This window comes from Musicola paradisiaca NCPPB 2511 (genome assembly GCF_000400505.1).
In the GTDB taxonomy this organism is placed as follows: Bacteria; Pseudomonadota; Gammaproteobacteria; order Enterobacterales; family Enterobacteriaceae; genus Musicola; species Musicola paradisiaca.
In genome coordinates this window covers 526,703-584,373 of record NZ_CM001857.1, presented here as the reverse complement: position 1 = coordinate 584,373, position 57,671 = coordinate 526,703, and the positions used below count along the sequence as shown (strand labels likewise).

Annotated in this window: 50 protein-coding genes, 2 tRNA genes and 3 pseudogenes (2 of these 55 running past the window's edge); 15 read left to right on the top strand and 40 right to left on the bottom strand. The window is 58.9% G+C overall.

Features of this window, described 5'->3' with window-relative positions; genetic code table 11:
* The 4 genes in view from mutL to nnr are tightly spaced (at most 40 nt apart) and all read right to left on the bottom strand, a layout consistent with a single transcriptional unit that may run on beyond the window.
* Positions 1 to 452: the 5' end (the start) of a DNA mismatch repair endonuclease MutL gene (mutL, locus tag DPA2511_RS02765; RefSeq protein WP_012764163.1), read on the bottom strand. Its footprint begins 1,438 nt before the window's first position; 452 of the gene's 1,890 nt are visible here — the first part of the coding sequence; the start codon lies at positions 450 to 452; its stop codon lies beyond the left edge, outside the window.
* A 40-nt stretch (positions 453 to 492) separates the two neighbouring features.
* Complete coding sequence (amiB, locus tag DPA2511_RS02760; RefSeq protein ID WP_023638125.1) at positions 493 to 2,199, bottom strand: N-acetylmuramoyl-L-alanine amidase AmiB; 1,707 nt, start codon at positions 2,197 to 2,199, stop codon at positions 493 to 495.
* The gene (gene tsaE / locus DPA2511_RS02755; RefSeq protein ID WP_012764161.1) at positions 2,196 to 2,669 is read right to left on the bottom strand and encodes a tRNA (adenosine(37)-N6)-threonylcarbamoyltransferase complex ATPase subunit type 1 TsaE; all 474 of its coding nucleotides are present in this window, start codon (positions 2,667 to 2,669) and stop codon (positions 2,196 to 2,198) included. Before tsaE ends, amiB begins: the two co-directional genes overlap by 4 nt.
* Complete coding sequence (gene nnr / locus DPA2511_RS02750; RefSeq protein WP_023638124.1) at positions 2,666 to 4,195, bottom strand: bifunctional ADP-dependent NAD(P)H-hydrate dehydratase/NAD(P)H-hydrate epimerase; 1,530 nt, start codon at positions 4,193 to 4,195, stop codon at positions 2,666 to 2,668. Before nnr ends, tsaE begins: the two co-directional genes overlap by 4 nt.
* Here nnr and queG point away from each other — a divergent pair.
* Both queG and DPA2511_RS23305 read left to right on the top strand, forming a co-directional pair.
* Positions 4,194 to 5,333, top strand: coding sequence for a tRNA epoxyqueuosine(34) reductase QueG (gene queG, locus DPA2511_RS02745; RefSeq protein WP_012764159.1), 1,140 nt, complete (start codon positions 4,194 to 4,196; stop codon positions 5,331 to 5,333). The genes nnr and queG overlap by 2 nt on opposite strands.
* Positions 5,334 to 5,335: 2 nt before the next feature.
* Positions 5,336 to 5,539, top strand: a complete 204-nt coding sequence (locus DPA2511_RS23305; RefSeq protein ID WP_153247066.1) for a hypothetical protein — start codon at positions 5,336 to 5,338, stop codon at positions 5,537 to 5,539.
* 82 nt (positions 5,540 to 5,621) lie between these two features.
* On the opposite strand, the gene DPA2511_RS02740 is transcribed toward DPA2511_RS23305, so the two are convergent.
* The 4 genes and pseudogenes from DPA2511_RS02740 to DPA2511_RS20945 form a co-directional block, all read right to left on the bottom strand.
* Positions 5,622 to 5,697 (bottom strand) — tRNA-Gly (locus tag DPA2511_RS02740).
* Between the two features lie 210 nt (positions 5,698 to 5,907).
* On the bottom strand, positions 5,908 to 6,834 hold the full coding sequence (locus tag DPA2511_RS02735; RefSeq protein ID WP_012764158.1) for a D-2-hydroxyacid dehydrogenase: 927 nt from the start codon (positions 6,832 to 6,834) through the stop codon (positions 5,908 to 5,910).
* A gap of 129 nt (positions 6,835 to 6,963) precedes the next feature.
* Positions 6,964 to 7,039: transfer RNA gene (locus DPA2511_RS02730), tRNA-Gly, on the bottom strand.
* A gap of 194 nt (positions 7,040 to 7,233) precedes the next feature.
* Positions 7,234 to 8,261 (bottom strand): annotated as a pseudogene (locus DPA2511_RS20945) (MsnO8 family LLM class oxidoreductase).
* A gap of 274 nt (positions 8,262 to 8,535) precedes the next feature.
* Between DPA2511_RS20945 and DPA2511_RS02720 the strand changes: the two are divergent.
* The 7 genes and pseudogenes from DPA2511_RS02720 to DPA2511_RS02690 all read left to right on the top strand — a co-directional run bounded on the left by DPA2511_RS02720 (position 8,536) and on the right by DPA2511_RS02690 (position 14,442).
* A complete protein-coding gene (locus tag DPA2511_RS02720; RefSeq protein ID WP_023638123.1) occupies positions 8,536 to 8,829 on the top strand; it encodes a hypothetical protein in 294 nt (97 codons plus the stop codon).
* Positions 8,830 to 8,843: 14 nt separating this feature from the next.
* Positions 8,844 to 10,164, top strand: a pseudogene (locus tag DPA2511_RS02715) (LLM class flavin-dependent oxidoreductase); the annotation flags it as partial.
* 31 nt (positions 10,165 to 10,195) lie between these two features.
* A complete protein-coding gene (locus DPA2511_RS02710; RefSeq protein WP_012764155.1) occupies positions 10,196 to 11,113 on the top strand; it encodes an ABC transporter substrate-binding protein in 918 nt (305 codons plus the stop codon).
* A gap of 54 nt (positions 11,114 to 11,167) precedes the next feature.
* Complete coding sequence (locus tag DPA2511_RS02705; RefSeq protein ID WP_012764154.1) at positions 11,168 to 12,115, top strand: ABC transporter substrate-binding protein; 948 nt, start codon at positions 11,168 to 11,170, stop codon at positions 12,113 to 12,115.
* A gap of 13 nt (positions 12,116 to 12,128) precedes the next feature.
* Positions 12,129 to 12,689 carry a GNAT family N-acetyltransferase gene (locus DPA2511_RS02700; protein ID WP_012764153.1) on the top strand — a complete coding sequence of 187 codons (561 nt, stop codon included), beginning with the start codon at positions 12,129 to 12,131 and terminating at the stop codon, positions 12,687 to 12,689.
* The gene (locus DPA2511_RS02695; RefSeq protein WP_012764152.1) at positions 12,686 to 13,606 is read left to right on the top strand and encodes an amino acid ABC transporter permease; all 921 of its coding nucleotides are present in this window, start codon (positions 12,686 to 12,688) and stop codon (positions 13,604 to 13,606) included. Before DPA2511_RS02700 ends, DPA2511_RS02695 begins: the two co-directional genes overlap by 4 nt.
* Before the next feature lie 17 nt (positions 13,607 to 13,623).
* Complete coding sequence (locus DPA2511_RS02690; protein ID WP_012764151.1) at positions 13,624 to 14,442, top strand: amino acid ABC transporter ATP-binding protein; 819 nt, start codon at positions 13,624 to 13,626, stop codon at positions 14,440 to 14,442.
* 130 nt (positions 14,443 to 14,572) lie between these two features.
* Here DPA2511_RS02690 and DPA2511_RS02685 read toward each other — a convergent pair whose 3' ends face one another.
* The 5 genes from DPA2511_RS02685 to DPA2511_RS02665 all read right to left on the bottom strand — a co-directional run bounded on the left by DPA2511_RS02685 (position 14,573) and on the right by DPA2511_RS02665 (position 20,213).
* Entirely contained in the window at positions 14,573 to 14,998 is a 426-nt protein-coding gene (locus DPA2511_RS02685) for an organic hydroperoxide resistance protein (RefSeq protein ID WP_012764150.1), read from the bottom strand.
* A 141-nt stretch (positions 14,999 to 15,139) separates the two neighbouring features.
* The gene (locus DPA2511_RS02680; protein WP_012764149.1) at positions 15,140 to 15,613 is read right to left on the bottom strand and encodes a MarR family winged helix-turn-helix transcriptional regulator; all 474 of its coding nucleotides are present in this window, start codon (positions 15,611 to 15,613) and stop codon (positions 15,140 to 15,142) included.
* A 153-nt stretch (positions 15,614 to 15,766) separates the two neighbouring features.
* Positions 15,767 to 17,290, bottom strand: a complete 1,524-nt coding sequence (abgT, locus tag DPA2511_RS02675) for a p-aminobenzoyl-glutamate transporter (RefSeq protein ID WP_012764148.1) — start codon at positions 17,288 to 17,290, stop codon at positions 15,767 to 15,769.
* A gap of 143 nt (positions 17,291 to 17,433) precedes the next feature.
* A complete protein-coding gene (locus DPA2511_RS02670; protein WP_012764147.1) occupies positions 17,434 to 18,885 on the bottom strand; it encodes a M20 family metallopeptidase in 1,452 nt (483 codons plus the stop codon).
* Positions 18,886 to 18,887: 2 nt separating this feature from the next.
* Positions 18,888 to 20,213, bottom strand: coding sequence for a M20 family metallo-hydrolase (locus DPA2511_RS02665; protein WP_012764146.1), 1,326 nt, complete (start codon positions 20,211 to 20,213; stop codon positions 18,888 to 18,890).
* A 173-nt stretch (positions 20,214 to 20,386) separates the two neighbouring features.
* Between DPA2511_RS02665 and DPA2511_RS02660 the strand changes: the two genes are divergently transcribed.
* Entirely contained in the window at positions 20,387 to 21,283 is an 897-nt protein-coding gene (locus DPA2511_RS02660; RefSeq protein ID WP_012764145.1) for a LysR family transcriptional regulator, read from the top strand.
* Between the two features lie 53 nt (positions 21,284 to 21,336).
* On the opposite strand, the gene DPA2511_RS02655 is transcribed toward DPA2511_RS02660, so the two are convergent.
* From DPA2511_RS02655 to nifL, 4 genes are all read right to left on the bottom strand, one after another.
* Entirely contained in the window at positions 21,337 to 21,849 is a 513-nt protein-coding gene (locus tag DPA2511_RS02655; protein WP_012764144.1) for a nitrogen fixation protein NifQ, read from the bottom strand.
* Entirely contained in the window at positions 21,849 to 23,255 is a 1,407-nt protein-coding gene (nifB, locus tag DPA2511_RS02650) for a nitrogenase cofactor biosynthesis protein NifB (protein ID WP_012764143.1), read from the bottom strand. Before nifB ends, DPA2511_RS02655 begins: the two co-directional genes overlap by 1 nt.
* A gap of 258 nt (positions 23,256 to 23,513) precedes the next feature.
* Positions 23,514 to 25,088 carry a nif-specific transcriptional activator NifA gene (gene nifA / locus DPA2511_RS02645; RefSeq protein ID WP_012764142.1) on the bottom strand — a complete coding sequence of 525 codons (1,575 nt, stop codon included), beginning with the start codon at positions 25,086 to 25,088 and terminating at the stop codon, positions 23,514 to 23,516.
* Positions 25,085 to 26,572: a nitrogen fixation negative regulator NifL gene (gene nifL / locus DPA2511_RS02640; protein ID WP_012764141.1), complete on the bottom strand. Its 1,488-nt coding sequence runs from the start codon at positions 26,570 to 26,572 to the stop codon at positions 25,085 to 25,087. Before nifL ends, nifA begins: the two co-directional genes overlap by 4 nt.
* Positions 26,573 to 26,951: 379 nt before the next feature.
* Between nifL and DPA2511_RS02635 the strand changes: the two genes are divergently transcribed.
* Entirely contained in the window at positions 26,952 to 27,482 is a 531-nt protein-coding gene (locus tag DPA2511_RS02635; RefSeq protein ID WP_012764140.1) for a flavodoxin, read from the top strand.
* Between the two features lie 115 nt (positions 27,483 to 27,597).
* The gene (locus tag DPA2511_RS02630) at positions 27,598 to 28,014 is read left to right on the top strand and encodes a GNAT family N-acetyltransferase (RefSeq protein ID WP_012764139.1); all 417 of its coding nucleotides are present in this window, start codon (positions 27,598 to 27,600) and stop codon (positions 28,012 to 28,014) included.
* A gap of 103 nt (positions 28,015 to 28,117) precedes the next feature.
* Here DPA2511_RS02630 and nifM read toward each other — a convergent pair whose 3' ends face one another.
* The 12 genes from nifM to nifE form a co-directional block, all read right to left on the bottom strand.
* Positions 28,118 to 28,957, bottom strand: coding sequence for a nitrogen fixation protein NifM (gene nifM, locus DPA2511_RS02625; RefSeq protein WP_012764138.1), 840 nt, complete (start codon positions 28,955 to 28,957; stop codon positions 28,118 to 28,120).
* Positions 28,954 to 29,394, bottom strand: coding sequence for a nitrogen fixation protein NifZ (locus DPA2511_RS02620; RefSeq protein ID WP_012764137.1), 441 nt, complete (start codon positions 29,392 to 29,394; stop codon positions 28,954 to 28,956). Before DPA2511_RS02620 ends, nifM begins: the two co-directional genes overlap by 4 nt.
* Positions 29,391 to 29,648 carry a nitrogenase-stabilizing/protective protein NifW gene (locus DPA2511_RS02615; protein WP_012764136.1) on the bottom strand — a complete coding sequence of 86 codons (258 nt, stop codon included), beginning with the start codon at positions 29,646 to 29,648 and terminating at the stop codon, positions 29,391 to 29,393. The genes DPA2511_RS02620 and DPA2511_RS02615 overlap by 4 nt, the downstream gene beginning before the upstream one ends.
* Positions 29,649 to 29,651: 3 nt before the next feature.
* Positions 29,652 to 30,797: a homocitrate synthase gene (nifV, locus tag DPA2511_RS02610; protein ID WP_012764135.1), complete on the bottom strand. Its 1,146-nt coding sequence runs from the start codon at positions 30,795 to 30,797 to the stop codon at positions 29,652 to 29,654.
* A gap of 12 nt (positions 30,798 to 30,809) precedes the next feature.
* A complete protein-coding gene (nifS, locus tag DPA2511_RS02605; protein WP_012764134.1) occupies positions 30,810 to 32,018 on the bottom strand; it encodes a cysteine desulfurase NifS in 1,209 nt (402 codons plus the stop codon).
* Between the two features lie 39 nt (positions 32,019 to 32,057).
* Positions 32,058 to 32,891, bottom strand: coding sequence for a Fe-S cluster assembly protein NifU (gene nifU, locus DPA2511_RS02600; RefSeq protein WP_012764133.1), 834 nt, complete (start codon positions 32,889 to 32,891; stop codon positions 32,058 to 32,060).
* A 1,141-nt stretch (positions 32,892 to 34,032) separates the two neighbouring features.
* Complete coding sequence (locus tag DPA2511_RS02595; protein ID WP_012764132.1) at positions 34,033 to 34,596, bottom strand: hypothetical protein; 564 nt, start codon at positions 34,594 to 34,596, stop codon at positions 34,033 to 34,035.
* A 42-nt stretch (positions 34,597 to 34,638) separates the two neighbouring features.
* Entirely contained in the window at positions 34,639 to 35,181 is a 543-nt protein-coding gene (locus DPA2511_RS20940) for a ComF family protein (protein WP_012764131.1), read from the bottom strand.
* Between the two features lie 321 nt (positions 35,182 to 35,502).
* The gene (locus DPA2511_RS02585; protein ID WP_012764130.1) at positions 35,503 to 36,180 is read right to left on the bottom strand and encodes a hypothetical protein; all 678 of its coding nucleotides are present in this window, start codon (positions 36,178 to 36,180) and stop codon (positions 35,503 to 35,505) included.
* 376 nt (positions 36,181 to 36,556) lie between these two features.
* Positions 36,557 to 37,024, bottom strand: a complete 468-nt coding sequence (locus DPA2511_RS02580) for a NifB/NifX family molybdenum-iron cluster-binding protein (RefSeq protein WP_012764129.1) — start codon at positions 37,022 to 37,024, stop codon at positions 36,557 to 36,559.
* Positions 37,011 to 38,396 carry a nitrogenase iron-molybdenum cofactor biosynthesis protein NifN gene (gene nifN, locus DPA2511_RS02575; protein WP_012764128.1) on the bottom strand — a complete coding sequence of 462 codons (1,386 nt, stop codon included), beginning with the start codon at positions 38,394 to 38,396 and terminating at the stop codon, positions 37,011 to 37,013. The genes DPA2511_RS02580 and nifN overlap by 14 nt, the downstream gene beginning before the upstream one ends.
* A gap of 16 nt (positions 38,397 to 38,412) precedes the next feature.
* The gene (nifE, locus tag DPA2511_RS02570; protein WP_012764127.1) at positions 38,413 to 39,786 is read right to left on the bottom strand and encodes a nitrogenase iron-molybdenum cofactor biosynthesis protein NifE; all 1,374 of its coding nucleotides are present in this window, start codon (positions 39,784 to 39,786) and stop codon (positions 38,413 to 38,415) included.
* A gap of 376 nt (positions 39,787 to 40,162) precedes the next feature.
* Here nifE and DPA2511_RS02565 point away from each other — a divergent pair, with 376 nt between their 5' ends.
* Positions 40,163 to 41,755 carry a methyl-accepting chemotaxis protein gene (locus DPA2511_RS02565; RefSeq protein ID WP_012764126.1) on the top strand — a complete coding sequence of 531 codons (1,593 nt, stop codon included), beginning with the start codon at positions 40,163 to 40,165 and terminating at the stop codon, positions 41,753 to 41,755.
* A gap of 38 nt (positions 41,756 to 41,793) precedes the next feature.
* Here the strand turns inward: DPA2511_RS02565 and DPA2511_RS02560 are convergent, their stop codons facing one another.
* From DPA2511_RS02560 to DPA2511_RS02535, 6 genes are all read right to left on the bottom strand, one after another.
* A complete protein-coding gene (locus DPA2511_RS02560; RefSeq protein ID WP_012764125.1) occupies positions 41,794 to 42,456 on the bottom strand; it encodes a NifB/NifX family molybdenum-iron cluster-binding protein in 663 nt (220 codons plus the stop codon).
* Between the two features lie 13 nt (positions 42,457 to 42,469).
* A complete protein-coding gene (gene nifT, locus DPA2511_RS02555) occupies positions 42,470 to 42,688 on the bottom strand; it encodes a putative nitrogen fixation protein NifT (RefSeq protein ID WP_012764124.1) in 219 nt (72 codons plus the stop codon).
* A 217-nt stretch (positions 42,689 to 42,905) separates the two neighbouring features.
* A complete protein-coding gene (nifK, locus tag DPA2511_RS02550) occupies positions 42,906 to 44,474 on the bottom strand; it encodes a nitrogenase molybdenum-iron protein subunit beta (protein WP_012764123.1) in 1,569 nt (522 codons plus the stop codon).
* 70 nt (positions 44,475 to 44,544) lie between these two features.
* Positions 44,545 to 45,993 carry a nitrogenase molybdenum-iron protein alpha chain gene (nifD, locus tag DPA2511_RS02545; RefSeq protein WP_012764122.1) on the bottom strand — a complete coding sequence of 483 codons (1,449 nt, stop codon included), beginning with the start codon at positions 45,991 to 45,993 and terminating at the stop codon, positions 44,545 to 44,547.
* Between the two features lie 64 nt (positions 45,994 to 46,057).
* Positions 46,058 to 46,939 (bottom strand): nitrogenase iron protein, encoded by an 882-nt coding sequence (nifH, locus tag DPA2511_RS02540; protein ID WP_012764121.1) that lies wholly within the window; start codon positions 46,937 to 46,939, stop codon positions 46,058 to 46,060.
* Between the two features lie 94 nt (positions 46,940 to 47,033).
* Positions 47,034 to 47,246: a hypothetical protein gene (locus DPA2511_RS02535; RefSeq protein ID WP_023638120.1), complete on the bottom strand. Its 213-nt coding sequence runs from the start codon at positions 47,244 to 47,246 to the stop codon at positions 47,034 to 47,036.
* A 250-nt stretch (positions 47,247 to 47,496) separates the two neighbouring features.
* Here DPA2511_RS02535 and nifJ point away from each other — a divergent pair, with 250 nt between their 5' ends.
* Positions 47,497 to 51,009 (top strand): pyruvate:ferredoxin (flavodoxin) oxidoreductase, encoded by a 3,513-nt coding sequence (gene nifJ, locus DPA2511_RS02530; RefSeq protein ID WP_012764120.1) that lies wholly within the window; start codon positions 47,497 to 47,499, stop codon positions 51,007 to 51,009.
* Between the two features lie 606 nt (positions 51,010 to 51,615).
* Positions 51,616 to 52,098, top strand: a complete 483-nt coding sequence (locus DPA2511_RS02520; protein ID WP_012764119.1) for a DUF2501 domain-containing protein — start codon at positions 51,616 to 51,618, stop codon at positions 52,096 to 52,098.
* A gap of 297 nt (positions 52,099 to 52,395) precedes the next feature.
* Here the strand turns inward: DPA2511_RS02520 and astE are convergent, their stop codons facing one another.
* The 5 genes and pseudogenes from astE to DPA2511_RS02495 all read right to left on the bottom strand — a co-directional run.
* Positions 52,396 to 53,418, bottom strand: a complete 1,023-nt coding sequence (astE, locus tag DPA2511_RS02515; protein ID WP_012764118.1) for a succinylglutamate desuccinylase — start codon at positions 53,416 to 53,418, stop codon at positions 52,396 to 52,398.
* Between the two features lie 17 nt (positions 53,419 to 53,435).
* The gene (gene astB / locus DPA2511_RS02510; protein WP_012764117.1) at positions 53,436 to 54,785 is read right to left on the bottom strand and encodes an N-succinylarginine dihydrolase; all 1,350 of its coding nucleotides are present in this window, start codon (positions 54,783 to 54,785) and stop codon (positions 53,436 to 53,438) included.
* Positions 54,786 to 54,810: 25 nt separating this feature from the next.
* A pseudogene (gene astD, locus DPA2511_RS20935) lies at positions 54,811 to 56,282 on the bottom strand (succinylglutamate-semialdehyde dehydrogenase).
* Positions 56,282 to 57,316 (bottom strand): arginine N-succinyltransferase, encoded by a 1,035-nt coding sequence (gene astA, locus DPA2511_RS02500; RefSeq protein ID WP_012764115.1) that lies wholly within the window; start codon positions 57,314 to 57,316, stop codon positions 56,282 to 56,284. The pseudogene astD and the gene astA overlap by 1 nt, the downstream one beginning before the upstream one ends.
* 21 nt (positions 57,317 to 57,337) lie before the next feature.
* Positions 57,338 to 57,671: the end of a bifunctional succinylornithine transaminase/acetylornithine transaminase gene (locus tag DPA2511_RS02495; protein ID WP_012764114.1), read on the bottom strand. 887 nt of this gene lie beyond the right edge of the window; 334 of the gene's 1,221 nt are visible here — the last part of the coding sequence; its start codon lies off the right edge, out of view; the stop codon is at positions 57,338 to 57,340.

Sequence of the window (57,671 nt, the reverse complement as noted above, 5' to 3'; positions counted from 1 at the left end):
AACAGATCCAGCACCTCTAACGTCGTACCGACCGGATGCGCTGCGGGCTTTACCGTCACCGCCATTTCTCGGCCTTCCGCATACGCCTGCCAGGCTTCCGCCTGATCCGCCGTGCGCGACGTCAGCGTCAAACGCGATACCGAGCTGATACTGGCCAACGCCTCACCCCGAAACCCTAAGCTGACAATAGCTTCCAAATCATCCAGCGTCGCAATTTTGCTGGTGGCATGGCGTGCCAGCGCCAACGTCAAATCTGCTTTACCAATGCCCGAACCGTTGTCGCGGATACGAATTAACCTGGCGCCACCCCGTTCGATTTCAATATCAATCTTGGTCGCGCCGGCATCCAGACTATTTTCAACCAACTCTTTCACAACAGAGGAGGGGCGCTCGACAACTTCGCCAGCGGCGATCTGGTTGGCCAACTGGGGAGGCAAAACCTGAATCGGCATGGGTGCTCCTTAACCTTGTCGACATCAAGCACTGTCGGCATCACGTGGAGGGTATGACCAACGTCTGCCCGAGTTGTACAGTGCCGGAAGTCATATTATTCACCTGTTGGATCTCTTTCATGCTCACGCCATAACGAACCGCAATGGCGCTGAGCGTATCGCCGCGCATCACTTTATGTTTAATCACCACGGTGCTTTTTTTGGGTGCGGGAGGCGTTTTCGTGACGCCTGGCGTCGAGGCCTTACCAGGAATTTTCAGCCGTTGTCCAACCCACACCACATCGTTTTTCAGGCTGTTGAGGTCACGAAGGGTGGACATGCTGACGCCATACTGCGCAGCGATGCCGGACAAGGTTTCGCCGCGCGCCACCGTATGACGCTGAGTCACCGCGTCATTCCTCACGGCAGGCGTTGCCGACTTTACCGGCGCAGACGCGGGGGCGTTAACCACCGACGACGCTTGCGGCCGGTTTTCCTGCTTTTGCGGCCGGTTTTCCTGCTTTGGGACATTTTGCAACGGATGAGACTGGAAATAACTGCGCAGTCCCTGATAAATGGCATTGGCAATCTTTTCCTGATACTCACTGCTCCCCAGCAGCCGCTCCTCGCTCGGATTGGAAATAAAGCCGGTTTCCACCAACAGTGAAGGAATATCTGGAGAACGCAGCACGCCAAGACTGGCATGTTCCGGCCGCCGTTTATGCAAACTGCCGACGCGCTGCAACTCACGCAGCACTTTCACCGCTACGTCATAACCCACACGCTGAGAATGGCCGAACTGCAAATCCAGCACCGCCTGGCTCAGGTAGGGATCGGCAGCGCTGTTCGCCAGCAGATCCCCTGCGCCACCCAGCAATTCGGATTGCTTCTCATGTTGTTCAAGCCAGTTCGCCATCTCGCTGTTGGCGCGCCGGTTGGACAATACCCACACCGATGCGCCCGTCGCGCCGCGGTTGGGAGCCGCATCCGCATGGATGGACACCAGCAGATTGGCCCCTTGCTTGCGGGCAACTTCAGAGCGCCCCATCACCGAGATAAAATAATCCCCATCGCGGGTCAGCACCGGTTTAAAGTCCGGATCGCTACTCATCAGCGCCTTGAGTTTGCGGGCAATCGCAATAGTCACCGTTTTTTCATACAGGCCGTTGGGCCCGGTAGCACCAGGATCCTGCCCGCCGTGACCCGCATCAATCGCCACAGTAACCCGCTCTCCGCGCCCACCGCGAGCGGAGGCTTTCACCGGCTCTACGGCAACACGCGACGAAGAAACATCTGCCGTCTTGCCGGTAAGCGGATTGCGCCCGGTGGTGACAGCGCTACGGGAGGAGGTGGATACCGGTGGTTTGGCTACCGGTTTACGTTCGCCCATCACATTCAGCACCACGTTATAACCGCCGCCGCTTTTCTCCTTTTGCGCTCGGGTCTGCGCTTTCTGCGTCAGATCAAGCACCAACCGCAGGTTGCCAGGCTCCCTGGCCTTACTGGAGCGAATTCTGGAGATAATATTCTGGCCGTTAAACTCCAGCGGCAGCCCCTGAACCATGCCGGATTGGCTGATATCGATCACCACCCGGTTCGGGTTACTCAGGGAAGAAAATTCATACACCGGCGGCCCGCTGAAACTCAACGTCACCACAGCTTCCGTCGAGGCATTATTTACGCGAATATCGGTGAGAGTCGCCGCCCAAAGCGGCCATGCCAGCAGTAATAACCCGCCCAGCAACGCCTTCATAACCCCCGACCTCATGACATTGCCTGCCCAGCCAACTGCTCAACAATCCGTGCGCCATAGGCCGACACGGCATGGATCTCTGCCTGCCGAGCGCGCCCATCGTAGTTAAGGTGCAACTCGACATCCGCCGTCGGCAGCACGCCGGCCCCTTGCTGAGGCCATTCAATCAGGCAAATCGCATCCTGCGACAGATAGTCGCGGATCCCCATGAACTCCAGCTCTTCCGGGTCGGCAAGACGATAAAGATCAAAGTGATAAACCGGACGCGGCGACAACGCATAAGGCTCCACCAGCGTATAGGTCGGGCTTTTTACATTACCCTGATGGCCCAGCGCCTGCAGGAATCCCCGACTCAACGTCGTTTTTCCCGCGCCCAGGTCGCCAAACAAATAGATAATCGATGCACGATCGCAGGCTCGTGCCAGCAATGCGCCCAGTGCAGTAGTGGCTGCCTCATCCGGCAGAGGTAACAAAAGCGTGCTCATTCTGTCTTTTCTAAAGGTATCCGTTCAGGATTCACATACTTCGGCAATATTGCCATTAAATCGGTCGCCAACATCCCGCGCGTACCTTGCTGATGCGCCAGCCAGTCCGCCGATGCGCCGTGCACCACACATCCGGCGCAAGCCGCGTCATACAACGGTAGCCCCTGGGCCAGCAACGCACCGATGATACCGGAAAGCACGTCGCCCATACCGCCGGTCGCCATACCGGGATTCCCCACATCGGCGATGGACATCGCCCCTTGCTCGCTGGCGATAACCGTACCGGCGCCTTTCAGTACCACCACGCCACCATAACGTTTCACCAGTTTTGCGGCGGCCAGCAAACGATCGCTCTCAATATCGGCAATCCGGCAGTTTAACAGACGGGCCGCCTCTCCGGGATGGGGAGTCAAGACGCGATTCTGACGTTTATAAGGACTGATTGCCAGCAGGTTGAGCGCATCCGCATCCCATAACATGGATTTGTTACAATTTTCAGCGATCCTAAGCGCGGTTCGGCCCCATTCGCGCTGCCCTAATCCCGGCCCGATGACCACCACGTTCGCCCATTCGAGCCCCTGTCTGACGGATTCCGGCGTCAGCTCCTGTACCATTAATTCAGGACGCGAAACCAGAATCGCCGCCAGATAATTTTTGTGAGTAAGCACTCGCACCAGCCCTGCACCACTGCGCAATGCAGCATCGCCAGCCATAAAAATAGCGCCGCCGGTTCCCTCATCCCCGCCGACAATCAGCAAACGACCATGCTCGCCTTTATGTGCCCCGGGACGACGGGGTTTCAACCATGTCGTCAGGCACTCGGCCGTCAAACGTTGCAGCGGCGCTGATTGTCTTGCCACCCAGGCGGTCAGCCCAAGGTCATCATGATGAAGTCGCCCCGTGCAATCGCGCGCCCTACCTGTCAACAACCCCGGTTTTAAGGTAATGAACGTCATCGTGTGCTCCGCCCGAATGACGGCGCCTTCGGCATGACCGGTTTCCGCATTCAGCCCGGAGGGAATATCCAGCGCGACGACCGGCGCCGGATATGCGTTGGCGGCATCGATCAACCCGTCGTAAGGCGCACGAGGCGCGGCGGCCAGGCCGATACCCAGCAAACCGTCGACAATCACATCGACCTCCTGCGGCCACGCGGCGTCCGGCGTCAATACTTCGCCGCCCGCCGCCCGCCATTGCTGCTGCGCCTGCGCTGCCTCTTCCGGTAACGGCTTGCTGCTTGTACAAGCGATCACCGTTACCGTTATCCCCGCCAGACGCGCCAACAGCGCCACAACATAAGCGTCGCCGCCGTTATTACCATGTCCCGCCAGCACCAGCCAGCGTCCCGCTTGTGGGTAACACGCCCGAATCAAATTAAACGCCGCATGGCCGGCGCGTTCCATCAGGGTATACAGCGACACGCCTGCGTTTCTGGCCGCGTTTGCCTCTTCGCGTCGCAGCCAGTCAGCCCGAAATATGGAATGTGGTAATATGGAAGAGAACTGCATTTTGTTACGGTCCGTCATGACATACCCCTACGATCTCAATGAACTGGCACAACTTATCAAGCAATGGGGACAAGAACTCGGTTTTCAGCAGGTAGGTATCTGCGATACCGATTTGTCCCATGAAGAGCCTCGCTTACAGGCATGGCTGGATAAGCAGTATCACGGCGAAATGGCATGGATGGCTCGCCACGGTATGATGCGAGCCCGTCCGCACGAACTGCTGCCAGGCACATTGCGTGTAATAAGTGTACGCATGAATTATCTGCCCGCGAAGGCGGCTTTTGCCAGTACGTTGAAAAACCCCTTGCTGGGTTATGTCAGCCGTTATGCGCTGGGGCGGGATTACCATAAATTGCTGCGTCAACGGCTGAAAAAATTGGGTGATAGAATTCAGACGCATTGCGGCGAACTGCAGTTTCGACCGTTCGTCGACTCTGCCCCCATCATGGAGCGGCCGCTGGCGGCCAAAGCCGGGCTGGGATGGGTGGGTAAGCACTCACTGGTGATGAATCGCAACGCCGGCTCCTGGTTTTTCCTTGGTGAACTGCTGATCGACCTGCCGTTACCGACGGACGCTCCCGTCGAAGAAGGCTGCGGTAAATGCGTTGCCTGCATGACCACCTGCCCGACCGGCGCCATCGTCGCGCCCTACACCATTGACGCCCGACGCTGTGTTTCCTACCTGACTATTGAACTGGAAGGCGCTATCCCTATAGAACTGCGCCCATTAATGGGAAACCGCATTTACGGCTGCGACGACTGCCAGTTGATTTGCCCCTGGAACCGATTTTCGTCACTGACCGACGAACCCGATTTCAGTCCCAGGGCCGCGCTGCATACCCCTGAACTGCTGGAGCTGTTCCAGTGGAACGAAGTGCGTTTTCTACAAGTAACGGAAGGCTCGGCCATTCGTCGTATCGGACATCTGCGTTGGTTGCGTAATATTGCCGTCGCACTGGGCAACGCCCCTTACGAAGATCACATCGTACTGGCGCTACAGGCAAGGTTGGGAGAACACCCGCTACTGGATGAACACATAGATTGGGCGCTATCGCAACAGTGGGAAAAGCGCAGCCAACAGACGATCGATGTTCAGCCGGCGCAAAAAAAGCGACTGATTCGCGCCATCGAAAAAGGGCTCCCGCGGGATGCTTAAGCATGACGGAGACAGATATCCACGGATTTTCACCGCTGTGCATAAATTTAAAAATACGTTGTCAATCAATCATCACAAAAAGTTCAAGTGATCCAGATAGCGTTTTTTATTATAAAATTTTATTTATATTTCAAAAAGATGAACAAACACGTTTCATCACGGTCGATATTAACGGCCGAGTGCCTGCGTTGACAGCCTGTGGATAACTCTGTTTAAAACGATACGAATCTTGCGACAACATCGCATGATGTGAATCAAGAGAGAGAGAGAAAGAAACGAAAAAATGATTGGAGCGGGAAACGAGACTCGAACTCGCGACCCCGACCTTGGCAAGGTCGTGCTCTACCAACTGAGCTATTCCCGCATACAACAGCATTCAAGTATTGTCGCTTTCTAACCAAAATCAAGTTAAAAGCCGCAATCTTGAAAATTTTAATAAAACACGGATAATCTATTGATTTTACTGTGTTTTAATAAGAATTCTCGCGAAGAGGGCAGCATTATGAACCAATCGACATGCCAAGGCAAGAAGGATTTTTCACTTCCTGCCTGAATGACGATAGTTTAGCCCGCCTCAATAGCTTCTGGAAAAATCCACCTCTCCCACCAGCGGCTGATTAGCTTGAAAACGAGGCAGATTTTCCAGGAACAAACGCGCCAGCCTGGCAGGAACCAACGGCCCGGCAATATGCGTCGTAATAAACAGGTTAGGTGTGTGCCAGAAAGGATGTGCCGGCGGCAGCGGCTCCTGACGAAATACATCCAGTACCGCTCCGGCAATTTGCCCCGCCCTCAGCGCAGCGCAAAGATCCTCATCCACCACCGCGCTACCCCGGCCGACATTGATAAACAGAGCCGCAGGCTTCATCGCGGAAAAGACGTCCGCATGATAGACGTCGGTTGTCGCTGGCGTATCCGGCAGGATATTAATCACGTAATCCGCATCCCGAACCGCCTCTTTCAGGCGATCCAGCGCATCGACACGCTCAAACGCCGACAATGACCGCGGTGTCGAGGCAATGCCGGTCAATACGACGCCAAACGGTTGCAAGAATGCCGCAACCTCACGCCCGATATCTCCGGTTCCAACGATCAATACCCGACGTCCATATAAAGAACCCGGCAAACTTTTTTCCCACACACCGGCCTGCTGGTGCTGCCAGCGGGCCGGCAGGCGATGTTCATGCTGCAGCAAATAAGCCAGCACGTACTCCGCAATAGCCTGGCCGAATACGCCGACAGCGCGACTCAAACGGTAATCCCGTGGGAAGGCTTCCGCCAGTAGCGGCTTATAGCCCGCCCAGGTGGACTGCAACCACCGCGGCTTGACACCTTGCGCCAGCAAAACCGCCGCTTTATCCGGCTCGCCGATCCAGATATCGCATCCGGCCGCCTCCTGAGGATCGCCGGATCCGATCACTAATGGCAAATCGGGCATCAGCGCATGTAATGGGTCACGGATTTCATCCGCACGGGCGTCAAGCAGAAGAACAGGCGTCATAAGCATCACCGAAGACAGCGGGAGTCAATGGCGAAAATCATATATGAAATGCTAAGCAAACCAAACAGATGGCTTGAATTTCTGTATTTTTGTCGGATAGGAGATAAAAGAGACTGACTAGAAAAAATTTGGAGCGGGAAACGAGACTCGAACTCGCGACCCCGACCTTGGCAAGGTCGTGCTCTACCAACTGAGCTATTCCCGCGTACTGAGGTGATTCAAGCACCTTCAAGCATTTAACTCTTTGATTAAAAAGGCTTTAACACTTGAAGGCGTCTGGAATGGCGGCAATTATGGACCGCTTTTCACAGTATGGCAAGCCATTTTTTTCCACTTTTGAACCGAATGCTCACAACAACGCCAGTTATTCGCATTTTTCTCTCGGTTTATCACCGCCCGTCAGGACAGCGCGCCGGACAACGTCACGCTCCTGATACCGCAGCCCAGCTCACTAATGGAGGTAAGACGGGCTTTGGGATCGACCACCGGCGTATGAATAATAAATTCATCAATACCATAACGCTGGTGATACGCCTGCAATTGCCGATGCACCTCGTCGGACGTGCCGTAAATCACCTGCCGCGCCTGCTTCTCGATACGATGCCGCCCACCGCCGGATTGCCGCACAAAGGCATCGGCCATCTCCTGCGTCAGCACATTCACCGGATTACGGTCATCAATATAAACCCGATAATTATGCTGCTCTTGCGCCAATGACCGTGCTTCCTCATGGGTTCGGGCAACAATTACCGACAAAGAGAGCAACGTCTGGGCCTGAGCCGGACGCTCTCGATGCCAGGCCCGCAGCGCATCCGCCAGCAAAGTTTCGCTGGATTGAATAAACCCGGCGAACGCGAAATGCCATCCCAACGACGCCGCCAGCCGAGCACTTTCCGGACTGGCGCCCAACAGGAAACGCTGCGGCTCGACGGTCGGCAACGGCGTCGCCTGCAAGACGGCGTCGTCCGCGACAGCGGGGAGCGCGGCATCAGCAACCAAAAATCGTTTAACTGTCGTAACTTATCTTCAAACGACAGTTGCCGGGACGCATCAACCTCCTGCTGCAGCGCTCGCGTCGACAACGGCAGGCCGCCCGGCGCTTTACCGACGCCCAAATCGACGCGATCCGGCGCCAGCGCCGACAGCAGATGGAAATTTTCCGCCACCTTGTACGGACTGTAGTGCTGCAGCATCACGCCACCGGAACCAATGCGGATCGTCCGCGTATGCGCCAGCAGCCAGGCCGCCAGTATCTCCGGCGCAGATCCCGCCAACGTCGCGCTGTTATGATGTTCGGAAACCCAGAAACGGTGATAACCCGCCGCTTCCGCCAACCGGGCCAGCGATGTAGTCTGCGCCAGCGCCGCGGCTGCCGTCGCGCCGGCGGCAATCGGGCTTTGATCCAATAAACTCAGACGATAATTCATGATATTTCCCTTTCACGGTAATCGGAATTAACCATGACGGCATATTTCCACAACGGGCGGAAAAATCATAAATAACAAAACAGGAATTAATTATGAAAAATAAGTGCAGCCTAAATAACGACAACCCATAATCATCACTACACCGCCATGATTAATTTGATAATGAACATTCGACATAAAATTCATTTCCAATGAAATCACCATTTCAAGCAGGTTTTTCCGTTTGTTATTAAATACCTCTATTTAGCGAATATACAAAGAACAACAGGCGCTGATGCTTTTTTCGTTTTGCCATATTCAATTTTGTTGTTTTACATCATTCATCAGCTTCATTAATAGTAATTTCACTGCATTTAACCTTCCGTTCACCGTCATGATGACGCACGCAGCGGCTCTCAAGCTCAAGGCGCAGTCACTCACGGCCGCTGCCGAACACGAAGCAGGAAGGGATACGCGCAAGGTAGGCGACGCGATTAAACCGCGTTCAAAAATCGGCCCTGATGGAATAAATGCTGAGACTTCGCCAAACCATCAGAATGACTCACCGAAAGAAAGCGATCCTGAGTAAAGGGAGAATATTCAATGAGTGAAAAAAACACCTCAACACGGCGACAACTGCGGCTGGGCGTTATATTACAGGGCGCTGCCGGAAATATGTCCGCCTGGCGCCATCAGAGTGTAGTTTCCGACGCCAGCATTAATTTCGAGTTCGTGAAAAATATTGTAAACAAAGCCGAGTCCGGTAAATTTGATTTCGCCTTCGTTGCCGACGGGTTATATATCAATGATAAATCCATCCCTCATTTTCTGAATCGCTTCGAACCCCTGACATTACTTTCCGCGCTGGCGAGCATCACCCGTCATATCGGCCTGGTGGGAACCTTGTCCACCTCTTATAGCGAACCCTTCACCACTGCGCGCCAGTTTGCCAGCCTTGATCACTTGAGCAACGGCCGCGCGGGCTGGAATGTCGTGACGTCGCCGCTGGAAGGCTCGGCAAAAAACTTCTCGCGCCAGCAGCACCCGGCACACTCGCTGCGTTATCGCATCGCCGATGAATTTTTGCGGGTGGTGAAAGGGCTGTGGGACTCCTGGGAAGACGACGCCTTCGTGCGCGACAAAGCCAGCGGCCGTTTCTTCGAACCCGAAAAACTGCACACGCTAAACCATCAGGGGGAATTCTTCTCGGTACAGGGCCCGCTCAACATCGGACGCACGCCGCAGGGCCGGCCGATCGTCTTTCAGGCGGGCGCCTCCGAGGACGGTAAAAAGCTGGCGGCCAGCCACGCGGACGCTATTTTTACCCACCAGCATACACTGCCGGAAGCGCAGGAATTCTACCGCGATGTCAAACGGCAGTTGGAAGCCAATGGCCGCCGCGCCGATCAGTTGCATATCTTTCAGGGCGTGAGCGTCATCGTCGGTGACAACGCCGCAGACGTGGAGCGCCAATATCAGGAAACCGCCCGGCTAGTCACCATCAGCGATGCCCTCAACTATCTTGGCCGCTACTTCGAGCACTATGATTTCTCTCAGCATCCGCTGGACGAGCCGTTCCCGGATATCGGCGATTTGGGCAAGAACAGCTTTCGCAGCACCACCGATGAAATCAAACGTAATGCGCAGGAAAGAGGGCTGACGCTGCGACAGGCGGCGCTGGAAGCCGCCACACCGCGTCCGCTGTTCAGCGGTACGCCGGAACAGGTGGCAGACGGCCTGCAAACGTGGTTCGAGCAACAGGCGGCGGACGGTTTCATTATCCAGGGCGGTACGCCGGACACCTTCGCCCGTTTTGTCGATCGGGTAGTTCCTCTGTTACAGCAGCGCGGTCTGTTCCGCCACGAGTATCCCGGCGTCACACTGCGTGAAAGCTTCGCGCTGGACTACCCCGCCAACCAGTTCGCCAGCCCGCGTGAACTGCAGGAGGCGGTGCAGTGAAACGACCGTTCATCCCAACGCTGCTGTTGCTCCCGGCGTTACTAAGCGCCGGGGTGCAGGCAGAAAACACTGTCGGCCGTATCGACCTGAACGCCAATCAGCTACCGATCCACGCGCCGCGCAACCCGCAGGCCGTCAGCCAGATCCCGGCAGGGTTCCGATTCGCCACACCCGGTACGCTGACCGTCGCCGTCTCAACCCTGAGTTCACCGCCGCTGTCCGTACTGGCGGACGACAACAAAACCCGTATCGGCAGCGACCCGGACATCGCCCGGCTGATCGCCGACAGCCTGGGGCTGACGCTGAAACTGGTGCCGACCGCGTGGGAGGATTGGCCGCTGGGCATCGCCACCGGGCGCTACGACATCGCCATCATCAATATCGCCGTCACCAAAGCGCGCAAGGAACGGTTCGATTTCGCCACCTACCGCATCGACACGCTGGGCTTTTACGTCAAAAACAGCAGTCACATCAAAGCAATACGCGGCCCGGAAGACATTGCTGGGTTAAAGGTGATCGTCGGTTCGGGCACCAACCAGGAAAATATTCTGCTGGAATGGGATCGGCAAAATCGCGCCCGAGGGCTACCGCCGGTGGCACCGATCTACGTCACCGACGATGCGGCAGCGACGCTCAGCCTGTTATCCGGCCGGGTTGACGCCTTCTTCGGCCCGCACTCCATCGGCGCCTACAAGGCCGCGCTCACCGGCCAAACCCGCATGGTAGGCCGGGGGCCAACCACCGCCTGGGTAGCAGTGACCACCCAAAAAGGCAACGGGCTTATCGAGCCAATCAGCACCGCGCTGAACGGCGTGATCCAAAGCGGCCAGTACGCGCAGGTACTGGATCGATGGGGCGAGAATGACGAAAAAGTCACGCGCTCCGTCGTCAACCCGCCGGGCCTCGGCGAATAGCCGCGCCTGTCCCCTCACCTGCTCTCATGACCATCGCACCGTCAAGGAAACGCTATGCAAAACAAAACACCTCGCCCTCTCTATCGCCTGGGCGCCATCCTGCTGGGCAGTTGGCTGCTGTTGGGCAACGCACTGGCGTCCGGCATCGACCTGAAAGCCAATCAACAGCCCATCCATGCACCGACAAACCCGCAAGCTACCGCGCTGATCCCACCGGGGTTCGCATTCGCCGTGCCGGGCAAACTCACCGTCGCCGTGGCGTCGCTACGCGCTTCGCCGCCGCTGGTGCTGTTGGGCGATGACAACAAAACCCTTTACGGCAGCGAGCCGGACATCGCCCGCCTGGTGGCGGACAGTCTGGGGCTGGAGCTGAACATCGTGCCGACCTCCTGGGAAGACTGGCCGCTCGGCGTCGCCTCCGGGAAATATGACATCGCCGTCACCAACATCACCGTCACCAAAGCGCGCAAGGAACGGTTCGATTTCGCCACCTATCGCGCCGATACGCTCGGTTTCTATGTCAAATCCGCCAGCCCGATCAAAACCATCGACAGCGCCAAAGACATCGCCGGCCTGAAGGTGATCGTCGGCTCCGGCACCAATCAGGAAGCCATCCTGCTGGAGTGGGACAAACAGAACCGCGCTCAGGGGCTGCCGCCGGTCGCGCCTATCTACAGCACCGATGACGCCGCCGCGACGCTCAGCATCCAGTCCGGTCGGGCCGATGCCACCTTCGGGCCCAACGTCACCGGGGCCTACAAAGCCTCGCTGGCCGGCAACACCCGGCTGGTGGGCATCGTCAACGGCGGCTGGCCGCAAGCGGCGCACATCGCCGTCACCACCCGCAAGGGCAACGGGCTGGTCAACGCCGTCAACGCCGCGCTGAACGGCGTGATAGAGGGCGGCCAATACGACCAGGTACTGAACCGCTGGGGAGAGAGCGTGGAGCGTATAGCACGTTCGGAAATCAATCCGCCCGGGCTTGGCGATGATCAACCGTAATCAGGAGGCCAGAATGTCTGCAGAACGCTTTATCATCAGCCGCCCGGACGACCCGCGCATCGTGCCGATTATCGACGACCTGTTCAACGAATACCGCCAGCGCTACGGCGACTATTTCGGCCAGCGCGAGCCGGATCCCGTCACGCTTTACCTGCAACCTGACGGCATCTTTGTCGTGCTACTGCACCATCACCGGCCGATCGCCACCGGTGCGTTCAAACGCTACGACGCCACCACCGCCGAGCTGAAACGCATCTGGACCGACAAAACCCAACGCCGTCAGGGGCTGGCGCGCCGGGTACTGCGCGAGCTGGAGCATCATGCCCGCCGGTTGGGTTACTGCGATCTGTTTCTGACCACCGGATTTCGTCAGCCGGAAGCGGTTGGGCTGTATCTGAGCGAAGGCTACCAACCCCAGTTCGACCCGAGCATCGACCCGGAATACTACAGCCAGCCGCCGCACGACGGGCGCCTGCCGTTTCGCAAACCGCTCTATCCCTTCACGCCGGTGCCGGACGCGGCATCCGTGAACGTTCACGCGGCGGCAATCACCGATACAGGAGACGCCTCATGACGCCTTATATTCACTCCACCGATTCCGATGCGCCGCCGCAGCTGCGCGTAGTGCCCGCCCGCCATCCCCTGCGTCTGGCGGGCGCACTGTTCGCACTGTTGGTGTTTGCCGGCCTCGCGGAATCGATCGCCTTTAATACCCGTTGGGAATGGCCGGTATTTGCCGGGTATTTCTTCAACCCGGTGATCCTTGAGGGGCTTGGCCGCACGCTGCTGCTGACCCTATCAGGCACGCTGTTCAGCATTATCGTCGGCACCGGGCTGGCGCTGGCGCGGCTGTCGTCATCCTGGCTGCTGCGCACGCTGGCCTGGCTGTACATCTGGCTGTTCCGATCGCTGCCGCTGATTCTGGTATTGATCATCCTCTACAACTTCTCATACCTGTACGACACGCTGTCGCTGGGCATTCCCTTCACTGGGATCACCATCCTGAGCGCGTCGACCATCGACGTGCTGGGGCCGTTTTCCGTCGCGGTGATCGGGCTGACGCTGGTGCAATCGGCCTACACCGCCGAAATTATCCGCGGCGGGATCCTCGGCGTCGACGCCGGGCAGTTTGAAGCGGCCGCCGCGCTCGGGCTGCCGGGATACCGCCGAACCTGGCGCATCATTCTGCCGCAGGCGCTGCGCGCCATCCTGCCTACCGGCTTTAACGAAATCATCAGCCTGGCGAAAGGCACCTCCGTCGTGTATGTGCTGGCGCTGCCGGAACTGTTCTATACCGTGCAGGTGATCTACAACCGAACCCAGCAGGTGATTCCATTGCTGATGGTCGCCACCCTGTGGTATCTGGCCATCACCAGCGTGCTGTCCGTACTGCAATACCACGTCGAGCGCTACGTCGCGCGCGGCGCGGTACGCGAAACCCCATCATCCTTGTTCGCTCGTCTGCTCACACCGCAGGCGCGCCGCCGCTGACCATCAGGAGAGCCGTTATGTCCGAAGCTATCGATTTGTATGCCAACCCGCACACCGACGACCGTTCCGCGCCCGCACGCGGGTTAATTGAAATCCAGGGCGTCAGCAAATGGTTCGGCGCCCATCAGGCGCTGGACAACATCAACCTGACGCTAGCCCCCGGCTCCGTCACCGTGATTATCGGGCCGTCCGGCTCCGGGAAATCCACCCTGCTGCGAACCATCAACCATCTGGAGCGGGTGGACGTGGGCACCATCCGCATCGATGGCGACTACATCGGCTACCGGCGCCGCGGCAACACGCTGTACGAACTGAAAGAGCCGGACATCCTGCGCCAGCGCCTCGGCGTCGGCTATGTGTTCCAAAACTTCAACCTGTTCCCGCACCTGACTGTGCTGGAAAATCTGCTCGAAGCACCGCTGGCCCACCGCCTGTACCCGCGGGCGCAGGCGGAACAGCGTGCGCTGGAACTGCTGGATCGCGTCGGGCTGCGTCATAAAGCAGGCGCTTATCCGCGCCATCTGTCCGGCGGCCAGCAACAGCGTATCGCCATTGCTCGCGCACTGGCGTTAAACCCGAACGTGCTGTTGTTCGACGAACCCACCTCGGCGCTGGATCCTGAGCTGGTGGGCGAAGTGCTGGATGTGATCAAAACGCTGGCGCAGTCGGGGGCGACATTGGTCATCGTCACGCACGAGATAGGTTTTGCCCGAGAGGTGGCGGATCGGGTGGTGTTTATGGTGGATGGCAAAGTGGTGGAAAGCGGCGATGCGCGTCAGGTTCTGAGTCATCCCCGCCATCCGCGCACCGCCAGCTTTTTAAACAAAGTGCTCTGAACCGCCGGCAATCAGCCCAGGGCTTTTACGTCACGTCCGCCGTCGGCATTGAACTTGCTCAGACACGCCTGAAGGCGTAGCGGGAGTGGTTTCGACCGCCGCAGCGCCGTCGGCAGGACGCACGTCGGGGTCAAATCAGCGTCAGCGTAACGTCGATATTGCCGCGCGTCGCGTTGGAATACGGGCAGACAATATGCGCTTTCTGAACCAAATCCTCTGCAACTGCGCGATCCAGCCCCGGCAGCGAAATCTTCAGTTCGACCTCGATGCCAAAACCGTTCGGGATTACGCCAATACCAACGCTACCATTGATGGCCGTGTCCGCCGGGATCGCGACTTTGTCGCGCGCAGCGACAAATTTCAGCGCGCCGAGAAAACAGGCCGAATAGCCCGCAGCGAACAGCTGTTCCGGGTTGGTGCCCTCTCCGCCCGCGCCCCCCAGCTCACGCGGTGTGGTCAATCTGACGTCCAACTGACTATCCGAAGACACGGCGCGACCATCACGACCGCCATTGGCCTGGGCATGGGCGACATAGAGAACTTTTTCGATAGACATGGTGATGCTCCTCGTTATTCAGGACAACATTAAATTTAATTCGCTATTAAATAGCGCACGATACAAATGAATAAAAAAACACACTTACTGTGGTACCCGCCCCCGTGAGACAAACGCGGGCAGGCCCTATCGTCCGGCAATTCAGGTATGCATGAACAGCCTGGCACGCAATATTTCCAGTTCCTGCTTAATGGCGCGTAATTGTTCTACGCTGCACTCCGATGCACAAAATACGCCTTCCGGCACCGCCCTGGCCTGCTGTTGCAACGCACGGCCTGCGTCCGTCAGGTAAATCATGACCTGACGTTCATCTTCCGTTCCCCGCTGGCGCACCACCAACCCGGCGCTTTGCAACCGTTTGAGCAACGGCGTCAACGTGGCGGAATCCAGAAACAGGCGTTCGCCCAATTCGGATACCGTCAAACCATCACGCTCCCACAACACTAGCATGACCAAATACTGCGGATAGGTCAGGTTGAGTGACGACAACAGTCGACGATACAGCTTGTTCATCGCCAGATTGGCGGAGTAAAGCGCAAAACAGAGCTGACCATCCAGCCGGTAGGCTTCATCACCCAGCGACGCGGGGGATGTTTGGGTATCTTTCGTATTCATGACAGGCAATCTACATCGCTCAATATTAAATAGCAAGCGACTTAAATTAAAAAATACCAACTACCCGAAAATAAACACAGAATCCCTTGATAATAGTGAAAAACCGGCGGAGGACACCGCCGGTTTTTCATCAATGCCAATGCGATACGACGGTTACAAATGCGGGTAAATACCCGGGCCAATCGGCAACCCGACCAGATACCACGCCACCAGCAACAGCAGCCAAACCACAAAAAACACGATCGGGTACGGCAGCACCAGCGAGTAATAGGTGCCTAAACGCGCATCTTTGTAGTAACGCTGCAGGAATCCAAGAAACAACGGCACAAACGGCGATACCGGCGCCAGCGGGATCACCGAGGAATCCGCCACGCGGAACACGATCTGCGCGAACGCCGGATGGAACCCCAACAGCATAAACATGGGGACGAAGATCGGCGCCAGAATCGACCAAATAGCGGAGCCGCTGGCAATGAACATGCACAAGAATGCCGAGAGGAAAACCAGCCCAACAAACGCGGGAACGCCGGTCATACCCAAGGATTCCAGCAGGTTGGTCAGACCGATGGCCATGAACTTGCCCATGTTGCTCCAGTTGAAGAACGCCACGAACTGGGACAACGGAAACACCATGACGATAAAACCGGCCATACCTTTCATCGGATCCACCATCAACTGCGGCAGATCATTCTGGGATTTTATCTGGCCAGTCACCATGCCGTAGGGAATGGAGATCACGAAGAAAAACAGGATGATCAGCGGCACGATCCCTTGAATGAACGGCGACGGCATCACGGTATGCTTCACCGGATCGCGCAGCGGGCCCCACTCAGGCACCACCAACGCCGCCACAACCGCGATGAACACCAGCGCCGCAATGCCGCTGGCGCGCAGCCCGCGGTTCTGCTCCGCCGTCAGTTTGGACAGGTGCTCATTGCTTTCGCCGCTCCACGGCGCTAGACGGGGCTCGATAAAACGGTCGGTCAACTGCGCGCCCACGATGGTCAGTACGACGACGGATGTCGCCATAAAAAACCAGTTATCAATAACGCTGACGTGTATCGCCGGATTAATCGCCTTCGCCGCCTCGGTACTCAACCCGGACAACAGCACATCGGTGGTGACGATCAACAAGTTGGCGGTGAAACCGGAGCCCACGCCCGCGATCGCCGCCAGCAATCCCGCCACCGGATGGCGCCCGACCGCCAGAAAGATCAGCGCGCCTAACGGCGGCATCACCACCAGTGCGGCATCGGAGGAGATATGGCTGAAAAAAGCGATGAACAACACCATATAGCTGGCGTAACGGGCGCTAACCCGGGACGCCATCTTGTACATCAGCGCCTGCAACAGCCCCACGCGCTCCGCCAGGCCCGCCCCCAGCACCAACGCCAGAATGGCGCCCAGCGGCGTAAAGGCACTAAAGTTCTTGATAACGTTAGGCAATATCCATTGCATCCCTTCCACGCTGAGCAGGTTTTTGACCTTCACCACCTCACCGTTGGCGGGGTTAATCGCTTTAATGCCAAGCCAGGAAAACAGGGCGCTGGCCAGCATCAACGCGATAATCAGGTAGACAAACAACAGGAACGGATTAGGAATTTTATTACCGACACACTCCACCCACTGGAATAGCTTCCCCGGCTGAGAATGGCTTGATTCCGCTGTCACACTCATTGATTTACCCTCTGTACTGAAATGTATTCATTGATTGTTTTTGTATATTTTTTATGTCGTTATCAGACGGACTCCCGCCTGATGCCGTCGCCTGCCGCGGGAACGAACGCAACAGGCAAACGATTGCCGTTCAGGTGAAAAACTCACCCTTTCAACGGAGATGGCGCCACGCCATCCGGGATAGGACAGCGATAGGGCACCGCCTGCCGCTGCGCCCGCCATTCCTGACGACAGGCCTCCAGCAGCGCGTCATCGGTGAACAGCGCCAATGCCGTCGCCGACATCACCCTGGCCGCCAGCGCCATCCCTTTATGCGCCAACGATGTCCGGCCCTGCGACACCGCCTGCCAGGTATGCAACGGCGTCCCCAGCGCATAGCATGGGCTGAAACACTGGGCGGTCGGCACCCGCCAGCTTACGTCGCCCACATCGGTAGAGCCGGGCAGAATGGCGCTGGTCGGCGCGTAAGGCGCTACGGCGTCAATCAGCGCTTTACCAGCCAGCGACTGACTGAACGCTTTCCCGGCCGCGCCGCCGATACGCTCGATGCTCGCCATATTGCTGGCGATATCTTCGGCGCTCAGCGTGCGGTAAATCTCTTGGGCGAACGCCTGTTCCTGCTCGCTGTATGCCGGCACGCCAAACGCCTGCACATAGCCATACATCGCCCGCTCCAACGTCAGGTTGGGCACATAGTTAGAACAGGCTTTCTCAAAACGTACCGTCAGTTGGGTATCCGTCATCAGCGCGGCGCCCTGGGCGATCCTCACCACCCGTTCATAAATCGATTGCGCTTGATCCACTTGCGGCGCACGCACCAGATACAACACCTCGGCATCGGCCTGCACCACGTTGGGCGAATGGCCGCCGGTATCGGTGACGGCATAATGTAAACGGGCTTCAGGAATGATGTGCTCACGTAAAAAGTTGGCGCCGGTGTTCATCAGCGTGACCGCGTCCAGCGCGCTGCGCCCCAAATGCGGTGCAGCCGCAGCGTGCGCCGCCACGCCTTTAAAGCGAAACGCCGCCTGAATGTTGGCCAGCGTCGGCGTACAGAACATGCCGCTGAAGGTCTCCGGGTGCCAGGTCAGCGCGGCGTCCACATCATCGAAGACCCCTTCGCGCGCCATAAACGTCTTACCGGAACCGCCCTCCTCGCCGGGGCAACCGTAAAAGCGGATGGTGCCCGCCTGCGGGTGCCGCTCCAGCCAGGCTTTCACCGCCAATACGCCGCCCAGCCCGGCAGTGCCAAGCAGGTTATGCCCGCAGCCGTGACCGTGACCGCCCGGCTGCGTCGGCGCCTGCACCGCGCAGCCGGCCTGCTGGCTCAACCCCGCCAGCGCGTCGAACTCACCTAACAACGCGATGACCGGCTTACCGGCACCAAAGCTGGCGACAAACGCGGTTTCCATACCGGCAATACCGCGTTGTACGTCGAACCCTTCCGCTGCCAGGCATCCCGCCAGCCGCTCCACCGAATAGTGTTCGGTAAACCGGGTCTCGGGATGATCCCAAATATCATCCGCAATCGCCGCCAGCAGCGGCTGAACCCCGTCCACGGCGTCATTGACGAAATCGACAATCGGCTGCGTCATGTTCAGGCTCCATACTGTTGAATATTGAGCGCCAGCAGGGCCAGCGTTTTCACCGCCACCGGGATCACGCTCTCGTTGAAATCGAACTTCTCGTTGTGGTGCCCGGCGCTCAAATCGGTACCAAAAATCGCGTAAGACGCCAGGCCGCCGTGCGCCTTGACGCGCTCCATCAGATAGGTGGCGTCTTCAGAGCCGGCCGCGCCGTCTTTGCGATCGATAATACTGTTCAGCTCCGGCACCTGCTCCGCCTGGCGGTGGATGAACGCCACCCATTCCGGGCTGGGTTGGCTGGACTGGGCGGCGCCCATCAGCTTGATATCCACCGACACCCCGTGCATCGCCGCCGCGCCGTTAATCACCTGTAACGCCTGCTGGTAGATGAACTCATTGACTTCGTTAGTCGAACCGCGGGTTTCCACCTTCATCATGGCGTTCGACGGCACCACATTACGCCCGGTACCCGCCTGCAACACACCCACGTTGATGCGGGAGCTGCCGCCGCTATGGCGAGGGATCGCATGTAACCCCAGCGTCGCCTGCGCCGCCGCCAGCAGCGCATTGCGCCCCTCTTCCGGTCGCCCACCTGCATGAGAGGCGACTCCGCGATAGGTGACATCGATTTTGGTGGTCGCCATAAACGTATCATTGCCGCACACCAGTTGGCCGGCCGGAATACCGGTGCCGATATGGATGGCGGTAAAGTAATCCACGTCGTCGACCACCCCGGCTTCGGCCATGGATTTGCCGCCGCGGGTGCCCTCTTCAGCCGGCTGGAACAGAATCTTGATGGTGCCGCACAACTGCTCGCGCATCGCCATCAGCACTGCCGCCAACCCCAACCCGATAGTGGTATGGCCGTCGTGGCCGCAGGCGTGCATCATGCCGGCATTGCAGGACGCAAAGCCGTCGCGGAATGGGCGGTGCTCACTATCCAACTGCTCGTTGAGATCGAGCGCGTCCATGTCGACGCGATAGCCCAACACCGGCCCCGGACGTCCGGTTGCCAGCGTCGCCACGATGCCGGTAAAACCGCCGGAAAAATAGGGCAGCCACTGCGGCAGCGCACCCTGCTCCAGCGCCCGCTGTTCCTGCGCTTTCAATACCGCTTCCGACGGCAGCCCCATACGGGCGTCCGTCGCGATCACCTCGCGCCCAAGCTTGAGGTCATACCCCAGGCGATGCAGCCGCTCCGCCACCAGCGTGGAGGTGCGGAACTCAAGCCAGCCGGATTCAGCGAATTTATGCAAATCACGGCGAAATGCGGTGAGTTCGGGAATAAGCGGCTCAATCTGTTGCGACAGTGCGGAATAAATGGCGTCTGAATGCATAGGACTCTCTCTGGCGTGATTGCGCGGTTGACGACAGAGGCGATAACCGCGACGTAAAGCGACATCCCGCCTCACGGCGGAGGTCATGATTTAAAAAAATGTACACAAACCCACCAGGGTAGATAAGATGCCAGGAACTTTGGTTTGATAACTCATGGTTATCAGGAGGAGAGGTGGCTTCGAACATCAAACTGCACCAGTTACAGTCCTTTGTGGCGGTGGCGCGACACGGCAGCATCCGTGCGGCTTCGCGCACGCTGAATGTCTCCCAGCCGGCGCTGACCAAGTCGATTAAGGAGCTGGAAGCCTGCCTGGGCGCACGACTGTTTCTACGCCACAGCCATGGGGTCGTGCTGACCGATTGCGGCGAGGCCTATTTCCGTCACGCCAGCCTGATTCTGGAAGAATTGCGCGTCGCCCAGGAGGACATCCAGCAACGGCTGGGGCAGGCCAGCGGCCGGGTCAACATCGGCATCGGCGCCAGTATCGCCCACACCGTGATGCCGGAGATCGTCACCCGTTTCCACCGTCTGTATCCCCAGGTGAAACTGCGTATCACCGAAGGCCAGCTGGTGGCGATGATCCATGAGTTGAGACAAGGGGAATTGGACTTCACCATTAACACCTACACCGGCTCATCCTTTGATAACGAATTGTTATACGAAAAACTGATGGAAAAGGAGTATTGCGTGGTGGCGCGCCGCGACCATCCGATGCGCCACGCCCGCACGCTGGAAGACCTTATCGACTGTGAGTGGACCATGCCCACCCCGCGTAGCAGTTACTACAAATACCTGTACGATATCTTCGCGACCATGCCGCACGCCCCCCAGGTCAGCGTGACCTGCGAAACCCTGACGTCATGCATCAGCCTGGTGATAAAAACGGATTTTCTCTGCGCACTCTCCCGCGATGTACTCAATGCGTCCGTACTGGGCTCACATCTGGTGGAAATAGAACTGGAGCAGCAATTGCCCAAGGCATCGTTCTATCTCATACAACGCAAGGGCACCATGCTATCGCCGATGGGTGAGCAACTGGCGCGTCTGTTCCGCCAGTATTGCCGCTAACAGGGATATTGCACCCCGGCCCCGACAACCCGTCATGTGTGGGCGCAGCGCCGTCACACCTCCGGGGCAAAGCAATGCGACCACTCGCAACAATCGTCGCAACTGGGGGAACGGCATACCAGCTCGCCGTCGGTATGCAGGCAGCGCTGACGGTAGAAGAACTTTTTCCAGCGCATATTCTGGCTATTCATCGCCACCAGCGCCGGAAAACAGTCGGTCATCAGATCCCGCAGCTCCGCCCGGGAATCCAGCCCCAAATCCTGCCACAGGTGGTTAAACCCCAACGAGGCGCTGGCGATGATCAGGTGCATCGGCGCGGCGCTGGCCGCCATATGCTGGAGCAGCCAGCCCGCCAATTGTTCCCGCTCCTCCTGTCGGCCTGCCTGCAATTCGCTCATCAGCATTTGCCGCTGATCCCGTACCGCGTCGGCCGGCGGCGGCCAGTCGAGCCGCCACAGCAAATCCCGCCAGTCCGACGTCGCCAGCCCCATCTGCCGCGGAAAGCAGGCCGCGCCGGCCTCATGCAACGTTAGCAGGCGCCGCAGCCACCGCTCCGTTTCTCCCATCAGGCCACCCCTTTTTCCCGGTCGTCTGACGCCATCTGCTGCCGATGCTGTTGCCACCAGCGGGACAGCACATCGTGCACGCTTTGCCACGCGCCTTCGACACAGGGTTGAATGCCATGCTGTTCCAGCTTTTGCCAGGGCGCGTAGCCGATACGGGCGCAGAACACCGCTTTCACGTCCGACAGCAATGCCAGCATCTCCGCCATGCGATCGTCGCCGTCGGCGGGCGCGCAGTCATCGCTGCCGTGGCAGTATTTCGGCGTAAAACGTTCATTCACCAGCACCACCCCCGCCGCTGACAGGCTGTAGATCTGAAAGCGTTCGACATGGCCGAAGTGACAATCAATCACATCGCCGCGCGATGACGCCACCGCCACCAGACAGGCTTGCGGCTCATCGGATTCACCGCGCGAGGCGATGCTGGCGTGCAGCCGGGCGCGTTGATGCAACAACGGCAGATAAGGCTGGGGTTGTGCGGGCAATGCCGACAGCGGGAACTGCTGGCTGCGATCTTCGCCCAGCATGCCGATGGCATCCGCCCGGCACTGCTGGCAGTGGGACATCTGCGGCATCGCCACCGCGCAGCGGCCGCGCACCTCCGCCAGAAAATCCGCATCCGGCTCAGGCTGCCCGTTCAGGCCAAACACCGTGCCATGTTCCGGCCGGGCGATCAGCGGCATGATGTTGTGCAAAAAGGCGCCCCACTCCCGCGCTTTCTCACTCACCTGCAGCAGGGAACGATCGTTGATGCCGGGGATCAACACGGAGTTGATCTTCACCAGCACGCCCTTCTCCGTCAGGCGCCGGATCCCTTCCTGTTGCCGTGCCAGCAGCATCTCTCCCGCCTCGCGGCCGGTGTAACGTTCACCGTCCAGCCACAGCCAGGCATAGATCCGCGCCGCTTCGTCAGGATCGAGCGTATTGAGCGTCACCGTAACGTGATCCACGCCGACATCCAGCAGCCGATCCACCGCATCCGGTAGCATCAGACCGTTAGTCGATAAACATAATTTCAGATCCGGCAATTGGTTGCGCAGCAGTTCCAGTGTGTTAAACGTGCGTCCCATGTTCGCCAGCGGATCGCCGGGGCCGGCGATACCCACCACCGACAACTGCGGGATCGCCGCCGCCACCTGACGGGCTTTGGCCGCCGCCTGTTCCGGCATCAACAGCTCCGACACCACGCCGGGGCGCGACTCGTTGCTACAGTCATATTTACGGTTGCAGTAGTTACATTGCAGGTTGCAGGCCGGCGCCACCGCCAGATGCATACGGGCATAATGATGATGGCCGCTGGCGGAATAGCACGGGTGATGCGCCACTTTGCTGGCCTGCAGCGACGTGAACTGTTCGGTATGGGTGGCCCGGCAGCGCGCAGCGCCTCCGGCGGAAGAGCAGGATGTCATGATTATCGCCTACGGTTACGGAGTCATACTTCATCAGGTGCAAACCCCATACCGTTGGACGATAAAATTTAATTTATAAAAAACAGAAAGATAGGAATAAATACCGTTGGGGTTTTTGTCAGCATTGCGGCATTGGCGCGACAATGTGTCATATATCACAATCCTGACCATCACGCTGCTCGCGTTTATGGCTGCAACGACGCTCACAGCGCGTAGGCCGTAAACCCGGCAAAGGCGGCGCTCGCCGCCTTTGTCCGTCTACAGTCGGTGCACATTGATGTCCATAATCTGGATGCGATAGGCCACCTGACGCGGCGTCATCCCCAGCAAGCGGGCCGCTTTGGCCTGCACCCAGCCGGTTTTCTCCAGCGCGGCGATCAGCCGCTGGCGCTCATCCAGATTCTGATCGAGCCAGCCCTCTTCCTGAGACGGCGTCGGCACAACACTTTTGCTGATCTTCGGCGTCGTTTCATGGTGGTTGAACAGAATAACGTCGCGATCGATCAACCCACTTTCCGACATCACCGCCGAACGCTCCAGGCAGTTCTCCAGTTCCCGCACGTTGCCCGGCCAGTTGTAGCTCATCAGCATACGGATCGCGCCGTCGCTGATGCGCAGCTGCCGCCCCTGATGCAGGGCAATCTTGCGCACCAGAAAATGCGCCAGTTCGGCGATATCCTCCTGACGCTCCCGCAACGGCGGCAGCGATACCGGCATCACGTTCAGACGGTAATACAGGTCTTCCCGGAAATGACCGGCCCGCACTTCCTCTTCCAGATTACGGTTGGTGGCGGCCACAATGCGCACATCCACCCGGATGGTTTCGTCGCCGCCCACCCGTTCCATCTCGCCTTCCTGCAAAATCCGCAACAATTTAGCCTGAAACGACGCGCTGCTTTCGCCGATCTCATCCAGAAACAGCGTGCCGCCGTCCGCCAGTTCGAAACGCCCTTTACGCTGGCGCACCGCACCGGTGAACGCGCCCTTCTCATGCCCGAACAGTTCGCTTTCCAGCAGGTTATCCGGCAGGGCGGCGCAATTGAATTTCACGAACGGCGCGTCGGTGCGCGGTGAGTTGTAATGGATAGCGTTGGCCACCAGTTCCTTACCGGTACCGCTTTCTCCACGCACCAGCACGGTGGTATCCCAGCGCGAGACCTGGCGGATAATCTCCATGGTCTGGCGCATCGCCGGGCTCTTACCCACCATATTTTCGAAGCCGAACGGCCGCGGCATTTTGCAGGCGACAGGGCGCGCCGCCGGTACCGGCGTGTCCGCCTCGCGCCTGATCGGCTGCATCAGCCGTACCGTTTGCGCCACCAGATTGGCGACGGTTTCCAGAAAACGGGTGCACGACGGCAGACGCTCTTCGTAGCGCGCCATCGGCTGCGCCGCCAGCACGCCGATCGGATGAGGATCCAACCCCATCAGCGGCACGGCGATAAACGGCAGGTTGTAGTCATACAGGCCAAGGCGATCGAGAAAACGTTGATCGTCCGCCACCCGCGGCAACACCAGCGGCTGGCACTGCGCCATCACCGTACCCACCAGCCCTTCTCCCGGGCGATAACGAATCTGGCTGCCGCTGGCGGTCGCCTGTTCGTCTTCCGTATGCAGCGCCTCCACGGTCAGCGCGCCGCGCTGTTTGTCGTACAGGCAAATCATGCCGTGCTGCATAAAGGCGTCGTCATGCAAGACCCGCAATACCGCCTGCAACGCCTGACGCACCTCCGTCGAGCGGCCCAGGGCCGCGCTGATACGCTGCACTGCGGTAAATTGCTGAGACAAATCAAAACGCCATACGACTTTGCCCGCCTCGGGTAAATGGGTCATTTTGAGCCTCCTGTCAGTGATAAAAAGAGAGGGAAACGCAGGGTCAGACAGGTACCGCCGCCTGGGCGGGAGGTCAAATCGATCGCCCCTTGATGATGGGCAACCAGCGTCTGGATCAGACGCAGCTCCATCCCCTTGCCCGGCGTATGAAGCGCCGAAGGAGGCGCAACGTAACGCACCTGCGCCAGGGGAACGTTATCTTCCAGATAGAGCATCAGCCAGTCGTTCTCTTCCCGGACGTAAAGCTGAATATCCAGATGAAAAGGCTGAATCTCCGCCGCCAGCGACAGCGTGCGATCCAGCCACAAACTCAGGCAAGCCAGCACCTGCGTGCGCTGCCCGAAGCCCATCAGCTCCGGCTCGGCCATTTCGCAACACAGACGGTCGTTCGTCGTCAGGCGGGTGTGGTACAACGCCGACAAATCGTCCAACAGCGCCTGCATCGGCCAATACCCGGCGGCTTCGAATTCCAGCGACGGCCGGCACGCCTGCAGGCGCGCCACCGCCTCCTCGCCTTCCCGCCAGGCGGACTCCAGCGCCACATTGCTGCGATCCTCGCCGTTCAGCCGCCGCGCCGCCGCCAGCATATTGAGCGGGCAGTTAAGCTGGATCAGCGCCGCATCCAGCGATTCGCGGATCGCCGCCAGCAGTTTGCCGTTGGTCATCTGCTGCTTGAGGCGGTCGAGCCGCCCCTGCTGCTGTTGTTGCTGTAGCTCCGTGCAATCGGTAATGACGATCAGCGTGCGCGGCAGCGCGGCGTCGGTGAAATAGCGGCTGGCCTCTTCGCTGACGCCGGGCAGCGCCCAGTACCCCAGCGTTAACCAGCGCACCGCGCCGCGCATCATCACCGGCATCGGCAGGCCACCTTGCAACTGCGCCTTATTATTCGGGTAATCCAGCACCGCCAGCAGTTCCTTGCCGCCGCAGTCCGCGCACAGGGTTTTGTAGGCCAGGTTATCCATGATCACCTTGTCCTTGCCGTCCACCACCACCACCGCCGCCGGAATATTGTTGAGCACCGCGGTGATCAGCGTCATGTGATTACGCAACCGCTGCTCCAGCGCATAGCTGGCGCTGATGTCCTTGTGCATCGCCAGATAGTGCTCCAGCTCGCCGTGGGAATTGACGATCGGCGTAATGTCGATCTCCGCCAAATAAAGGCTGCCGTCGCGACGGCGGTTGATCAGCTGCCCGCGCCAGGCTCGCCCCGACAGCAGCATCTGCCACATCTCCTGATAGACCTCGACCGGCGTCTGCTGGCTGGCGAGGATACGGTGATTCTGCCCCAGCAGCTGCGGCAGGTTATACCCGGTCAGGCGGCAGAACGCCGGATTGGTATAAACGATGCGCGCCTGGGGATCGGTCAGCGAGATCGCCACGGAGGACTGCTCCACCACGGTGGAAAACAGCGACGGATGCTGACGCGATAAGTGGCTGGCAATCTCTCCCAGCGGAAACGACTCCGTCATCAGATTCATGGTCATTCAGGTGGCTCCCCACAAAACAGCGACTGTTCTGTCGGATTCGCGACAATTTGTGCCACGCCGCCGACAGCCATTCCGGCCATCCGCCGGTGGGAAATAACCATGCAAACACTACACCTTTTATTGTTTAACCCGATTAAACATTGATCCTGATCCCTGTTTTAGCCCCAAAATCGTCAACACCCCTGTCACACCGGCGATCGCGAAACGTTTCCTTCGTGGATGGCGCACAAAAAAAGCACAGCGATAGTGCAATTCCGCGCCATGACTGTGCAAAGAATCAGCAAAAAAAACTGGCATGGCATTCGCAATAATTCCGTTAGGCGCCTTCTCTCATGAGGCGGCGATGTCCTTTTTTATGGGTTGTCAGGAGTGTGTTATGGCGAACATTGGTATTTTCTTTGGCACCGATACGGGCAAGACCCGCAAGATCGCCAAAATGATCCATCAAAAACTGGGAGACATGGCGGACGCGCCGGTCAACATCAATCGCACGACGCTGGAGGCCTTTTTGTCCTATCCGGTGTTATTGCTGGGTACCCCTACGCTGGGCGACGGTCAGTTGCCGGGGTTCGAAGCCGGTTGCGAGAGCGAATCCTGGCAGGAGTTCATGGATACGCTGGCCAGCGCCGATCTCGGCGACAAAACCGTGGCGCTGTTCGGGCTGGGAGACCAGAGAGGCTACCCGGACAATTTCGCCAGCGGTCTGAAACCCCTGTACGACGTAGTCACCGACTGCGGCGCCAGGGTCATCGGCGCCTGGCCCAACAGCGGTTATGAGTTCAATACCTCCGCCGCACTGGTGGATGACCAGTTCGTCGGTCTGGTGCTGGATCAGGACAATCAGTTCGATCTGACGGAAGAACGGGTGGAGAACTGGCTGGCGCAGATCAAACCGGCCATTGTGTAAACCGCTGCCCCGTCCCCGGGCTGGCTGGGGACGGGGTTGCGCACATCTTTCCCGCCCGCCGTTTTTTGGTCATAGTCATGGCACCGATAATATTCCCCCTTGTACGGAGACGCCCATGACGACCGCAATCCGCACCATCACCATCGACGACTGCCTGTGGCTGCGCCACAAGATACTCTGGCCGCAGCATGAACCCTCTTACTCCCGGGTCGAAGGCGACGAGCAGGCGCAGCACTACGGCGCCTATCGGGATGACACGCTGGTGAGTTGCCTCTCGGTATTTGAAGTGAGTGATGGCGTCTGCCAGATCAGAAAATTCGCCACCGACCATGATGACCAGCGGCAGGGCTACGGCAGCCTGCTGATGGCACATGTCCTGGAAAGCGTGAGAGAACGGGGGATCCGCCGCGTAACGCTCAACGCCCGGCTGAGCGCCAGCCCGTTCTATGCCCGTTTCGGTTTTGCCGCCGCCGGCCCGGTCACGCTGAAAGCCGACATCGAATACGTGGTGATGCAGGTGACGCTGGCCTGAGGCGGTTCCCGCCGCGATGTGCGACGTGTCGCACGGCCAATCCCCGCCATTTTTTTGCCCACCGCCGCGGGTTTCCGCGACCGGGACGGGACGCAGCCCAGGCTTATTCCGGTGCCGGCGTCTCGCCGCCGACCGGGCTTTCATCCGCCAGCAGCGTCGCCAGCCACTGTCGCTGTTGCTGCCGTTGACGCTGGCGCAACAGATAATCACTGACTTTCGGCAGGGCTTCGCTTTCCGGCAACGGCGCTTCCGGGCGGATCGCCTCGCACCACAACAGATGCCAGCCGATTTCCGTTTCGACAGGCTCGCTCACCTGCCCTTCCCGCAGCATAAACAGGCTTTGCTCCAGTTCGCTGAACAGCAGACCCCGGCTCACCCAGCCCAACAACCCGCCTTCCAGCGCGCTGGGGCAATGTGAATAGCGACGCGCCAACCGCTCAAACTGCGCCGGTTCGCGGCACAATGTGCGATGGAAACCCCGGATCTGCGCCCGCACCAGCGCCGCCGTCCGCTCATCCTCCGCCGTCAGCAGCAGATGGTGGGTCAGCCGCTGTTCCGGCCGCAGGAAACGATCGGCATGCTGCCGGTACCAGAGCGCCACGTCCTGCCCGGTAGGTGCGGCCGCCTGGGCCGCCACCCAGGTCAGTTGCAGTTCCATCAGGGCGTGATGACGAATCACCGCCTGCCGCTCCTCAGGCGCAAAACCGGCCTGCGCCAGCGGCTCCGCCAATTGCTGCTCAATCAGTTGCAACACATCATCGGTCACTGTCAGCGACTGGCACAGCGCCGCCTCGACCACCGCCTGCTCCAGCCGACACTGCCGCGCCAGCTGACGCTGAAAGTCGTCCTGATGCTGCGGCGGCAAAGCGTCCGGCACGCAGTGAAAGCGCGCCTGCGCCAGACGAAAACGGCTGAAACGCCGCCAGGCGGACGCCGCCATCATGCGTCCTCCGCCAGGGCCAGCGCCGAGGCCGGCACCTGAAACCAGCGCTCGCCGAACATCACCGTGTAACAATCCCCCTGCGGCCCTTGCCCGGTGGCCTGGATCTGACCGCTTTGCCCGGCGTCGACCACCACCTCGCCCGCAATCGACAGCGCGTGGGCGCTGTAAATCCAGTCGCCATACTGAAAATCTCCCGCCGACCAGGGGGCATCGGCGGCGATCAACTCCTGCTCGCGGCAGCCCACGGTGCGGTCGGTGTCCAGAAAATGCACCTGATAGATCACCTGATCCTGCAAAAAGACGCCCCACTCCCGCACATAACCGACGCTGCCGCGCCGCACCAGCAAATCGCCGCGCCGCATCCCGGCCATGGTGCCGTCGTTGCGGATCGTCCGCACCACCCGCACTGCAGCGCCGAAGTTGAAACGCGGCCTCATGACGCCGCCTCCGCCGTCAGGCTACGATAGCTTTCCGCCAGCAGGCGCCGCGCCAGTTGCCAATCGGCGTTGGTATCGCACTCCAGGCTGTTACGCAGCGGCACCGCAGTACGCAAACGACGGTGGAACTCGCTCAACACCGGCAGGCAGCGGGCGCTGAGCGTCGCCGGATCGTAAGGGACGGAAAAAAAGGTGAAAAACGCTTCGGCGGAATCCAGACTGCTCACGCCGGGCAGGCGATAGAACCACTCCATACCTTATCCCCCCTGACAACGCAGCGTATCGCTGCCGTACAAATCCTGGTAAATCGCCACCAGCTCGTAGTCGCGCGGGTTGCGTTTCCAATGCTCCGCAAACCGCCGTACCGCCATCAGCAACATATCGGTCTGCGGCGCGTCCAGCAGATAACCCAACTGGGCGAAAATCCCCCCCACCGCCTGCCGCCCCGAATGTTTGCCCAGTACCAACCGGAAATCCCGCCCCATCAACGCCGGATCGATGCCCTGATAACTGCTGCGGTCTTGCAACAGCGCCGCCACATGCACGCCGGACTCGTGGGTAAACACCTGATCCCCCACCAGCGGCTGCTGTATATCGATAGCGCGCTGCGCCGCCTGCGCCACCTGTCGGCACAGATCGGGCAACCGCTCGAAGCGGATGCCGCACTCCTTGCCCAGACAGCGTTGCAGCGCCAGCGCCACGGTTTCCAGCGCGGCATTGCCCGCCCGTTCTCCCAGACCGAGCACCGTGGTATTGACATGCGTCGCGCCGGCGCGCACCGCCGCCAGCGTGTTGGCGGTCGCCAGCCCCAAATCGTTATGGGCGTGCATCTCAATCTCGCCCGACCAATACTGGCGCAGCGTGCTGATGCGTTCGAAGGTGGCGAAAGGGTCGAGCAAGCCGATGGTATCGGCGAAACGCAGCCGCTCCGCCCCCGCCGCGCCGGCAGCTTCCGCCAACTGCCGCAGGGTATCGTCCTGCGCGCGGGAGGCATCCTCGCACCCGATACACACCCGCATGCCGCGCTCACGCGCCAGCGCGATCAGCGCCGAGAGCCTCGGCAGCAGCGCCGCCAGCGGCTGGTGCAGTTTCTGCTGGCGCAACCGATCGGAGGCCGGGATGGAGATATCCACCCAGTCCATGCCCAGATCGGCGCTTTGGCGAATCTCCAGTTCGTTCATGCGGCACCAGGTCATCATCACCGTGGCCGGCAGACGGCGCCGCACCACCGCAATGCGCGCACGCTCTTCGCCGCCCATCGCCGGGGTGCCGATCTCCAGCGCCGGGACGCCCGCTTCGGCCAGCGCTTCGGCAATCGCCAGTTTCTCGCTGGCGCGAAACGCCACCCCTGGGCTCTGCTCGCCGTCGCGCAGGGTGGTGTCATTGATGATTACGTCCACCATCGCCAGCCTCCGTCAGCCATACGTCGGGGTGAAGTCCGCGCCGGACGCCGCCAGCGGTTTCCCCTGCTGCCAGTAGGGCGACAAGGTACGCAAACGTGCGATGATCGGCGGCAACTGCGCGATCACATAATCGATTTCCTTCTCACGGGTATAACGGGACAACGAGAAACGGATACTGCCGTGCGCTGCGGTGTAGGGAATGTTCATCGCCCGCATCACATGGGACGGCTCCAGCGAGCCCGATGTGCAGGCGCTGCCGCTGGAGGCGGCGATGCCGGCATGATTCAGCAACAGCAGAATGGCCTCGCCTTCGATAAATTCGAACGCCATGTTGAGGGTGTTCGGCGTGCGCGGCTGGTTTCCTCCCATCACCATCACGCTGGGAATGGCCTGCTCCAGCCCGGCCTGTAACTTATCGCGCAACGTTGCCACCGATGCCGTCATCATCGGCAGATGCACCTCCGCCAGTTCGCAGGCGCTGCCCATGCCGACGATCCCGGCGATATTCTCGGTGCCGGCGCGGCGTCCGCGTTCCTGATGGCCGCCGCGCAGCAACGGCCGAAAGCGCGTACCACGCCGCAGATACAGACACCCGACCCCTTTCGGGCCGTGGATCTTGTGCGCCGAGCAGGAGAGCATGTCGATCTCGGTGGCGGACAGCACCACCGGGATCTTGCCCACCGCCTGTACCGCATCGCAGTGGAACAGCGCGCCATATTCATGCGCCAGCGCCGCCATCTCCCGTACCGGGAACTGCACCCCGGTTTCGTTATTGGCCCACATCACGCTGACCAGCGCGACGCGGTCGCTCAGCAATTGACGGTACTGCGCCAGATCCAGCTCGCCTTCCGGCGAGACCCTCAGACGATGGATAAGGTATCCCTGGCGTTCCAGATGTTCGCACACCGCCAGCGTAGCCGGGTGCTCGACGGCGGTGGTGATGATTTCGCGCCGTTCCGGCATCAGCTCCGTCGCCGAATGGATGGCGGTGGAGGTCGCCTCCGTGGCGCAGGAGGTGAAAATGATCTCGCTGTCGTAGCGGGCGCCAAGCAGGCTCGCCACCTGTTGCCGCGCCCGCTCCAGCGCACCGCGGCACGGCGTGCCGAAATCATGGATTGACGACGGGTTGCCGTAAAAATCGGTCAGGAAGGGGAGCATCGCCTCCAGCACCATCGGATCAAGGCGCGTGGTGGCGTTATTGTCCAGATAAACGTTTTTCATGTGCAGTGCCTCGTTGAAATTTTGATTTACAACAACAGTTTACGCCGCCACCACTTCCATATAACGCCCGGTGCGTTCCACCAGTTTCTGCTGTAGCCAGGCCAGCGTCATATCGGTCATCATGCAGCCGCTACAACTGCCCGACAGGCTGACCGTCACCTGATGGCCGCTGACATTGAGCAACGACATATCGCCGCCGTCGGCCTGAATATGCGGGCGCAGTTCCGCTACCGCTTCCGCCACCAGTTGCCATTGCGGATCCCGCACGGCGATCGTGGCCGCGACAGCATCGGGCTGTGACGCCTGTTCGCTGAGGATCGCCGCCAGCGCCAGTTCGATCTTTTCATGGCAGGCGGTACAACCACCGCCCGCCTTGGTGTAATGAATCACGTCCTGCAACGTAGTGAGCCCGTTGGTCAGCACCGCACGACGAATCTGGCCTTCGTCCACCGCAAAACATTTGCAGATCAGCGCGCCTTCCTCGTGATCGTCCTCCAACGATTCGCCGCGGTAGTGGGCAATCGCCGCCCGCAGCGCCTCCTGCCCCATCACCGAACAGTGCATTTTTTCCGGCGGCAGGCCGTCGAGGTAATCGGCAATTTGTTGGTTAGTCACCTGTCCGGCCTCACTCAATGTGCGGCCGATGATCAGTTCCGTCAGTGCCGAGGAAGACGCAATGGCGCTGCCGCAACCGAAGGTCTGAAAACCTGCATCCAGAATCGTTTCCGTCGTCGGATCGACGCGCAGCATCAACCGCAGAGCATCGCCGCAGCTCAGCGAACCCACATCGCCCACCGCGTTCGCCTCCTCCACCACTTTGGCATTGCGGGGATTAAAAAAATGGTCTTTCACTTTCTCGGAATAATTCCACATCGTCGTCTGCTCCCTACGGTCTGGGCGAAAGCGCCGGCACACGAGCCATCCTGACCGGCAGGCATCCCGATACTGGCCGAAACGGCCTGAACCGACGTGCCGCACTGCGCCGCGCACATTTCATGAACTGGATTAACATGACAGAGCAAATGTGATGCCAGTCACATGAAAGACGAAAATTCAAGGAGATAGCCCACAGCCGTGGGGAAAAAACTGCGACGAATGTCGCGGTTTATGTCGGATTTGTCAGAGAGGTGACATTTGTCGGATAACGACTCGCGGCAGCATGAAGGCCCGGCGCGATCACCTCGGCGCGATAACAATACGGCCCCGGTTTGGTGTGCGTTGAGAGACAACGGGAGAAACGTGGACGCCGCCCGGCAACACTTGGCGACGTCAGGAAGGTATTTGGTGTATCCGTAGATTAATGATCTCAGACTTAATTATTTGCCAAGAAAATAATCACATCGGATAGTTTGGTTTGAGCGAGGGGGGATATTGTACTTGGGTTGGATATTGCATTTCGGGGTTTCACACTGGCTGATTGACTTGGCCCAGAGGCAGAAAAATTCACTACAGTCTCCAGTGAAAACCGCTGCGAACAGAATTTACCGAACGGTCACAAAACACGTAAAAAAAACGCCTTACGGCGGCTTACATTTTTTAAGCAGTATTTCCGGTTTCTAACCTGCAAACATCGTGTTCTGACATCCAGTTGTCTGTTGCTTCAGTATTTCTACCGGATTCATCAAACACAATAATTTCAAAAGCTAGTGATTGACTCGCTCGGCATTCAACAGCCTTCAGTAAGTCAGAACTGGGAAATAGTAATAAATATACGGCTCTAGGCAAGTAATTTCTCTTTATTGTCGTGGGGGAATGTAAACTTATATTCTGCCCGTGCACACGTATGACATTATTTAAATTGAGTTTATTAATAACGTTTTTTTCAAATATACGCTCCAATATTTGATCGCAATTAGATTTATTGTTAACACATAAGCATACTTCACAATTATGGTGTTTAGCTCTGTCAATCGCATATTTTACAATGCTTTTATGTAGTTCACGGTTAAGCTCAGAAAACTCTTGTTGTAATATGACGCGGTCAGTTATGATTGCCTCGTTGCTTTTATTTAAATTAAGACACAGCAAACATATTCATTTGATGATTTTTCAAAGATGCTAATTTTTCACTTATTTTTATTTTTTCTTCTGCTTTTGAATAAGCAGCAGCAGACATGTTTTTGATAAGGATCTCAATATCGTCTGGTGATTTAATAATCACAAATTCTTTTTTCTTGTTAATAAAAACCACTGAATACTTTTTACGGGCAAGCAGCTCTATAACATTACTTAGTGTACCTGTACTTTTTGCATCCCAAACCATCAGGCCACAATCGGCTTTGTCCGCCATCTGAATATCCTTGGCAGTGAAGAATGCACGAGTGCCGCGAGGATGATCAGTTTTGACAAAGTTAACAGGCCAGGAACCCAGGTTATTACGGGGCTTAGGCGAGCTACTGAATACCGTAGTCGTACGACATCCCATCTGCAACAGCTCCTGCTGTACAGATGAATCCACTCCGTTCGCATCGCCAACAACAACATTAAATTTCTGATCCACAATCTTCTTTAACCGTTCAACGATGAGCGGATCAAGCTCCTTGATGGTTATTGAGCCAGCAACGAAGATCGTCGTCATGTTTCTCTCCAAGTAAGTGCTGCAACGTAGATGTTATTAACTTTATTTATAGCCGCGTAGCACTGCACAAGCAGCCTCCATTGATGCGCCAGTGTGGAAAAGGTCATCTATCACTAAAACGTTCCATCGGCCTTCATTAGAGATAACAGGGCTTACAGAAAAACTGTCACCAATAGCATCAACTTTTTCCTGCTTGGTATGCAGATTTTTGAGTGAAACACCTCCGGGGGCCTTTAACAGAAGATTGTCAAAGCAGGGGACACCGGCTAATTGTGCCAACGCCCGAGCAACCTCTGTGACAGGCTGTCGTACCCTAACGTTCGAGGCTGCCATGGGAAGAATGAACCCGACTTTTTGAAACAGTGGATAAGCTTCATCATAAAGGCACTGAGCCAGTGGCTGAACCTGATTCCAGTCAGATCTATACTTAAGCTGATAAACAGCTTCACCAACATCAGTACGCGTAGTGTCATAGATGTTGTGACCCCACTGATTTTGCCCTGTTAACACACTGTACCTACTGTGTTTATCCAGTACGACACCACGATCCCAGTTACCCGTGATATCTTTAATATTCACTTCCATCGGCGTTTCCTTCGCTTGTTACAAGATATAAATGAAGATACGCCGATTAAAAATACTCTTAAAGAGAGGCAGGGCTACGTACATCTCATTTCGGTAGAATGGGCATTTACCGAGTGCTTCACTATTAAGGTAATCAGGAATTATTAACACCCGTTCCTAGCACAAATCCATCTATCAAATTAAGTATGCCCGAACCACAGACATATCAGAACCAGCCTAAACCGATACACCGCCAAATTCCCCCCATTGCTGGAACCAACCTCTTTTTCCCTGATGAAAGCAGTCATCATTAATCGGAATCAATATAAAAAACCGGGCAACTTAATATAATATTTTCAATATATTCAACATCGATTCAGGAAACAGCAATTCTTTGACTCTTATAATTAATGAGCTTTCCAGTTCTCTGGAGTCAATTTTTTCTTTTACCTCACGCCGGTGGTCAAAGATAAAGCCTTTAACAAAGCCGGGAATCGCCGCATTATTAATATTCGCCAGAAAACTTTCAAAATACTCATCTTCTTCACGGTCTTTTTCATAACGGCACCCCAGCTGGCTGAGTTTAAGCAGCACAGCGACCCGGGTGGCCATGTCAAAAATTAAAAGCGATTTCAGCAAGATATTTTCTTTCGGTGACGGGCAAGGCAGCCCATCGCGATTCAACACGCATTCAGGCGTCATGAGCCTGACATTATTCTCGACGATATTGCTGTGGGTGCTGATATCAAACCCCCGATGGGTAATGGCGTAATGCAGCTCCCGAAAATAATACAAACTGTCATCACCCAAATTACGCATGATGTATTTTATTTCCCGGCTAATACTCTCGTCCATTTCATCCATGTAATCGATTAAGGAAAATAACGATTCAAGATAGACGCCGTGATAGAACTTTAATCGCTTCAGCTCAACCGGCGGCGGCGCCGTCACAATCTTTTCCAGGAAACCGTTAATCTTCGTCATATTCCATTCAATGGAGTGCAGAATCTCATCTTTCATAAACACAATGCCTTGAAATGCAATTAGTAAAGAAAGGTGCTTCGGCGCGCTAGCCTGCTCACTTTCTTGAGGTCACTGACAAGGAAAACCCCGTCCTGGCCATCACCGTTGTGCAATACGAAGACTGCTGGGTACAGATCCACGCTTCGTCCCACCCGCGCATTGGCCGCAAAAGTAAAAGGCCCCAATACGCGAATAAAAAATAGAGGGATGCATGGTTTAAAAGGATAGTGTATCGCGCCAACGGCGCAAGGCTTGTGCAGAATTTCACGGTGTTTTTGAGAGAGATACCCTCATAAGGCATAACAATCGGGTCGGATAGGACGGACACCGTAAAAGGCCGGCAGCCCCGGCCGCCCCGCAATACTCGTCATCTTTACAACCGGTCATCCCCCTCGCTCCACTCCCGTTCAGCGATCAAGCGAGCGAAGCGATCCGGGTCGCGCTGGCGACGCACGACCCGTTGCTCAGTGTCGGCCCAGAATTGCTGGATCTGCTGCAACAACAGGGCGATCGGCGTATCTACCGGTACCCGCACCGCCCGCACCCCCACCTGCAATAGCTGACGAAAGACCGTGTCGCCAATCGCCACGCAGTAAAGGGTGACGCAATCCTCCAGCGCGTCGATGCGACAGGCGAGTTTGTCCTCCTGATGGCCGTACTGCACGTTGAAATCCACCACATGCAGCAGTGTGACTTCATGTTGTTTGACGCCGTAGATCACCAGCCGCGGCGTGGCGCCGAAATGCTGGTCGACATGGTGATAGTCCGAGCTGGCGAACGCGACCTTCATCGACCATACCGCCGAACTGATGGTGCTGAGATGGCGATTAACATGCGGCATCGTTCACCTCCGGCGCGGACTGCGGCGCAAAACGCTGGCGCAGCGGCGAATGGTACGCCGCCATGTGGTGATGGCGCTCTTGCATCAGGTTCGCCAGTTCAAACAAGGTATCCCGTATGCCGGCATACCCTTGACGCGGGCGTCGGAACTCGCCCAGCCGATCGAAGATGGGAAATCCGGCGCGAATCAACGGTATGCCGAACTGCTCGGCCAGATCCGCCGCGTGGGAATTGGACACCAGCAGATCGGCGGGCGTCACGCACAACCGATCCTGCATATCCTCCAGATCGCCGATCAAGACCTCATCCACCGGCAGGGTCAACAACCCCGGCTGGCTCACCGGCGCCACCACCGGGCCAGGCAGCAAGCCCTGGCTAAGCGCGAAATCACACCAGGCAACCAGCAGATCGCCCTCTGCCGCCAGCGCCAACCGCGCGCCCTGCACCCACATGTGGCAGTCGATCATCGCGTCCTGCAATTGGCCGCGCTGGCGCTCGATCCACGCGGGCACATCGCGCCCGGCCAGTTGCTGCAAATGATGGATCAGGCGGTCGACCATCTCCAGCGTCATCAGATGCGGCAGGTTGAGCGCCAGCCCACGGCTGCGCATCGCCATCAGGCTGGCGGCGCGGCTGAAAGAAGCGCCGATGCAAATGGTGCTAAGGCTTTGCCCCATCTGCTCGATACTGCGCAACGCGCTGCCGCCTTGAGTGACGGGATGAAAATCGCCGCTGGCCAGATGGCCGTCCAGCGACTGCGACAGATCCGGCAGGATCACCGGTTGTAGCCCGAAGGCTTCTACATAGCTGCGGATCAGCTCCACATCACCGGGGTTCAGCAAATGGCTGAGCAGCAGGTTAACCCGTCGGTTACGCATCCCGGCCGGCGGCTTCTCCGGCACCCACTGCTGGATCACGCTTTCCACCACCGCGCTGAAACCGTTTTCCAGCGATCCATAAAAATCCGGCGTGTTCACCGTCAAGATCGCCACCGTTCGGAAGCGCGGATAATCCTCACGAAATTGTTTCACCGCCCGCGATAAGTCGCTGCCCTGTGCTTCCGACAAGCCGGTGCTCATCAACACAATGGCTTTCGGCGCATTGCGCTGGCACAGCGTGGCGAGCGCGGTGAAAATATTGTCGTCTGATCCCATCACCGTGGTGGTCGGATCCATCGCGGTGGATTGCAGCGGGATCGGATCATGGAAATGCTGAATGAAAAACACCTTGGCAAACGCGCTGCACCCCTGCGCGCCGTGCACCAGCGGAATGCTCTGTTCAATCCCCTGGCTGGCCAGAATCGCCCCCAGCGGCTGGCCGCTCTTGATGGGGCTGGTCGCCAGCGGTTTTTTACTGCGAATAACCTGAGCCATAGCCTCTCTCCTTACCTTACTGCCACGGAGCGCGTTGATGGGTTTGCGCCCAAATCGGGCTTTCCAACGTTAAGCAGATCTGCTGCGCCAGGGTGACTATGCCGCGATAACCGGCGAAGGCGTGTTCCCGCTCCTGATTAATATCCAGAAACGGCAGCCGCGCCTTGTAGGCGGTGTACATGTTGCGACCGCCGGCGATCATCATGTCCGCGCCGTAGCGGTAGGCCACGTCCAGCAACGTGCGGGCGTTGCCCTCATCCAGCATGATGGCGTCGTCCCCCATCAGTTCGCGGATGCGCTGTTTATCTTCTTCGGTGGATTTACGGGTGCCGGTCGCCACCACCGTCATGCCCAAATCCTGTAGAGCGGAAACCACCGACCAGGACTTCACGCCGCCGGTATACAACAGCGCCTTGCGGCCGCGCAGCCGTTCGCGATACGGCGCCAGCGCCCGTTCGGCGGCAGCTTCCTCGCGGGCGATCACCTGTTCGGTGCGTTGCATCAAGTCATCGTCGTCGAGCAGCGCCGCCAGTTGGCGCAACGCCTCCGACATGGCGCGCACGCCATAGAAGCTGCCCTCAAACCAGGGCGTGCCGTAACGCTGTTCCAGCGCGCGGGCGACGTTGATCAGCGCCCGGGAGCACACCAGCATATTGGCCTGCGCCCGGTGCATGGTCTGGATTTCAGCAAAGCGGCCGTCGCCGGACAGGCTGCCCAACACCCGGATCCCCAGCTCGTCCAGCAACGGCTGAACGTGCCAGAACTCGCCCGCGATGTTGAACTCCCCAATCAGACCAATATCGTGGCGATGCGTCGGCGCGAACGGCGTATCGTCCGGCCAGGGCGCCGGCTCGCGGCTACCGATCACCTGCTTGACCATCACCTCGCCCGCCAGCCGGTTGCCGAGGTTCTTACTGCCGTAAAACCCCGCCGCGTCCACCGCGATCACCGGCACGCCGGCCGCAACCGACGCCGCGCGGCAGACAGCATCGATATCATCGCCTTCCATCGCCGGCACGCAGGTGTTGTAGATAAACACCGCCGCCGGATGGTAACGGCTGACGATATGCCGCACCGCATGGAACAGCCGTCGTTCGCCGCGCCCCATGATCACATCCTGTTCGTTCAGATCGGTGGTGAACCCCAACCGATTGATTGTCGGCCCCGAACTCTGGCTACCACGGTTATCCCAGGAGCTGCCCGTGCAACCAATCGGCCCGTGCACCAGATGCGCCACGTCCGCTAACGGCAACAGTGTGATCTGCGCGCCGTCAAAGGCGCAGCCGCCGGCGGTGGCGCCGGGTTTGGGCGCGCTGCATCCTGATTTCTGTTTATGGTTATGCTCGCAGGCAGGCTCGTCGAGCAGCGCCAGAATCTCATTCCCCTTCATGTCATCCCCGTCCAGTCAGTTGACCTGAACAGAGAAATGCAAATCGCGGGCCACCAGTTATTGATTGATTTTTAAGGGAATAGACATGTCAGCTTTACGACAAACCCGACAATGACAGGGGACACGTCGCGCAGCATTCGTCACAGAGTGAGCACGATTTAGCCGGTTGGCTCTGCGTTATTGTTAACCTATATCAACAATCACCGTCGGCAAAAACATTAGGCTGTGCCCCAATCGGGCGTAAAATGCCACGTCTGACTGAAATTCATCGTTTAAGTGATTTTTTGCTTTGCCGAACAAGATCCACCGCACTCATCGGATGGAAGGAACCATAACGGCAGGCAGGGACAATGCAACCATCCAAAGGAGAATAAGGATGTTAGAGAAAATTAAAATAAAAAACGGGCTTTATAGCGTCATTAGCGTATTCGTAGTGCTATTACTGTCTATTTGCGCCTTTAGCCTGTATTCATCTGCGCAAAGCAATATTTCCATCATCAAAGTGAATGACATCGAAGGCCGGCAAGTCATTCCGTTGTATTCAGCCTATTCGGAAATGTTGAACGCCCGGCTGGCGGGTATCAATGTGGCGCTGGCGATCACCGAGAAAAAAGACAACGCCACGGTTCAGGCGGGCCTGGAACGGCTGAACGGTTACATCGCGTCCGCCAACGCCACTATGGCCGAACTGCGCCACATCAAAGCAGTCACCCCCGAAGGTCAGGCGCTCCGTGACGAGATTGACGCCACGTTCAATGACTATATGAACAACGCCGTCGCGCCGATGCAGGCCACGCTGCGCGAACGCAACGTCGATCAGTTTTACAACCGGCTGGTGCCGGACGCACTGGAAAAAGGGGCGACCTTCCGCCTGAAGCTCAACCAGTTCGTGAACGTCGCCAAAAATGTCGGCAGTGAAGAGATCAACCATGCCGAGGCTTTCTACCGTTACACGGTGAAGATCCTCATCACCGCACTGATGATCGTCGTGCTGTTAAGCCTGTTCACGCTGAAATTCATCCGCACCGTGGTGATAAGCCCAATGCAGCAGGTCAGAACCTATTTCGGCATGATGGAACACGGCGTGCTGACGCTGGATATTCCGCCGCAGCACAATACCGAGATGGGCAGGCTGATGGCGTCGCTGAAAGACATGCAGCAGGCGTTTCGCAACATCGTGCTGAATGTCAGGGATTCCTCCAGCTCGGTGGCGGCCGGCGCTGAACAGATTTCCGCCGCCAACAAGGATTTCGCCGCCCGCACCGAAGCACAGGCGGCATCGGTAGAACAAACCGCCGCCAGCATGGAGCAGATCACCGTTTCGGTACAGGAAAACACCGCCAATACCGGCCGGGCCATGACGCTGACGGCCTCGGTGGCGGAGTTGGCAGAAAAGAATGCCAGCAACTTCGGCCAGTTGACCGACCGTATTCGCCACATCGCCGACAGTTCCAACAAGATCAACGACATCATCAGTATCATGGACAGCATCGCCTTCCAGACCAATATTCTGGCGCTGAACGCGGCGGTGGAAGCCGCCCGCGCCGGCGAGGCGGGCAAAGGTTTCGCCGTGGTGGCGTCCGAAGTGCGTAACCTGGCGCAGCGCAGCGCGGGGTCTGCCCGTGAAATCAAGGAATTGATTGAAAAAACCGCGTCGGAGATCGCACAGGGAGAGAAAGTCGCCAGCCTGTCGATTCAGGACATGGCGCAATTGACGGATCAAATCAAAAAAGTGAATGAATTCATGGTGGATATCTCGATGGCCACCAGCGAACAAGCCAAAGGGATCGAGCAGGTGCATACCGCCATCACCCTGCTGGAACAAGCCTCTCAACAAAACGCCGCGTTGGTGGAAGAATCCGCATCGGCCAGCGCTTCGTTGCACGAGCAGGCGAAAAATCTGGACGACACCATGACGTTCTTCAACCTCAACGACAATAACTCGCTGGCTATCGCCGCGCCGCGTTGATCACGGTCATCCCGCCGACCGGCGGGATGATAACCCCCTTAAAACACCCGGTCTTCCAGCGGATTGCCTTTTTCCAGCCGTTTCGCCAGCCACGGCGGCAGGCGATCCGCCAGCATCGCCTGCAGGGCGTCGCGCTGCGACTGGATGGTGGTGCCCGGCGCCACTTTCATCGGATGGATATTGTGGCGGATGATACGCGCCGCCGCCGGCCCGCCGATCGCTTCGCAAAACAGCAGATGGCAGCCGTTCAACAGCGCCGCCCGCACCTCATTGCCCTCCTGATCGCCGGGCTCGGCCGGATAACGACGCAAATCGCACAGCCAGGAACCCACCTCGTCAAACCCATAAATAAAAAACAGGCGGCACTGGCCGAAGTGGCCATTGATGGTGATGCCGTCCTGCGATGAGAATGCCGCCAGCAATTGCGGCTGCCGACCCGGCGGCGTCGCCACCGTCAGGTGTTCCGGCAGGTTGCCGCGCAGATACGCCAGCACCTGCTGCCAGCGGCTGCGGGTCATATTCTCCGGCGCGACCGGGAAACGCGCCGCCAACACCGGTTGTGTAAACGACGCCAGCCGCGCCAGATCCAGTGTTTCGCCGTTATCCTGGCTCAGCCAGTTCAGCAGTTGCGGCGGCGACAATTCCGGCAAACATTGAATCAACGCGAACAGTCGCCAGAACAGGACATCATCGTCAGACATGTTCATTTCTCCTTTATCCGAGCTCAGAGCGCGTCGCCCGCAGGCTGACCGGGAACACGGGCTTCGCCTCCTGGGGATTGATGTAGTAACACTTCCCCCCTTCCAGCGCGACCCGGCCGCCCCAGCGCTCCGGCTGGTCGAACTCCACATCGGTTACTTTCGCTTCCAGATCCAGCTTGGCGATATAGCAGTACAGTTGCGCATTGCGCTCACGAAAAATCACCACCGGCATCGTTTTCTCCTTAGCGGCCAGGACGGCCCGTACCCGCAGGTCATCGCACTTGCGACGCCATGACCGACGGCGCCGGATCCCGGCCTGAAAATGTCTTCGTTTCCCCCGGCTGGCGTCGTGTCCGCCCGTCGCAGCAACAATACGCAGGGAGAGAAACGCTCCCCTGCGCACGTCGGCAGGCCATCGGCATAGATGGCGCAGGCCGGGGCCTTCGGCATTAACGAATCAGATCGAAGTTGTAATCGGTCTTGCCCAACTTCATGGTGTCGTGATCCAGTTTTTCCAGTACCGCATTCACCAACGTGGTGAGGATCGCCATCGCGCCTTCATAGCCCCAGGTGGTCTGGCGATGCAGATGGTGACGGTCAAACAACGGGAACCCGAGCCGGATCAGCGGCACTTCAAACTGCTCGCCCTTCGCCAGCGTATCGCGCTGGATGAACTTGCCGTAGGAGTTGCCGATCATGAAATCCGGTTTGTTGGTGAACATCAGCGAACGGAAGTGCCACAGATCGCAGTTGATATACACCTCGCTGTCCTGCCCGTAAGGCGAGGCATCGAGCATTTTCTTCATCGCCTTCTGCCAGCGCTTGTTGCCGTTGTGGCACAGGATCACCGTAGGTTCGCAGCCCAGTTCCAGCAGGAATTGGGTCAACCCCATGACGAAATCCGGATCGCCGTACAAACCAAAACGCTTGCCGTGCAGCCAGGTGTGGGAGTCGAGCATCATGTCCACCAGCCGGCCGCGCTCCAGCGTCAAGACATCCGGGATCGGTTTGCCGGTCAGCTCGCTGACGGTCATCAGCAGTTGGTCGGTAGCCGCCAGCCCCATCGGCACCGGCACGTCGGTCGCGGGCTGTTGCCACGCATCCTGCACCACTTTTTTGGTTTTGATCAGGTGCCACGGCTGCAACAGCAACGTGTCGATGGCGTTCGGCGCCTCGCGCATCGCCTGCTGAGACGTGCCGCCGGCGTACATGCGGTAGTGGCCGTCGGCCGGGGTATCCAGCACCTCGGACGGATCGGACAACAGACTGACCGGCACCTCCATCTGCGCCATCATCCGTTTAATCACCCGATAGTTACCGAGATAGGTTTCAAACCCTGTAACCAGATTCAGCCGTTGCAGGCTGCCGGGCTGGTAATGGTTGTCCCCGCCGCCAGTGAAGGTGCGGGCGAAGCCTTCGAACATGTTGTCCCAGCCGGTGGTGTGGCTGCCGATAAAACTGGGCGTGTGGGCATAAGGGATCGGCATCTCTGCATCCACAAAACCGTCTTTCTTGGCGTTGGCGATAAATGCCTGCAAGTCGTCGCCGATCACTTCCGCCATACAGGTGGTGGAAACGGCGATCACCTCGGGCTTATACAGCGCGCTGGCGTTCTGTAACCCGCTGTTCATATTGTTATTACCACCGAATACCGCGGCGTCTTCCGTCATGGAATCCGATACGCAGGCGACCGGCTCCTTAAAGTGACGGTTGAAATAGGTACGGAAATACGCCACGCACCCTTGCGAGCCGTGCACATACGGCAAGGTATTGGCAAACCCGAGCGCGCAAAGCACCGCGCCCAACGGCTGACAGGCTTTGGCCGGGTCAATGGTCAGCGCTTCGCGCTTGAAATTCAGTTCTTTGTACTCTTCGGTGGTGGTCCACTCGAAGACCTCGCGCACGCGCTGCTCGTCGTGGGCTTCTTCCATTCCGCGTTTGTTGCGAAACAGCGTCTGGTATTCATCCTGCTCGAACAAGGGGAAGCAGGGTTCGGTTTTCTCAGCGGTTTGACTCATGGTGTTCTCCTCCCGCGCCACTAATCGGTGAACTAACGGGATATCAGGCGGGTGTTATTAACAATCATCATCAGGCGGACTTCAGCCACGGGGCGGTTAATTCGCTCCAACTGGGATTGTTAAGCGTCATATCCATATCGCGGGCGAAAATGGCAAAGCCGTCATAGCCGTGATACGGGCCGGAGTAATCCCAGGAGTGCATCTGGCGAAACGGCACCCCCATTTTCTGGAAGATGTACTTTTCCTTGATGCCGGAACCGATCAGATCCGGTTTCAGCGCCTTAACGAACGCTTCCAGTTCATAACTGCTGACGTCGTCGAACAGCAGCGTGCCGTCCTTCAGCTCCGGCAGCGTGCGGTCGTAATCGTCGTTGTGGCCGAATTCATAACCGGTACCGATGATCTCCATGCCGAGATCCTCATACGCGCCGATGATATGGCGCGGCCGCAGCCCGCCGAGGTACAGCAGTACCTTGCGACCTTCCAGTCGGGGGCGGTATTTGGCGATCACCGCATCGGTTTGCGCCTGATAGCGGGCGATCACCGCCTCGGCGTTTTTCTGGATGGTTTCATCGAATTGCGCGGCGATTTTGCGCAGCGACTCGGCAATTTTGGTCGGGCCGAAGAAGTTGTACTCCATCCAGGGAATGCCGTGCTTTTCCTCCATATGGCGCGAGATGTAGTTCATCGAACGGTAGCAGTGCACCAGATTCAGCTTCACATTTGGGGTGTTTTCCATCTCCACCAGCGTGCCGTCGCCGGACCACTGCGCCACCACCCGCAGCCCCATCTCTTCGAGCAGGATGCGTGAAGCCCAGGCGTCGCCGCCGATGTTGTAGTCGCCGATGATCGCCACGTCATAAGGGGTGGATTCGAACGGTTTACCGTCGCGGTTATCCAGCACCCAGTCACGGATCACGTCGTTGGCGATGTGGTGCCCCAGCGATTGGGACACGCCGCGAAACCCTTCGCAGCGCACCGGCACCACCGGTTTGCCGATAGCTTTACGGCTACTATTGGCCACCGCTTCGATGTCGTCGCCGATCAACCCCACCGGACACTCCGACTGGATCGAGATACCTTTGGTGAGCGGAAACAGCTGCTCCAGTTCCTCAATCAACTTAGTGAGCTTTTTGTCGCCGCCGAACACAATGTCCTTCTCCTGGAAATCCGAGGTGAAGTTCAGGGTGCCGAAGCTGTTGATACCGCTCAGGCCGGTGTAGTAGTTGCGTCGTCCGGCACGGGAATACTGCCCGCAGCCGATCGGCCCGTGGGAGATGTGCGCCATATCCTTGATCGGGCCGAACACCACGCCTTTGGAACCGGCGTAGGCACAGCCGCGCACGGTCATCACCCCCGGCTGGGATTTGCGGTTGGAAACGATGCATTTCCCCACGCTCTCCATCGACTCTTCTGTCACCATCACATGTTTTTTGCGCTCTTTGCGCGTCTTCTCGGGGAAGACTTCCAGCACTTCCTGGATAAGCGCCTGATTGCGTTCACGAGTTGCGTTTGTCATTCCTGCTGTCCTTCATGCTTCGCCAGACGTCCGCGCGCGGCGGCGACTGGCGCGGGGTGGGCCGTCAGGCGGCATTCTCTTCGGCGGCGGTTTTGCCGATGATGCTGGTGTCTTCCTCCTCCATGATGCCGAACTCCATCAGCAGCGCTTCCAGTTCGTCCATCGTCACCGGCGTGGGCACCACCATTTTGGTGTTGTTGACGATCTTGCCCGCCAGCGTGCGGTACTCATTGGCCTGTTTGCATTTAGGGTCGTATTCGATCACCGTCATGCGGCGAATTTCGGCACGCTGCACGATGTTGTCGCGCGGCACGAAGTGGATCATCTGGGTACCGAGTTTTTCCGCCAGCGCGATGATCAACTCATCTTCCCGATCGGTCTGACGGGAGTTGCAAATCAACCCGCCCAGGCGCACCTTGCCGGACTTGGCGTACTTCACGATGCCTTTGGAAATGTTGTTGGCGGCGTACATCGCCATCATTTCGCCGGAGCAGACGATGTAGATTTCCTGCGCCTTGTTTTCGCGGATCGGCATAGCGAAGCCGCCGCACACCACGTCGCCCAGTACGTCGTAGAACACGAAGTCGAGGTCTTCTTCATAGGCGCCCTCTTCTTCCAGGAAGTTGATGGCGGTGATCACGCCGCGGCCGGCACAACCGACGCCCGGCTCCGGGCCGCCGGATTCCGCGCAACGCACGTTGCCGTACCCAATTTGCAGCACGTCTTCCAGTTCCAGGTCTTCAACGGAACCGACTTCCGCCGCCATTTCCATAATGGTGTTCTGGGCTTTGGCGTGCAGGATCAGACGGGTGGAGTCCGCTTTCGGGTCACAGCCGACGATCATCACCTTCTTGCCCATCTCCGCCAGCGCGGCGACCAGATTCTGAGTAGTGGTGGATTTGCCAATCCCCCCTTTGCCATAAATGGCGCATTGACGCATAGCCATGGTGGTATCTCCTGTTCAGATTGAATGCCTGTTGCATACGACAGAAGAAGTGCAGGGAACATACCAGCCGTGCCACATAACCTAACTGTTTGATTTAAAGATATTTGATAAAAAAACGCGGCCACGGGAGGAACAAAGGCAAGACAATCGGCAGACCAATTGTTGTAAACGGGACAAAGGATACACGAACGGCAACGCCGCCGATGCCGTGTTGCCGGTTCCGGCCCGCCATACCGTCCAGCTCAATCTGTGGCGTCGGCCCCTTCACACGCAACAACGCCTGTGCGTTCAGACGGCGGACAGCCACCGCGACCCCACACTTTGTTGGCAGGCCGACAGGATGTCGCAGTCCGTGTCTTATTCCGCGCAATTCCAGCGCCGCCGTTGGCAAGCGTCTGCGGTGTCATCAGTAATAACTCATTCAATAAAAAACACTTTCTCACCCCTATCCTGAAGTGGCACAGGCTGTGCTACTGGCTTGGTTAAACGGCGAGTACGCGGTGAGATCCGTTCTGACTCACCGGCAATAACATCCGCCCCACCAAGAGGAACCGTACATGGCAAGAAAGATGAAGACGATGGATGGGAATGCCGCCGCAGCGTATATCTCCTACGCATTTACCGATGTTGCGGCTATCTATCCCATCACCCCCTCCACGCCCATGGCAGAAAACGTCGATGAGTGGGCAGCCCAGGGGAAAAAGAACCTGTTCGGCCAGCCGGTCAGGCTTATCGAGATGCAGTCCGAAGCGGGCGCCGCCGGTGCGGTGCACGGCTCTTTGCAGGCCGGGGCGTTGACCACCACCTACACCGCATCGCAGGGGCTGTTGCTGATGATCCCCAATCTGTACAAGATTGCGGGCGAACTGCTGCCGGGCGTGTTTCACGTTAGCGCCCGCGCGCTGGCCACCAACTCGCTGAATATTTTCGGCGACCATCAGGACGTGATGGCGGTACGGCAAGCCGGCTGCGCCATGCTGGCGGAAAGCAGCGTACAACAGGTGATGGATCTGGCGGCGGTGGCGCATCTGGCCGCCATAAAAAGCCGGGTGCCGTTCATCAACTTCTTCGACGGCTTCCGTACTTCCCATGAGATCCAGAAGATCGAGCTGCTGGAATATGATGAGCTGGAACCGTTGCTGGACAGACACGCGCTGGATCGCTTTCGGCGCAACGCCCTGAACCCGGATCACCCGGTGATCCGCGGCACTGCCCAGAACCCGGATATCTACTTTCAGGAGCGGGAATCCGTCAACCCGTTCTACGATGCGTTGCCGCATATCGTGGAAGACTATATGGCGCGCATCAGCCAGTTGACCGGCCGCGAGTACCATCTGTTCAACTACCACGGCGCGCCGGATGCCGACCGGATGATCGTCGCAATGGGTTCAGTCTGTGAGACCATCACGGAAACCGTCGATTACCTCAACCAACACGGCGAAAAAGTCGGGCTGCTGACGGTACATCTCTATCGTCCGTTCTCGCTGGCGCACTTCTTCTCCGCCATTCCCGACTCCGTCCAGCGTATCGCGGTGCTGGATCGCACCAAAGAACCGGGCGCGCAAGCCGAACCGTTGTACCAGGACGTCAAAACCGCCTACTACAACCACGATACCCGGCCGTTGATCGTCGGCGGGCGCTATGCGCTGGGCGGCAAGGACATCCTGCCGGCGCATGTGGCGTCGGTGTTCGACAACCTGTTGCAACCGGTACCGAAGGACGGTTTCACGGTAGGGATCGTCGATGACGTCACCCATACCTCGTTACCGCAGCCGAGCGTCCATATCGACACCGCGCCCGCGGGCACCACCGCCTGCAAGTTCTGGGGGCTGGGTTCGGACGGCACCGTCGGCGCCAACAAAAGCGCCGTCAAGATCATCGGCGACCAAACCCCGATGTACGCGCAAGCCTACTTCTCCTATGACTCGAAAAAGTCCGGCGGCATCACCGTCTCGCACCTGCGTTTCGGCCAGCGCCCCATCACCTCGCCTTACCTGATCCACAGCGCTGATTTCATCTCCTGCTCCCAGCAGTCCTATGTCGATAAATACGACCTGCTGGCCGGGCTGAAAACCGGCGGCACCTTCCTGCTGAACTGCACCTGGAGTGCCGCAGAGCTGGAAGCGAAACTGCCCGTCGCCATGAAACGCTATCTGGCGCGCCAGCAGATCCGCTTTTTCACCCTCAACGCGGTGCAGATCGCACAGCAGCTTGGGCTGGGCGGGCGTTTCAACATGATCATGCAGGCGGCGTTCTTCAAACTGACCGGCATCATTGCCGAGGCCACCGCCGCCGACTACTTAAAAAGCGCGGTGGTCAAATCTTACGGCAGCAAAGGGCAAAACGTGGTGGACATGAACTGCGCCGCCATCGACCAGGGGATGCAGGCGCTGGTTAACGTCGCCATTCCGGCGCACTGGGCGACGCTGCCGGATGACACCGCCGACGCCGCCCGTCCGGTGCCGGCCTTTATCCGCCAGATTTTGGAACCGATGAACCGTCAGGAAGGCGATCTGCTGCCGGTCAGCGCCTTTGCCGGCATGGAAGACGGCACCTTTCCACCCGGCACCGCTGCGTTTGAAAAACGCGGCATCGCCATTCAGGTGCCGGCCTGGCAACCGGAAGGTTGCACCCAATGCAACCAGTGTGCGTTCATCTGCCCGCACGCCGCCATCCGCCCGGCGTTGCTGAGCGAGGACGAACGACAGCAGGCGCCAGTGGCGCTGCAAAGCAAGGCGGCCAACGGCGCCAAAGGCTACCACTATCATCTGGCGGTCTCGCCGCTGGACTGCTCCGGCTGCGGCAACTGCGTGGATATCTGCCCGTCGCGCGGCAAGTCACTCACCATGCAGCCGCTGGAAAGCCAGCAAGCGCAAATTCCGCTGTGGGAACATGCGCTGGCGCTCGCCCCCAAGGCCAACCCGTTTAGCAAAACCACCGTCAAGGGTAGCCAGTTCGAAACGCCGCTGCTGGAATTCTCCGGCGCCTGCGCCGGCTGTGGCGAAACCCCCTACGCCCGCTTGCTGACCCAACTGTTCGGCGACCGGATGCTGATTGCCAACGCCACCGGCTGCTCCTCCATCTGGGGCGCCAGCGCGCCGTCGATCCCCTATACCACCAACCACAAAGGGCAAGGCCCGGCCTGGGCTAACTCGCTGTTTGAAGACAACGCCGAGTTCGGGCTGGGGATGTTGCTGGGCAGCCGCGCCGTCCGCGAACAACTGGCAGGCGATGTGGCCGCCGCGTTAGCCCAGCCGCTTAGCCCGGCGCTCAGCGAGGCATTCAGCCTGTGGCTGGAACTGAAAGATCGCGGGGAAAACACCCGTGAGCGGGCGGATCGGCTGACGGCGTTGCTTGAGCGTGAAAAAGGCGAGGATCCGCAGCTCAACCGGATCTATCAGAACCGCGACTACTTCGCCAAACCGTCGCAGTGGATCTTCGGCGGCGACGGCTGGGCTTACGACATCGGCTACGGCGGGTTGGATCATGTGCTGGCCTCCGGCGAAGACATCAACGTACTGGTGTTCGATACCGAGGTGTACTCCAACACCGGCGGGCAGTCGTCCAAATCGACGCCGGTGGCGGCGATCGCGAAATTCGCCGCCGAAGGTAAACGCACCCGCAAGAAGGATCTCGGCATGATGGCAATGAGCTACGGCCACGTTTACGTGGCGCAGATAGCGATGGGCGCCGATAAGGCGCAGACGCTGAAAGCGATTGCCGAAGCGGAGGCCTGGCCGGGCCCGTCGTTGATCATCGCCTACGCCGCTTGCATCAACCACGGGTTGAAAGCCGGTATGGGGTGCAGCCAGCGGGAAGCCAAAAAGGCGGTGGACGCCGGTTACTGGCACCTGTACCGCTTCGATCCGAACCGGCAGACGCAGGGCAAAAACCCGTTCATCCTCGACTCGGAGGAGCCGGAAGAGGATTTTCAGGCGTTCCTGATGGGAGAGGTGCGTTACGCCTCGCTCAAACGTCAGCGTCCGGATATCGCGACAGAACTGTTCGCGCAAACCGAACAGGATGCCAAAGCGCGCTTTGAACGTTACCAACGCCTGGCGGACGGCTGATCGCCGCCGGCGCCCCCATGTTGCTGTTGTGTCTGGGAACAGTGACGGTATCCCCCCATCCGTCAGGATACCGTCCAGACAAGGATGTCATGTTGGTATAGACCCGCCGTTGGGTCAGGCTGGCGGGCAGTCGACAAACCTGGCTGGCATCGCGTAACCCTGCGGGATGCCGCCCGGCGCCTATCCTTTAAGGTTCTGGCATTCGCCCTGTCACACCCGGCGGCGCCTGATACCGCAACCAGGCGCCGTCGTGCCCGGCCTGGCGGCATCATGTCACCGCCGGAGCCGGTGCGGATGACGACTGCCCGCCGCCGCCTTTTTTCGCGCCATCGTTGGGCCTGGTCGGCCTGAACGCCGTCGACTGCACATGAAATGATTGCTTCATCCCCCCGGCAATGACGTACCCTCTCTCGCGATTTTTCAGTGTTAGCGGTGATTTCGGTTTTATCGGCGATGTCGGTTTTGTCGGCGATGTCGGTTTTATCGGGGCGATTTCGGTTTTATCGGCGATTTCGGTTTTATCGGATAGTATCCAACGACCACGGCGGTAAACTCACCGCCGCTTTCTTGCCTGCCTGTCAGGCCACAAAAAAGAGTGAATCCGTTATGAAATCCATCAAACACGCCATGAACACCGTTGGGTTAACCCTCCTGCTGGCCGCAGGCAGTGTTCAGGCGGCCGGTTGGCAAGACACCTTGTCCAGCGCCGCCAGTCAGTTGAACCAGAACAACGCCGCATCACCCAGTCAGGGCAACCTGGTCAGCCTGCTGAACGGCGGCACGCAATCACTGAGCGCCGGCACCATGAACAATGCGGCGGGTATCTTGCAGTTCTGCATCAAACAGAAACTGATTGCCGCCACCAATACCGACAATATCAAAAACCAGCTGTTGAATAAGCTTGGCTTGTCCACACAGCAGGAGCAGCAAAAACAGACCGATTATTTGCAAGGGCTATCGGGGATGCTGAATACCGGCGACGGCAAACAGTTGAATCTGAACAATATCGGCAGCACGCCGCTGGCGGAGAAAGTCAAAACCAAAGCCTGTGATCTGGTGCTGAAACAGGGCGTCAAATTCATCTCCTGATCCCCTCGCTTGGTGCGCCACCAACCGGCGCACCCGCAATCCACTCGCTTATCAATACCGGCCCGCAAGGGCCATTGCATTCAACGCCGGGGCGTCACGCCCTGATGCAACGCCAAGCTGTGCCCCGTCACGCTTTCTCGCCCTCGGCCTTTCACTACAGCAACGTGAACACCACGACAGCGACGTGCCCCCCTTGGCTATGACGATTAACGCTTAACAAAACCCGCACGCTGCGCCGTTTTCAAAAGCCATGTTCACGGTGTTCCTAAAATACGCAACGCGGTTAAGGGCCATACCTCAGTCCGCCGGTTGCGACAACACGCCCCCCGCCAACTCGCCCGGCGCTATCTCCGTCAGCACCATGCCGGCACGCAGCCCTTGCGCCACCGACGGGTTGGGAAACAATATCCACTCCCGCTCATGGGCGACCCGGTACGCTTCCCCCGGTTGCTCGCACAGCAACGTGCCGCGTGCAAACGGCGTGAAATTCGGCGCATCACCGGCGACATGCAATTGAAACGCCTCGCTGCGTTTCATCAGCGAACGCACCACGCTGAATAACCGCATCGGCGCCACCCGGCGTACCGGCATCGACGTACCGCTCACCAACGCCCGTAGCGCCTGGTCGATCGCATCGAACTGACTGAGGTCGTTCTCCCCCAACGGGCGCGCTTTGCCCAACTCCAGCGTGCAGCTGGCCGCCATGAGTTGCTCGCTGCTGAAATGGCTGAAGGTGCCGCCCGGCTCGCGGTGTACCACCAGCGCATCCAGCTCCGCCGCCGTCAGGCTTTCCAACAGCAGCAGATTATAAGGACGTTCCTGGAACGGCAGCAGCCCGAAGCGCGGCAACAGCGAATCACGAATCGCCGTGTGCAGATCGTAGTGATAACGCTCGACGCCGCCGGTCAGCACATCCGCAGCAAAAAACGCCGTCAGCGCCTGTTCCAGCCAGTGGGCGCGCACTGTCTCGCCGCTGAGCGGGAAACGGCTGTGGCGCCCGCCGAACATCCGGTTGATGTCGCTGTGCAAGTAGCGTTTTCCCGCGCGGATCGCCGCCGGATTACCCAATACCAGCAGCAGCCGTACCGTCAAGGGAAGCCGGCCGGTCAACAGATCGCCCGCCAGCCGGTCGAGCAGTTCGATCGGCGCGGTTTCATTGCCGTGGATCCCGGCCGACAGCGCCACCGCACGCTGATACCCCGCCGTCGGCGTCAGTTCCAGCCCCCCTTCCCCCAACCAGCGCCAGCGCAAACCACCTTGCTCGCCGCAGGACGGCGTCGACATTTCACCCCGTAGGGTCTGAGCCAGAAAATCATTCATTGTGTATCTCTCTGCGATCAACGGGATGACTGCTGGAAGGGATAGACCGACCCCAGCCCTAAAATGCGGGTCAATTCATCCAGCGCGGCGCGGCTTTCGCGCAGCAGCTGCGGATCCGCCAGGTCGTCCTGCGTCAGCCGATCGCGATAGTGGCGATCCACCCACTGGTTCAGCGTGACGAACAGCGCGTCGTTCATCAACACGCCGGGATTCATCGCCCGCCGCTCGGCGTCGTTGAGCGCCACCCGCAACCGTAGGCAGGCCGGGCCGCCGCCGTTACGCATGCTTTCGCGCAAATCAAACACCCGGATATCGTCAACCGGCCCGCCGCTGGCTGCCATCTCGCTCAACATCTCCCACACGCCTGCATGTTGGCGGCACTCTTCCGGCACCACGATGGTCATGCCGCCGTCCGGCCGGGTCAGCAGTTGGCTGTTGAACAAATAGGTGCCAACCGCATCCGCGACCGATACCCGCGCCGCCGCGACTTCAATCACATGCAGAGTCTGTTCCAACGTCGCCAGCTTACGCCGGATTTCATCCAACGCCTGCGGTTGATGCAAGAACGCCAATTGATGGCAAAACAGCACCTGCTGGTTGCTGACCGCGATCACATCGTTATGAAACACCCCCTGATCAATCACCGCCGGGTGCTGCTGCACAAACACCGTGTGCGCCGGATCGAGCTGGTGCAGCCGGGCGATCGCCTCGCTGGCCTCCCGAGTCTGGCGCGCCGGGTAGCGCTGCGGCCCCGGCTCGCCGTCAAACTGCTGTACGCCGTAGACAAACACCTGCACGCCGCGGCGGGCATAATCACCGCCCAACCGGTTGTGGTTGGCCGCGCCTTCATCGCCGAACAACGCCGATTGCGGCAGCGCCTGATGGTGGGCGAAATGGCGGTCATCGCGGAAAATGGCGCGCAGCACCGCCGAGGTGGTTTCCGCCTCGATCGAACGATGAAATTTATTGTTCAGGTTGGCGGCGGTGAAATGCACGCGCCCATCGGTGCTGTCCGCCGACGGCGATACCGTGGCGGCGTTGGCCGTCCACATGGACGACGCGGAACTGAGCGTTGAGAGCAGGCGCGGCGAACGGCGCATCGCCTGCGCCAATACCGCTTCGTCGCTGCCGCTAAACCCCAAACGGCGCAGCATCGGCAGATGCGGACGCTCCTGCGGTGGCAGCACCGCCTGCGTCAGCCCCAGATCCGTCAGCGCCTTCATTTTCAGCAAGCCTTGACGGGCGGCCAGTTGCGGGTTAGCGACGACATCGCGGTGCCGGGTCGAGGCTTCATTACCGAACGACAGGCCGGCGTAGTGGTGCGTCGGCCCGACCAGCCCGTCCATATTCATTTCAAATCCAGACATCATGGTTCTCCAGGCGGGATAAGGGTTACAGCAACAGCCCCGGCGACAAGGCCGCGGGCAATGTCAGGGTCTCGCTTTCGAGCGACGCCATCGGCCAGGCGCAGTAATCCGCGGCATAAAACGCGCTGGCGCGGTGATTACCGGAAGCGCCTACGCCGCCGAACGGCGCCGCGCTGGAGGCCCCGGTCAACGGCCGGTTCCAGTTAACGATACCGGCGCGCGCCTCCAGCAACAGGCGTTCAAACCGCTCGCGCTCAGGCGACACCAACCCCACCGCCAGCCCGTAACGGGTGCTATTGGCCAGGCGCAGCGCCTCGTCGAACGACCGGTAGCGCGTCACGCAGGTCAGTGGGCCGAAATATTCTTCATCCGGCACCCCCGCCACGCCGGTGACATCCAGAATGCCCGGCGTCAGCAGCCCGTTATCCGCCTGTGGCCGCGTCATGGGCAGGAAAGGTTTGGCTCCCAACGCCAGCAGTTGCCGTTGCGCCGTCATCATCCGATCCGCCGCCGCAGCGGAAATCACACCGCCCATAAACGGCTGTGGTTCATCGTTCCAGCGTCCGACGCGCAAACGCGCCGCCACCTCCACCAACCGGCGCAGGAATGCATCCCCTTGCTCGCCGTCGCGCACCAGCAATCTACGAGCGCAGGTGCAACGCTGACCGGCGGAGATAAACGCCGACTGAATCGTCAGGTTGACCGCCGCGTTCGATATCCGTCGCCTCATCGACGATCAGCGCATTGTTGCCCCCCATCTCCAGCGCCAGCATCTTGTCCGGCTGCCCGGCCCACTGGCGATGCAGGTGATAACCGGTGCCCGCGCTGCCGGTAAACAGCAGCCCGTCGATCTCCGGGCTGGCAGCCAACGCCGCGCCGGTGTCGCGCCCGCCTTGCACCAGGTTAAGCACGCCCTGCGGCAACCCGGCCTGCTGCCACAACGTCACCGTTTCCTCAGCGGTCAGCGGCGTCAGCTCGCTCGGCTTGAACACCACGCAGTTACCCGCCAGCAGCGCCGGGACGATATGCCCGTTCGGCAGGTGGCCGGGAAAATTATAGGGGGCCGAACACCGCCAGAACGCCGTGCGGCCGATGGCGCAAGGTCGCCGCGCCGTCCGCCATCGGCGTGCTGCTCTCGCCGGTACGCTGCTGGTAGGCCTTCAGCGAGATGGCAATTTTGCCGATCATCGCCTGCACCTCAGTCAGGGTTTCCCAGCGTGGTTTGCTGGTTTCACGGCTGATGGTTTCCGCCAGCGCCGTTTTATGCTGTTCCAGCAGCACGGCAAAACGCTCCAGCACCGCGATACGCTCAGCCAGCGAACGACGCGCCCAGGCGGGAAACGCACGCCGCGCCGCCTCACAGGCATGCGCCACATCGTGCTCATCCGCGCCGGCGGCTTGCCACAGCACATGGTTATCCAGCGGGTCGGTTTTGGTGACGACGCCGCCGCGGCCAGGCCGCCAGACGCCGTCGATAAACAAGGATGCATGCGACATCAGCGATTCTCCGCAGTCGTCAAAGGAAGGATGCGTACCGGACTACCCGCCTGTACGCCCAACGCCGCCGCCTGGGCGGCATCCACATTCAAGGTGTCGTGCCCGACGCCGCCTTGCACCAGCAGCGCCCGATAATTGAGATAGTCGTCATTGGCCGCCAGATACACCGGCGCATCCGGCGATGTGGGCTGCTCGCCCAACGCAACGCTAACGCGACGACTCTCTTTCACCGCGCGCAGCTCGTCCAGCGCCGCTTCCAGCGTCGGGCCACCGTCGAAAATATCGATATAGCCCTGATAGCGCAGCCCTTCCGACTCCAGCACCCGGCGCGCCGGCACCGTATGCGGGTGCACCTTGGCGATCGCCGCGCGGGCGTCTTCCGGCAAAAAATCCACGTACAGCGGATGGCGCGGCATCAGTTCGGCGATAAAGGCTTTCTGGCCGGTACCGCTTAAGTAATCCGCAGTGGCGAAATCCATGGCGAAGAAGTGTTTGCCGACGCCTTCCCAGAACGGCGAGCGTCCGTCATCGTCGGCATAGCCGCGCATCTCGGCGAAGACTTTGTCGGCAAAATGCGAGCGAAACGCGCTCATAAACAGAAAACGTATTTTGGACAATAGCTTGCCGTTCAGGCTATGGCGGTAGTCCGGATCCAGAAACAACGTGCACAGCTCGCTGTAGCCAGTGTGATCGTTGCTGAGAAACAGCGTCGGCACCGCCCGGTAGACATTGAGCGTTTTTGAGGCATGAACCTGCGTACCGACACGAAAGTTGTACCAGGGCTCCTCCAACCCTACCGCCGCCTCCAGTGCGCTGACGCCGACCACTCGGCCTGCATCGGTATCCTCCAACACGAACAGATACCCTTGCTCCCCCCTTGATGCGCTGCCTTGGCGGGTTTTCACCATCCGTTCGATACGGGCGGAAAGAATCGCTTCGTTACACGGCAGCGACGTTAACCCGACGCCGGTTTTCCCGGCCAGCGTCAGTAAATCGGCCAGATCGTGCTCCTGAACATGGCGAATGATCATCATCTTTGCATCCTCCCGCGGTTATCAGCACTCGGCGCAAAATCGCGCCAGCGCGCGTGCCAACCGCGACACCCCTTCGTCAATGTCCGCTTCGGGGATGATCAGCGACGGCGTAAACCTCACGACATCCGGCCCCGCCATCAGCATGATCGCCCCTTCTTCGCCCGCCAAACGCAATAGCTTTTTGGCCTGCCCGGCAAACGCCTCCTTGAGTACCGCGCCCAGCAGCAGCCCTTTGCCGCGCACGCAGGAAAACACCGGATAGCGCTGATTCAATGCATCCAACCCGGCCACCAGGCGACGGTGGCGCGCCGCTACGCCCGCCAACACCTCCGGCGTATTGATAAGGCCGAATACC

Coding starts and splice junctions, on each gene's coding strand:
- tsaE (WP_012764161.1), bottom strand. CDS start 2,669: ATGAGCACGCTTTTGTTACCTCTGCCGGATGAGGCAGCCACTACTGCA.
- nifA (WP_012764142.1), bottom strand. CDS start 25,088: ATGACCCATTTACCCGAGGCGGGCAAAGTCGTATGGCGTTTTGATTTG.
- DPA2511_RS23305 (WP_153247066.1), top strand. CDS start 5,336: ATGACGGAGACAGATATCCACGGATTTTCACCGCTGTGCATAAATTTA.
- astB (WP_012764117.1), bottom strand. CDS start 54,785: ATGTCTGGATTTGAAATGAATATGGACGGGCTGGTCGGGCCGACGCAC.
- amiB (WP_023638125.1), bottom strand. CDS start 2,199: ATGAGGTCGGGGGTTATGAAGGCGTTGCTGGGCGGGTTATTACTGCTG.
- nifM (WP_012764138.1), bottom strand. CDS start 28,957: ATGATGGCGGCGTCCGCCTGGCGGCGTTTCAGCCGTTTTCGTCTGGCG.
- nifL (WP_012764141.1), bottom strand. CDS start 26,572: ATGACCATGAATCTGATGACGGAGTCGTTTCCGCTGGGAGAGATTGCC.
- DPA2511_RS02705 (WP_012764154.1), top strand. CDS start 11,168: ATGCAAAACAAAACACCTCGCCCTCTCTATCGCCTGGGCGCCATCCTG.
- DPA2511_RS02700 (WP_012764153.1), top strand. CDS start 12,129: ATGTCTGCAGAACGCTTTATCATCAGCCGCCCGGACGACCCGCGCATC.
- DPA2511_RS02630 (WP_012764139.1), top strand. CDS start 27,598: ATGACGACCGCAATCCGCACCATCACCATCGACGACTGCCTGTGGCTG.
- DPA2511_RS02680 (WP_012764149.1), bottom strand. CDS start 15,613: ATGAATACGAAAGATACCCAAACATCCCCCGCGTCGCTGGGTGATGAA.
- DPA2511_RS02665 (WP_012764146.1), bottom strand. CDS start 20,213: ATGCATTCAGACGCCATTTATTCCGCACTGTCGCAACAGATTGAGCCG.
- nifT (WP_012764124.1), bottom strand. CDS start 42,688: ATGCCGGTGGTGATTTTTCGTGAGCGCAATGCGCAACTGTACTGCTAT.
- DPA2511_RS02735 (WP_012764158.1), bottom strand. CDS start 6,834: ATGACGCCTGTTCTTCTGCTTGACGCCCGTGCGGATGAAATCCGTGAC.
- DPA2511_RS02565 (WP_012764126.1), top strand. CDS start 40,163: ATGTTAGAGAAAATTAAAATAAAAAACGGGCTTTATAGCGTCATTAGC.
- DPA2511_RS02615 (WP_012764136.1), bottom strand. CDS start 29,648: ATGGAGTGGTTCTATCGCCTGCCCGGCGTGAGCAGTCTGGATTCCGCC.
- DPA2511_RS02655 (WP_012764144.1), bottom strand. CDS start 21,849: ATGGGAGAAACGGAGCGGTGGCTGCGGCGCCTGCTAACGTTGCATGAG.
- queG (WP_012764159.1), top strand. CDS start 4,194: ATGACATACCCCTACGATCTCAATGAACTGGCACAACTTATCAAGCAA.
- DPA2511_RS20940 (WP_012764131.1), bottom strand. CDS start 35,181: ATGGAAGTGAATATTAAAGATATCACGGGTAACTGGGATCGTGGTGTC.
- nifS (WP_012764134.1), bottom strand. CDS start 32,018: ATGAAAAACGTTTATCTGGACAATAACGCCACCACGCGCCTTGATCCG.
- nifJ (WP_012764120.1), top strand. CDS start 47,497: ATGGCAAGAAAGATGAAGACGATGGATGGGAATGCCGCCGCAGCGTAT.
- abgT (WP_012764148.1), bottom strand. CDS start 17,290: ATGAGTGTGACAGCGGAATCAAGCCATTCTCAGCCGGGGAAGCTATTC.
- DPA2511_RS02595 (WP_012764132.1), bottom strand. CDS start 34,596: ATGACGACGATCTTCGTTGCTGGCTCAATAACCATCAAGGAGCTTGAT.
- nifV (WP_012764135.1), bottom strand. CDS start 30,797: ATGGTGGACGTAATCATCAATGACACCACCCTGCGCGACGGCGAGCAG.
- DPA2511_RS02635 (WP_012764140.1), top strand. CDS start 26,952: ATGGCGAACATTGGTATTTTCTTTGGCACCGATACGGGCAAGACCCGC.
- nifK (WP_012764123.1), bottom strand. CDS start 44,474: ATGAGTCAAACCGCTGAGAAAACCGAACCCTGCTTCCCCTTGTTCGAG.
- DPA2511_RS02580 (WP_012764129.1), bottom strand. CDS start 37,024: ATGCCGCATGTTAATCGCCATCTCAGCACCATCAGTTCGGCGGTATGG.
- DPA2511_RS02560 (WP_012764125.1), bottom strand. CDS start 42,456: ATGTCTGACGATGATGTCCTGTTCTGGCGACTGTTCGCGTTGATTCAA.
- nifN (WP_012764128.1), bottom strand. CDS start 38,396: ATGGCTCAGGTTATTCGCAGTAAAAAACCGCTGGCGACCAGCCCCATC.
- nifH (WP_012764121.1), bottom strand. CDS start 46,939: ATGGCTATGCGTCAATGCGCCATTTATGGCAAAGGGGGGATTGGCAAA.
- DPA2511_RS02695 (WP_012764152.1), top strand. CDS start 12,686: ATGACGCCTTATATTCACTCCACCGATTCCGATGCGCCGCCGCAGCTG.
- nifD (WP_012764122.1), bottom strand. CDS start 45,993: ATGACAAACGCAACTCGTGAACGCAATCAGGCGCTTATCCAGGAAGTG.
- DPA2511_RS02685 (WP_012764150.1), bottom strand. CDS start 14,998: ATGTCTATCGAAAAAGTTCTCTATGTCGCCCATGCCCAGGCCAATGGC.
- nifE (WP_012764127.1), bottom strand. CDS start 39,786: ATGAAGGGGAATGAGATTCTGGCGCTGCTCGACGAGCCTGCCTGCGAG.
- DPA2511_RS02690 (WP_012764151.1), top strand. CDS start 13,624: ATGTCCGAAGCTATCGATTTGTATGCCAACCCGCACACCGACGACCGT.
- nifU (WP_012764133.1), bottom strand. CDS start 32,891: ATGTGGAATTATTCCGAGAAAGTGAAAGACCATTTTTTTAATCCCCGC.
- DPA2511_RS02670 (WP_012764147.1), bottom strand. CDS start 18,885: ATGACGCAGCCGATTGTCGATTTCGTCAATGACGCCGTGGACGGGGTT.
- DPA2511_RS02620 (WP_012764137.1), bottom strand. CDS start 29,394: ATGAGGCCGCGTTTCAACTTCGGCGCTGCAGTGCGGGTGGTGCGGACG.
- astE (WP_012764118.1), bottom strand. CDS start 53,418: ATGAATGATTTTCTGGCTCAGACCCTACGGGGTGAAATGTCGACGCCG.
- DPA2511_RS02720 (WP_023638123.1), top strand. CDS start 8,536: ATGCTTTTTTCGTTTTGCCATATTCAATTTTGTTGTTTTACATCATTC.
- DPA2511_RS02520 (WP_012764119.1), top strand. CDS start 51,616: ATGAAATCCATCAAACACGCCATGAACACCGTTGGGTTAACCCTCCTG.
- nifB (WP_012764143.1), bottom strand. CDS start 23,255: ATGACATCCTGCTCTTCCGCCGGAGGCGCTGCGCGCTGCCGGGCCACC.
- astA (WP_012764115.1), bottom strand. CDS start 57,316: ATGATGATCATTCGCCATGTTCAGGAGCACGATCTGGCCGATTTACTG.
- DPA2511_RS02585 (WP_012764130.1), bottom strand. CDS start 36,180: ATGAAAGATGAGATTCTGCACTCCATTGAATGGAATATGACGAAGATT.
- nnr (WP_023638124.1), bottom strand. CDS start 4,195: ATGACGGACCGTAACAAAATGCAGTTCTCTTCCATATTACCACATTCC.